At 71.3% G+C, this 57,546-nt stretch carries 48 protein-coding genes (1 of these 48 running past the window's edge); 26 read left to right on the top strand and 22 right to left on the bottom strand.

Translation table 11 applies throughout. The annotated features are described in order from the left end of the window. A protein-coding gene (locus tag ACZ5NW_RS18265; protein ID WP_468744847.1) for a wHTH domain-containing protein crosses the window boundary here: on the bottom strand, positions 1-2,976 show its 5' portion. The gene continues 1,839 nt to the left of window position 1, outside the view; only the first 2,976 of its 4,815 coding nucleotides appear in the window; the start codon lies at positions 2,974-2,976; its stop codon lies off the left edge, out of view. Further along, entirely contained in the window at positions 2,966-3,358 is a 393-nt protein-coding gene (locus tag ACZ5NW_RS18260; protein WP_468744846.1) for a Pepco domain-containing protein, read from the bottom strand. Before ACZ5NW_RS18260 ends, ACZ5NW_RS18265 begins: the two co-directional genes overlap by 11 nt. Before the next feature lie 297 nt (positions 3,359-3,655). Between ACZ5NW_RS18260 and ACZ5NW_RS18255 the strand changes: the two genes are divergently transcribed. The 5 genes from ACZ5NW_RS18255 (at position 3,656) to glgB (ending at position 13,165) form a co-directional block, all read left to right on the top strand. After that, on the top strand, positions 3,656-4,888 hold the full coding sequence (locus ACZ5NW_RS18255) for a S8 family peptidase (protein ID WP_468744845.1): 1,233 nt from the start codon (positions 3,656-3,658) through the stop codon (positions 4,886-4,888). Between the two features lie 181 nt (positions 4,889-5,069). Further along, a complete protein-coding gene (locus ACZ5NW_RS18250; RefSeq protein ID WP_468744844.1) occupies positions 5,070-7,163 on the top strand; it encodes an alpha-1,4-glucan--maltose-1-phosphate maltosyltransferase in 2,094 nt (697 codons plus the stop codon). Beyond that, entirely contained in the window at positions 7,160-8,878 is a 1,719-nt protein-coding gene (treS, locus tag ACZ5NW_RS18245; protein WP_468744843.1) for a maltose alpha-D-glucosyltransferase, read from the top strand. The genes ACZ5NW_RS18250 and treS overlap by 4 nt, the downstream gene beginning before the upstream one ends. 86 nt (positions 8,879-8,964) lie before the next feature. Then, positions 8,965-10,344, top strand: a complete 1,380-nt coding sequence (locus ACZ5NW_RS18240) for a maltokinase N-terminal cap-like domain-containing protein (protein ID WP_468744842.1) — start codon at positions 8,965-8,967, stop codon at positions 10,342-10,344. 31 nt (positions 10,345-10,375) lie between these two features. After that, a complete protein-coding gene (gene glgB, locus ACZ5NW_RS18235; protein WP_468744841.1) occupies positions 10,376-13,165 on the top strand; it encodes a 1,4-alpha-glucan branching enzyme in 2,790 nt (929 codons plus the stop codon). Between the two features lie 46 nt (positions 13,166-13,211). On the opposite strand, the gene ACZ5NW_RS18230 is transcribed toward glgB, so the two are convergent. From ACZ5NW_RS18230 to ACZ5NW_RS18205, 6 genes are all read right to left on the bottom strand, one after another. Then, positions 13,212-13,490: a hypothetical protein gene (locus ACZ5NW_RS18230; RefSeq protein ID WP_468744840.1), complete on the bottom strand. Its 279-nt coding sequence runs from the start codon at positions 13,488-13,490 to the stop codon at positions 13,212-13,214. A gap of 132 nt (positions 13,491-13,622) precedes the next feature. After that, on the bottom strand, positions 13,623-14,600 hold the full coding sequence (locus tag ACZ5NW_RS18225; protein WP_468744839.1) for an AraC-like ligand-binding domain-containing protein: 978 nt from the start codon (positions 14,598-14,600) through the stop codon (positions 13,623-13,625). A gap of 53 nt (positions 14,601-14,653) precedes the next feature. After that, on the bottom strand, positions 14,654-16,876 hold the full coding sequence (locus tag ACZ5NW_RS18220) for a HelD family protein (protein WP_468745102.1): 2,223 nt from the start codon (positions 16,874-16,876) through the stop codon (positions 14,654-14,656). 186 nt (positions 16,877-17,062) lie between these two features. Then, positions 17,063-17,377, bottom strand: coding sequence for a thioredoxin family protein (locus tag ACZ5NW_RS18215; protein ID WP_468744838.1), 315 nt, complete (start codon positions 17,375-17,377; stop codon positions 17,063-17,065). A gap of 14 nt (positions 17,378-17,391) precedes the next feature. Then, the gene (locus ACZ5NW_RS18210) at positions 17,392-17,778 is read right to left on the bottom strand and encodes a MerR family transcriptional regulator (RefSeq protein WP_468744837.1); all 387 of its coding nucleotides are present in this window, start codon (positions 17,776-17,778) and stop codon (positions 17,392-17,394) included. A gap of 29 nt (positions 17,779-17,807) precedes the next feature. Continuing rightward, positions 17,808-18,317 (bottom strand): Lrp/AsnC family transcriptional regulator, encoded by a 510-nt coding sequence (locus ACZ5NW_RS18205; protein ID WP_468744836.1) that lies wholly within the window; start codon positions 18,315-18,317, stop codon positions 17,808-17,810. Between the two features lie 39 nt (positions 18,318-18,356). On the opposite strand from ACZ5NW_RS18205, the gene ACZ5NW_RS18200 reads away from it, so the two are divergent. Together ACZ5NW_RS18200 and ACZ5NW_RS18195 are read left to right on the top strand one after the other, a co-directional pair. Beyond that, positions 18,357-19,280: an NAD-dependent epimerase/dehydratase family protein gene (locus ACZ5NW_RS18200; RefSeq protein ID WP_468744835.1), complete on the top strand. Its 924-nt coding sequence runs from the start codon at positions 18,357-18,359 to the stop codon at positions 19,278-19,280. Position 19,281: 1 nt separating this feature from the next. Then, positions 19,282-20,178 (top strand): aldo/keto reductase, encoded by an 897-nt coding sequence (locus ACZ5NW_RS18195; protein ID WP_468744834.1) that lies wholly within the window; start codon positions 19,282-19,284, stop codon positions 20,176-20,178. Between the two features lie 91 nt (positions 20,179-20,269). On the opposite strand, the gene ACZ5NW_RS18190 is transcribed toward ACZ5NW_RS18195, so the two are convergent. Then, positions 20,270-21,688, bottom strand: coding sequence for a cation:dicarboxylate symporter family transporter (locus ACZ5NW_RS18190; protein ID WP_468745101.1), 1,419 nt, complete (start codon positions 21,686-21,688; stop codon positions 20,270-20,272). Positions 21,689-21,841: 153 nt separating this feature from the next. Here ACZ5NW_RS18190 and ACZ5NW_RS18185 point away from each other — a divergent pair, with 153 nt between their 5' ends. The 3 genes from ACZ5NW_RS18185 to ACZ5NW_RS18175 all read left to right on the top strand — a co-directional run bounded on the left by ACZ5NW_RS18185 (position 21,842) and on the right by ACZ5NW_RS18175 (position 25,209). Next, on the top strand, positions 21,842-23,470 hold the full coding sequence (locus ACZ5NW_RS18185) for a sensor histidine kinase (RefSeq protein WP_468744833.1): 1,629 nt from the start codon (positions 21,842-21,844) through the stop codon (positions 23,468-23,470). After that, entirely contained in the window at positions 23,467-24,165 is a 699-nt protein-coding gene (locus ACZ5NW_RS18180) for a response regulator (RefSeq protein ID WP_468744832.1), read from the top strand. Before ACZ5NW_RS18185 ends, ACZ5NW_RS18180 begins: the two co-directional genes overlap by 4 nt. Positions 24,166-24,486: 321 nt before the next feature. Beyond that, the gene (locus ACZ5NW_RS18175) at positions 24,487-25,209 is read left to right on the top strand and encodes a helix-turn-helix domain-containing protein (RefSeq protein ID WP_468744831.1); all 723 of its coding nucleotides are present in this window, start codon (positions 24,487-24,489) and stop codon (positions 25,207-25,209) included. Positions 25,210-25,224: 15 nt separating this feature from the next. Here ACZ5NW_RS18175 and ACZ5NW_RS18170 read toward each other — a convergent pair whose 3' ends face one another. Continuing rightward, entirely contained in the window at positions 25,225-26,250 is a 1,026-nt protein-coding gene (locus ACZ5NW_RS18170; protein WP_468744830.1) for an ATP-dependent 6-phosphofructokinase, read from the bottom strand. A gap of 242 nt (positions 26,251-26,492) precedes the next feature. Here ACZ5NW_RS18170 and pta point away from each other — a divergent pair, with 242 nt between their 5' ends. The 3 genes from pta (at position 26,493) to pyk (ending at position 31,305) form a co-directional block, all read left to right on the top strand. Next, the gene (pta, locus tag ACZ5NW_RS18165; RefSeq protein WP_468744829.1) at positions 26,493-28,583 is read left to right on the top strand and encodes a phosphate acetyltransferase; all 2,091 of its coding nucleotides are present in this window, start codon (positions 26,493-26,495) and stop codon (positions 28,581-28,583) included. Continuing rightward, positions 28,580-29,788, top strand: coding sequence for an acetate kinase (locus ACZ5NW_RS18160; RefSeq protein ID WP_468744828.1), 1,209 nt, complete (start codon positions 28,580-28,582; stop codon positions 29,786-29,788). The genes pta and ACZ5NW_RS18160 overlap by 4 nt, the downstream gene beginning before the upstream one ends. Before the next feature lie 86 nt (positions 29,789-29,874). Beyond that, a complete protein-coding gene (pyk, locus tag ACZ5NW_RS18155) occupies positions 29,875-31,305 on the top strand; it encodes a pyruvate kinase (protein WP_468744827.1) in 1,431 nt (476 codons plus the stop codon). A 95-nt stretch (positions 31,306-31,400) separates the two neighbouring features. On the opposite strand, the gene ACZ5NW_RS18150 is transcribed toward pyk, so the two are convergent. The 4 genes from ACZ5NW_RS18150 to ACZ5NW_RS18135 form a co-directional block, all read right to left on the bottom strand. Continuing rightward, the gene (locus ACZ5NW_RS18150; RefSeq protein WP_468744826.1) at positions 31,401-32,741 is read right to left on the bottom strand and encodes a hypothetical protein; all 1,341 of its coding nucleotides are present in this window, start codon (positions 32,739-32,741) and stop codon (positions 31,401-31,403) included. After that, a complete protein-coding gene (locus ACZ5NW_RS18145; protein WP_468744825.1) occupies positions 32,731-33,309 on the bottom strand; it encodes a DUF6114 domain-containing protein in 579 nt (192 codons plus the stop codon). Before ACZ5NW_RS18145 ends, ACZ5NW_RS18150 begins: the two co-directional genes overlap by 11 nt. 203 nt (positions 33,310-33,512) lie before the next feature. Next, positions 33,513-34,154 (bottom strand): DUF6230 family protein, encoded by a 642-nt coding sequence (locus ACZ5NW_RS18140; protein WP_468744824.1) that lies wholly within the window; start codon positions 34,152-34,154, stop codon positions 33,513-33,515. Positions 34,155-34,814: 660 nt separating this feature from the next. Continuing rightward, a complete protein-coding gene (locus ACZ5NW_RS18135; RefSeq protein ID WP_468744823.1) occupies positions 34,815-35,789 on the bottom strand; it encodes a tetratricopeptide repeat protein in 975 nt (324 codons plus the stop codon). A gap of 212 nt (positions 35,790-36,001) precedes the next feature. Between ACZ5NW_RS18135 and ACZ5NW_RS18130 the strand changes: the two genes are divergently transcribed. Next, entirely contained in the window at positions 36,002-36,652 is a 651-nt protein-coding gene (locus tag ACZ5NW_RS18130) for a TetR/AcrR family transcriptional regulator (RefSeq protein WP_468744822.1), read from the top strand. Positions 36,653-36,683: 31 nt separating this feature from the next. Here the strand turns inward: ACZ5NW_RS18130 and ACZ5NW_RS18125 are convergent, their stop codons facing one another. From ACZ5NW_RS18125 to ACZ5NW_RS18110, 4 genes are all read right to left on the bottom strand, one after another. Next, positions 36,684-38,384, bottom strand: a complete 1,701-nt coding sequence (locus ACZ5NW_RS18125; RefSeq protein ID WP_468744821.1) for an acyl-CoA mutase large subunit family protein — start codon at positions 38,382-38,384, stop codon at positions 36,684-36,686. Between the two features lie 73 nt (positions 38,385-38,457). Further along, positions 38,458-38,796 (bottom strand): DUF3817 domain-containing protein, encoded by a 339-nt coding sequence (locus tag ACZ5NW_RS18120; protein ID WP_468744820.1) that lies wholly within the window; start codon positions 38,794-38,796, stop codon positions 38,458-38,460. 43 nt (positions 38,797-38,839) lie between these two features. Next, a complete protein-coding gene (locus tag ACZ5NW_RS18115; RefSeq protein WP_468744819.1) occupies positions 38,840-39,349 on the bottom strand; it encodes a MarR family winged helix-turn-helix transcriptional regulator in 510 nt (169 codons plus the stop codon). A 33-nt stretch (positions 39,350-39,382) separates the two neighbouring features. Continuing rightward, the gene (locus ACZ5NW_RS18110; RefSeq protein WP_468744818.1) at positions 39,383-40,651 is read right to left on the bottom strand and encodes an MFS transporter; all 1,269 of its coding nucleotides are present in this window, start codon (positions 40,649-40,651) and stop codon (positions 39,383-39,385) included. Between the two features lie 82 nt (positions 40,652-40,733). On the opposite strand from ACZ5NW_RS18110, the gene ACZ5NW_RS18105 reads away from it, so the two are divergent. Then, entirely contained in the window at positions 40,734-41,717 is a 984-nt protein-coding gene (locus tag ACZ5NW_RS18105) for an ArsR/SmtB family transcription factor (RefSeq protein WP_468744817.1), read from the top strand. Between the two features lie 12 nt (positions 41,718-41,729). On the opposite strand, the gene ACZ5NW_RS18100 is transcribed toward ACZ5NW_RS18105, so the two are convergent. Both ACZ5NW_RS18100 and ACZ5NW_RS18095 read right to left on the bottom strand, forming a co-directional pair. Continuing rightward, positions 41,730-42,035 carry an MTH1187 family thiamine-binding protein gene (locus tag ACZ5NW_RS18100; protein ID WP_468744816.1) on the bottom strand — a complete coding sequence of 102 codons (306 nt, stop codon included), beginning with the start codon at positions 42,033-42,035 and terminating at the stop codon, positions 41,730-41,732. Next, complete coding sequence (locus tag ACZ5NW_RS18095; protein ID WP_468744815.1) at positions 42,032-42,376, bottom strand: DUF3817 domain-containing protein; 345 nt, start codon at positions 42,374-42,376, stop codon at positions 42,032-42,034. The genes ACZ5NW_RS18100 and ACZ5NW_RS18095 overlap by 4 nt, the downstream gene beginning before the upstream one ends. Positions 42,377-42,552: 176 nt before the next feature. Here ACZ5NW_RS18095 and ACZ5NW_RS18090 point away from each other — a divergent pair, with 176 nt between their 5' ends. From ACZ5NW_RS18090 to ACZ5NW_RS18075, 4 genes are all read left to right on the top strand, one after another. Beyond that, complete coding sequence (locus ACZ5NW_RS18090; RefSeq protein ID WP_468745100.1) at positions 42,553-43,185, top strand: AIM24 family protein; 633 nt, start codon at positions 42,553-42,555, stop codon at positions 43,183-43,185. Position 43,186: 1 nt separating this feature from the next. Further along, positions 43,187-43,837, top strand: a complete 651-nt coding sequence (locus ACZ5NW_RS18085) for an AIM24 family protein (protein ID WP_468744814.1) — start codon at positions 43,187-43,189, stop codon at positions 43,835-43,837. Beyond that, positions 43,834-44,631 carry an AIM24 family protein gene (locus ACZ5NW_RS18080; protein ID WP_468744813.1) on the top strand — a complete coding sequence of 266 codons (798 nt, stop codon included), beginning with the start codon at positions 43,834-43,836 and terminating at the stop codon, positions 44,629-44,631. The genes ACZ5NW_RS18085 and ACZ5NW_RS18080 overlap by 4 nt, the downstream gene beginning before the upstream one ends. Positions 44,632-44,723: 92 nt before the next feature. Continuing rightward, entirely contained in the window at positions 44,724-45,200 is a 477-nt protein-coding gene (locus tag ACZ5NW_RS18075; RefSeq protein WP_468744812.1) for a MarR family winged helix-turn-helix transcriptional regulator, read from the top strand. 51 nt (positions 45,201-45,251) lie between these two features. On the opposite strand, the gene meaB is transcribed toward ACZ5NW_RS18075, so the two are convergent. Next, positions 45,252-46,208 carry a methylmalonyl Co-A mutase-associated GTPase MeaB gene (gene meaB / locus ACZ5NW_RS18070; protein ID WP_468744811.1) on the bottom strand — a complete coding sequence of 319 codons (957 nt, stop codon included), beginning with the start codon at positions 46,206-46,208 and terminating at the stop codon, positions 45,252-45,254. 39 nt (positions 46,209-46,247) lie between these two features. Beyond that, complete coding sequence (locus ACZ5NW_RS18065; protein ID WP_468744810.1) at positions 46,248-47,456, bottom strand: acetyl-CoA C-acetyltransferase; 1,209 nt, start codon at positions 47,454-47,456, stop codon at positions 46,248-46,250. Between the two features lie 149 nt (positions 47,457-47,605). On the opposite strand from ACZ5NW_RS18065, the gene mce reads away from it, so the two are divergent. The 7 genes from mce to ACZ5NW_RS18030 all read left to right on the top strand — a co-directional run bounded on the left by mce (position 47,606) and on the right by ACZ5NW_RS18030 (position 57,394). Further along, the gene (gene mce, locus ACZ5NW_RS18060; RefSeq protein ID WP_468744809.1) at positions 47,606-48,046 is read left to right on the top strand and encodes a methylmalonyl-CoA epimerase; all 441 of its coding nucleotides are present in this window, start codon (positions 47,606-47,608) and stop codon (positions 48,044-48,046) included. Between the two features lie 210 nt (positions 48,047-48,256). Beyond that, on the top strand, positions 48,257-52,138 hold the full coding sequence (scy, locus tag ACZ5NW_RS18055; protein WP_468744808.1) for a polarized growth protein Scy: 3,882 nt from the start codon (positions 48,257-48,259) through the stop codon (positions 52,136-52,138). 183 nt (positions 52,139-52,321) lie between these two features. Then, positions 52,322-53,260, top strand: coding sequence for a cellulose-binding protein (locus ACZ5NW_RS18050; RefSeq protein ID WP_468744807.1), 939 nt, complete (start codon positions 52,322-52,324; stop codon positions 53,258-53,260). Positions 53,261-53,345: 85 nt separating this feature from the next. Beyond that, positions 53,346-54,311, top strand: coding sequence for an ABC transporter ATP-binding protein (locus tag ACZ5NW_RS18045; protein ID WP_468744806.1), 966 nt, complete (start codon positions 53,346-53,348; stop codon positions 54,309-54,311). Between the two features lies 1 nt (position 54,312). Beyond that, positions 54,313-55,083: an ABC transporter permease gene (locus ACZ5NW_RS18040; protein ID WP_468744805.1), complete on the top strand. Its 771-nt coding sequence runs from the start codon at positions 54,313-54,315 to the stop codon at positions 55,081-55,083. A 131-nt stretch (positions 55,084-55,214) separates the two neighbouring features. Further along, positions 55,215-56,519 (top strand): ABC transporter ATP-binding protein, encoded by a 1,305-nt coding sequence (locus ACZ5NW_RS18035; RefSeq protein WP_468744804.1) that lies wholly within the window; start codon positions 55,215-55,217, stop codon positions 56,517-56,519. Further along, a complete protein-coding gene (locus tag ACZ5NW_RS18030; protein ID WP_468744803.1) occupies positions 56,516-57,394 on the top strand; it encodes an ABC transporter permease in 879 nt (292 codons plus the stop codon). The genes ACZ5NW_RS18035 and ACZ5NW_RS18030 overlap by 4 nt, the downstream gene beginning before the upstream one ends. Positions 57,395-57,546 lie beyond the last annotated feature (152 nt).

The raw sequence follows: 57,546 nt of genomic DNA, 5'->3' as shown, positions 1-57,546 counted from the left end.
CTCCAGCATGGCCCCGCGGTCCAGGCGCAGGGTCGGCGCGTGCTCACTGGTGAGGTTGACGACGGACCCGAAGCGGTTCTCCCCCGCCCACAACCCGTCGGCGAGGACCGCGCCGAGTCCGGCGCACCACCACACCCCGTCCCCGGCGGGCTGCACCCGTGCGCGCTGCCGGAGTCGGTCGATGTCCTCCAGCTCGTCGTCGCCGGTCCAGTCCCGGGTCGGCGGCGGCACCAGCTTCCCGGCCGGCCAGACCAGGGGCTCCTTGTCGCCCTCCCGTACCGTCACGTCGAAATCGGACACCCACAGGTGCTTGCTGAGGACGTCACCGCAGGACACGTCGTCGTCGGGGTTGCGCAGATACAGCCGTACGGCCGTCCCCGAGGACAACGCCTCGCCCAGCGGGTGCACCCGGAACAGCGCGCCGGGCCCGTCGATCTCGACCATCAGCCGCTCGCCGTACCCGAGGCGGCGCGGCATGCGGGCCGTGGTCACCCGGATCTCGTCGGCCAGCATGAAGTAGCTGAGCACGCCGATGCCGAAACGGCTGTTGGGATGGAACGGGATGCCCGCCTCGGCCCACTCGGCGCTCTCCTCCAGGAACTCCCGCTCCTCCACGAACCGGCTGCCCGCGAACGCGAAGAGGTGGCGCAGTTCATGGCGGCCCATGCCGATGCCGTTGTCGCGGCACTCGATGAAGACGCGGCCGTTCTCGACCCCTTGGGTGAAGGTGATCTCGCCCTGCCAGGGGTCGGGGTCGTCGGGGTGCTGACGGTTCCACAGCAGGGCGCGGGCCTGCCGGTACCGGCAGGCGTCCAGGGCGTTCTGGTACAGCTCGCGCAGGGCGAGGGTGCGGTCCTGGTAGAGCTGTTCGCCCATCAGCAGGTCGCGGACGCGGTCGCCGTCCAGCCGGAACCGTACGTCGGCCTGGCCGTAGACGGGTCTGCGGTCCACCTTGGCGGGGCCGACCTTGTCGGCGTCGAAGCCGGCCGGAACGCCCCAGGTGGCGACGCGCCGGCCGGCCGTGCCGCGCAGCACGGCCCGCACGCTGCGGTCGAGGGCCTCGGTGTGGTCGCGCAGGGCGAGTTCGACGGCCTCGTGACGGCACTCGGCGAACATCACCCGGCGCGGCCCGTCCGGCTGCCAGGTCACCCCGCGCAGGGTCTCCCGGAACGCCTCGCCGCCGACCGGGTCGCTGATGCCCAGGTGCTCGGCGACCAGGGACGACAGCATGACCGGGTCGACGGCCATGTGGTGGGCGACGGTCAGCAGGGTGCCGATGTGCTGCCAGTCGACGGTGTGCTCGGCGCGGTCCAGGGCGGCCACGGTGTCGGTGTCGGTGTCGGCGGCCCGGTACTTCTCCAGGTTCTCCCCGACCAGCTCGGCGAGCCGCCACAGGCGGGCGGGGGTGAGCGCGGCGCGGACCAGGCGGGGCGCGAACACCGGTTCGTCGGGCAGCTCGACGAGTCCGGCGAGGCCGGAGGTGCGGACGGCCTCGCGGGCGGCGGGGTTGCGCAGGCGCAGCAGCCACTGCCGGGCCAGCCACCAGGCGACGGCGCGGGCGTCGTCGTCCCGGCCGCGCTCGCGGGCCCGGCGCTCGCGGTCCTGGAGGGCCTGGTGTCCGGAGCAGTACCGGTCGAAGGCCTCCCGGGTGGCGAAGCCGCAGCTCTCGGTGGGCGGCGGGCCGTCCGTGAGGGTCCACGGGCGCAGCGCGCGGGCCAGATGGGCGAGGCGGGTGCCGACGGCGGTGTAGAGGAAGGGGCCCGCGACGAGCAGCGCGGCCTCGGTGAGGCTGAGGCCGGCGGTCCGGCGGGTGTCGGTGGTGGAGCCGGGGGTGCGCCGGGCGTCCGCGATGGTGGCGGCGGGCGCGCGCCGGGCGGCGTCCCGCAGCATCGTCGCCACGCAGTCCGACATCCGGCGTTCGCAGTCGGCGGGCCGCCAGATGTCGCCGTGCTCGGCGAGCCACGCGTCGGCGCTGTCGGTGTCGTGGCCCCACAGGCCGACGAGCCGGGCGACCGCGTCCCGGAGCTGGACGACGGCCTCCTGCTCCTGGGCCTCGGTGAGGTACTCGCAGCGCACCCGCCGCCATGCCTCGTGGTCGAGCACCTTGCGCTGCCAGGGGTGTTCCTGTTCCGCCTCGCCCGCTCCGGGGCCGCGGCCGGGGAAGAGCAGCACGCCGTCCTTGCCGGTGGCGGCGTTGATCTGGACGCACTGGTCGGTCAGGCCGCGGTCCGCGCGGGCGATGGCGCGCAGCCGTTCGTCGAGGACGGTCTCCAGTTCGTCGAGGAGGCCGGGGAGGGCCCCGTCCTGGGCGATCTCGGTGAGGGCCCTGGTGAAGTACGAGTAGCCCTTGGTGTCCTCCGCGCCCTCGGTGCCGGGCTCTCCGGTCTGGGGGCCGGCCGCCGGGCTGAAGCCCGCCTTGCCGTAGCGGGTGCAGGCGTAGACGTGGGCGTAGCGGGGTTGTTCGAGGACGTCGGGGGCGGCCTGGAAGCCGGTGTTGCCCTTGCTCCACCCGCCCTCGTCGACGTCCTTGTACTGCCCGAGGGGTGCCCGGCAGGCGTCGACGACGACCACCAGCTGGTCGGCCTCCGAGCGAGCGAGGAAGTCGCCGAACTCGATGCGCAGGCAGGTCTCCTCGAAGGTCTCGTAGCCGAGCCGGGCGGGTCCGGTGACGAGGAAGTCCGAGCCGTCCTTGTGGAAGCCGTGACCGGACAGGACCAGCAGCAGGTGGTCGCCGGCCGCCGCCTCCCCGACGAACTCCTCGACCTCGCCCCTGATGTGCGGCCCGTTCCAGCCGTCGGCCTCCCGGACCTCGGCCTCCTCGTACCCGGCCTTCTTCAACGCCCCGGCCAGCGAGCGCAGTTCGGACGTGATGAACGGCATGGACCAGAAGGAGGGGTCGCGGTAGTGGTCCACGCCCATCAGCAGGGCGCGGAACCTGCGCTCCCTTCCGTCGGGTCGCGCCCCGTCAGCCTTCATCGCCGGCGGGTCGGGGGGTGAGGGTCAGCTGGATCGCGCCGGTGCGCTGGGCCTGTCCGCCCACGCCCATGACGACGACCTGCCCCGAGGCGGTGAGCTGGCAGGACACCTGCACCTGGGAGATGCCCCAGCCGTCGGGGCCGGACTGCTGGAGGCCGTCGAAGGCGTCCCGCAGACCGGCGAGGGTGCGGGCCAGCTGGGCGTTGAGATCGGCGGGTTTGAACGTACGGCGGCGCAGCCGGGGTTCGTCATCGCCGCGCCCGGACCGCAGTCCGCCGCCCGACTTGTCGAAGCCCCCGCGTCCGGTTGCCGTGTCGTCGTCCACCACGAGGAACTCCAGTTCCTCGGCACCGTCGACCGGCGCCCCCTCGTTCGACCGCATGCCCCGCTCCTCCCCGCTCATTGCCGCCTTCGGCCGATGATAGGGGCATCGGGCAGCATCGGAGCTTGACGACACTTCAGCTGCCCCCGTACGCCCCGGCGATGACGCCTCGTCAGTGCTGCGGGGCGGCTCCCCGTCCCGTACGGCCGACCGGTGGGCAGGGGGGACTCTCCGGCCAATACGGCCGATTCCCCCTCCGCAGGCCGTCTTGTGACCCTTCGCCCCGCACGAGAGGCTGCATCTGACGCACCCGGCACGCACCGGTGGGCGTCGCCTTTCGAGGAGGGGACTCGAACCATGGCACGGACGCGAGAACGGCGTCTGCGTCGGGCGGGGGGCCTGATCGCGGTGGCCACGGCCGCGACGCTGTCGGCCGTCACCCTGCCCGCGCACGCCGCACCGGAGGGGACCGTCATCGGCGCCGGAGCACCCGGTTCCGTCGGCGGAAGCTATCTCGTCACACTGAAGGAGGGGGTGCGGGCCCCGTCGGCTGAGGGCGCCCGTCTGATCGCCCACTACGGGGCGGAAATCAGCCACACCTACGGCTCGGTCCTGAACGGCTACGCGATCACGGCCGACGCGAGACAGGCCCGGCGGCTCGCGGCCGACCCCGGGGTCGCCTCGGTCGTGCAGGACACCCGGGTGGTCGTCGGCGAGACGGAGTGGGGGGCACAGGGGGCCCGGGGGGCCGTCAAGGCGCCGGCGTCCTGGGGGCTCGACCGGATCGACCAGCCCGCTCTGCCGCTCGACGGCGACTACCGCGCCCCGTCGTCGGCGGGCGCGGGCGTGACCGTGTACGTCCTGGACACCGGCATCCGGATCTCGCACCAGGACTTCGGGGGACGCGCGAGCTACGGCTGGGACTTCGTCGACGGCGACGCCACGGCCGCCGACGCCAACGGCCACGGCACGCATGTCGCCGCCACCGTCGCCGGCACCGCCTACGGCGTGGCGAAGAAGGCGCGGGTCGTCTCGGTGCGGGTCCTCGACAAGGCGGGCGCCGGCACCACCTCCCGGGTGATCGCCGGCATCGACTGGGTGACGGAGCACGCGCACGGACCGGCCGTCGCCAACCTCAGCCTCGGCGGCCCGTACAGCGCGCAGCTCGACGCGGCCGTACGCGCCTCGATCGGGGCGGGCGTGACGTACACGGTCGCGGCCGGCAACGACGGCGAGGCGGCCGCCCGGCACTCGCCCGCCGACGTCCGCGAGGCGATCACGGTCGGCGCGACCGGCCCGAAGGACACCCGGCTCCCCTATTCGAACTATGGCTCGACCGTTGATCTGTTCGCGCCGGGCGGGTCCATCGTCTCCGCCTCGAACAGGAATGACACGGGCCGTGCGGTGTACTCGGGTACGTCGATGGCGGCCCCGCACGCGGCGGGGGCGGCCGCGCTGTACCTGGCCGGTCACCCGAGGGCCACCCCCGCCCAGACACAGAAGGCGCTGCTCACGGCCGCTGTGAACGGAAAGGTCTCCGGTCGCGGGGCGGGGTCGCCGAACAAGCTCCTGCAAGTCCCCTCGCCCTAGCGGCGGGTGGGCCACGACCGGCCCCGAGGCGCCCCGAACGGGGCCGGTTCTCCCTATCGACATACGCGCGAGTAGTTAACAAAGTGCCGGATTGCCCACCCGAATAGGGTGGGAAGGCTCCCGCAGGACCCGCCTCACCCCTTCCCTCCGCCCACCCCCGTTGCTGCGGACAGGAGCGGTCATGCCCGCCACGCACCACTCGTCAGCACCCCCGACATCCCGTACCGAAACCCCCCGTGGACGGCCCGTCGGCACCGACGCCGGACCGCCGAGCGGCCGGAGCCCGGAGCGATCCTCCGCCCCCGTCGTGGGCCGCATCCCGGTCCTCGACGTCCGTCCCGTCGTGCAGCACGGCCGCCGGCCCGCCAAGGCGGTCACCGGCGAGTCCTTCGAGGTCTCGGCCACCGTGTTCCGTGAGGGGCACGACGCCGTCGCCGCCAATGTCGTCCTCACGGCCCCCGACGGCCGCCGCGGCCCGTGGACACCGATGCGCGAACTCGCCCCCGGCACCGACCGGTGGGGGGCTCTCGTCACGCCCGACGCGCCGGGACTGTGGTCGTACGCCGTGGAGGCGTGGGGCGATCCGGTCGGCACCTGGCGGCACCACGCGCAGATCAAGATCCCGGCGGGGATCGACACCGACCTGGTCCTGGAGGAGGGCGCGCGGCTGTACGAGCGGGCCGCCGTCGGAGTGCCCCGGGAGGGCGGGCGGCGGGACGTCGTCCTGGCCGCCGTCGCCGCCCTGCGCGACGAGTCCCGCCCGGCCGCGTCCCGGCTCGCGGCGGCGTTGGCCCCGGAGGTGGAGGAGGTACTGGCCCGCCATCCCCTGCGGGAGCTGGTCACCGCGTCGGAGCCGCTGCCGCTGCTGGTGGAGCGGGAACGGGCGTTGTACGGCGCGTGGTACGAGTTCTTCCCGCGGTCGGAGGGCACGCCGGAGCGTCCGCACGGCACGTTCCGCACGGCGGCGCGACGGCTGCCGGCGATCGCGGAGATGGGCTTCGACGTGGTGTATCTGCCGCCGATCCATCCCATCGGCACGACGTTCCGCAAGGGCCGCAACAACTCGCTGTCGCCGGGGCCCGATGACGTGGGCGTGCCGTGGGCGATCGGCTCGCCGGAGGGCGGGCACGACGCCGTGCACCCCGAGCTGGGCACGCTGGACGACTTCGTGTGGTTCGTGGAGCGGGCGGCCGAGCTGGGCCTGGAGATCGCGCTGGACTTCGCGTTGCAGTGCTCGCCGGACCATCCCTGGGTGCACAAGCACCCGGAGTGGTTCCATCACCGGCCGGACGGCACGATCGCCTACGCGGAGAACCCGCCGAAGAAGTACCAGGACATCTACCCCATCGCCTTCGACGCCGACATGGACGGGCTGGTCGCGGAGACGGTGCGGGTGCTGCGGCACTGGATGGCGTGCGGGGTGCGGATCTTCCGCGTCGACAACCCGCACACCAAGCCGGTCGTCTTCTGGGAGCGGGTCATCGCCGAGATCAACGGCAGGGACCCGGATGTGATCTTCCTGGCCGAGGCGTTCACCCGCCCCGCGATGATGCGCACCCTGGCCGAGATCGGCTTCCAGCAGTCGTACACCTACTTCACCTGGCGTAACACCAAGCAGGAACTCACCGAGTACCTGACGGAACTCTCGGGCGAGGCGGCCTGCTCAATGCGGCCGAATCTGTTCGTCAACACGCCCGACATCCTGCACGCGTATCTTCAGCAGGGCGGCCGGCCGGCGTTCGAGGCGCGGGCCGTCCTGGCCGCCACGCTGTCCCCGACGTGGGGCGTCTACAGCGGCTACGAACTGTGTGAGAACACCCCGCTGAGGGAGGGCAGCGAGGAGTACCTCGACTCGGAGAAGTACCAGCTCAGGCCCCGCGACTGGGACACCGCCGACACCATCGCCCCCCTCATCACCCGGCTCAACGAGATCCGCCGGTCCAGCCCGGCCCTGCGGCAGCTGCGCGATCTCCACTTCCACCACGCCGACCAGGACGGAGTGATCGTCTACTCGAAGCGGAGCGGTTCGAACACGGTTCTGGTGGTCGTCAACCTCGACCCCCACCACACCCAGGAGGCGACGGTCTCGTTGGACATGCCGCAACTCGGCCTGGAATGGCACGAGTCGGTGCCGGTGCGCGACGAGCTCACCGGTGAGACCTATTACTGGGGCAGGGCCAATTACGTGCGTCTCGAACCGGGAACCCGTCCCGCGCACGTCCTCACCGTCCTGCGACCGTCCACCCCGCAGATCGGAGGGTCACCCACACGATGATCGTCAACGAGCCCGTTCCGGACACCTTCGAGGACACCCCCGCCAAGGACCGCGACCCCGACTGGTTCAAACGCGCCGTCTTCTACGAGGTGCTCGTCCGCTCCTTCCAGGACAGCAACGGTGACGGCGTCGGCGACCTGAAGGGCCTGACCGCCAAGCTCGACTATCTCCAGTGGCTCGGCGTGGACTGCCTGTGGCTGCCGCCGTTCTTCAAGTCGCCGCTGCGGGACGGCGGTTACGACGTCTCCGACTACACCTCGGTGCTGCCCGAGTTCGGCGACCTCGCCGACTTCGTGGAGTTCGTCGACGCCGCCCATCAGCGCGGCATGCGCGTCATCATCGACTTCGTCATGAACCACACCAGCGACCAGCACCCGTGGTTCCAGGAGTCGAGAAGGGACCCCGACGGGCCCTACGGCGACTACTACATGTGGGCCGACGACGACAAGCAGTACGCCGACGCGCGGATCATCTTCGTGGACACCGAGGTCTCCAACTGGACCTTCGACCCGGTGCGCAAGCAGTACTTCTTCCACCGCTTCTTCTCCCACCAGCCGGACCTCAACTACGAGAACCCGGCCGTACAGGAGGAGATGATCTCCGCGCTGCGGTTCTGGCTGGACCTGGGCATCGACGGCTTCCGCCTCGACGCCGTGCCGTATCTGTACGCGCAGGAGGGCACCAACTGCGAAAACCTTCCGGCAACCCATGAGTTCCTCAAGCGGGTCCGCAAGGAGATCGACGCGCACTACCCGGACACGGTGATCCTGGCCGAGGCCAACCAGTGGCCCGAGGACGTGGTCGACTACTTCGGCGACTACGCCTCCGGCGGCGACGAGTGCCACATGGCGTTCCACTTCCCGGTCATGCCCCGCATCTTCATGGCGGTGCGCCGGGAATCCCGCTACCCCGTCTCGGAGATCCTCGCCAAGACCCCGGCCATTCCGGCGGGCTGCCAGTGGGGCATCTTCCTGCGCAACCACGACGAGCTGACCCTGGAGATGGTCACCGACGAGGAACGCGACTACATGTACGCGGAGTACGCCAAGGACCCGCGTATGCGCGCCAACATCGGGATCAGGCGGCGGCTGGCGCCCCTCCTCGACAACGACCGCAACCAGATCGAGCTCTTCACGGCCCTGCTGCTGTCGCTCCCGGGTTCGCCGATCCTCTACTACGGCGACGAGATCGGCATGGGCGACAACATCTGGCTCGGTGACCGCGACGCCGTACGCACCCCGATGCAGTGGACCCCCGACCGCAACGCCGGCTTCTCCTCCTGCGACCCCGGCCGACTGTATCTGCCGACCATCATGGACCCCGTCTACGGCTACCAGGTCACCAACGTCGAGGCGTCCATGTCGTCGCCCTCGTCGCTGCTGCACTGGACCCGCCGCATGATCGAGATCCGCAAGCAGAACCCCGCCTTCGGTCTCGGCAGCTACACCGAGCTCCAGTCGTCGAACCCGGCCGTCCTCGCCTTCCTGCGCGAGGCCCCCCTCACCGAGGGGAACGGCGACGACGTGGTGCTGTGTGTGCACAACTTCTCCCGGTTCGCCCAGCCCACGGAGTTGGACCTGCGCCGCTTCAACGGCCGCCACCCGGTCGAGCTGTTCGGCGGGGTCCGCTTCCCCGCCATCGGCGAACTGCCGTACCTGCTCACCCTCGCGGGCCACGGCTTCTACTGGTTCCGGCTCCGCAGGGACGCCGCCTAGAACCCCGGGGCGGACCGGTTTCCGTCGGTCCGCCCGGGGCACGCATCAGTAACACCCCCGACCCCTCGGGGAAAGGACGTGACGCCATGGCGGACACGGTCACCACCCGCGCCGGCGCGACCACCACGAACCCCGGCCTCCTCGCGTCGCTGGATCCCCTGCTGCGGGAATGGCTGCCCCGGCAGCGCTGGTTCGCCGGCAAGGGCCGGCCGGTCACCGGCTTCTCCCTGGTCGCGGCCACCGAACTGCTGCCGTCGGAGGGCCCGCTGGGCCTGCACCATCTGCTGCTGCGCACCCAGGAGGGCAGCGTCCCCGGCGACTGCTACCAGCTCCTGCTCGGCGTGCGCGAGGCCCTGCCGCCCCGGCTCGCGCCCGCGCTGATCGGCCATGTGACGGACGGCCCGCTGGCCGGACGCACCCTCTACGACGCGCTGTACGACTCCCGGCCCGCCGATCTGCTCCTGGAGGCCCTGCGAACGGGCGCGCGGATCGGGGCCCTGCGCTGCGAACGGGACCCCGGGCAGCGGATCCGTGCCGGGCTCGTACCGCGCCTGGTGACGTCCGAGCAGTCGAACTCGTCCGTCGTCTACGGAGATACGTTCATCCTGAAGCTGTTCCGCCGGGTGGTGCCCGGGATCAACCCCGATCTGGAGCTGCCGCTGGCCCTGGCCCGCGCGGACTGCGCCAGGGTGCCCCCGCCGACGGCCTGGATACGCGCCGAGCTCGGTGACGAGCCGTACGTCCTCGGCGTGCTCCAGCCCTTTGTGCAGGGGGCGCTGGACGGCTGGGAACTGGCGCTGCGGCAGCTGTCCAAGGGGGAGGACTTCGCCGTGGAGGCGCGGGCGCTCGGCCGGGCCACGGCCGAGGTGCACACGGCGCTGGCCCGCGCGCTGCCCACGGTCACCCTTCAGCACGCGCACCTGCGCCCGCTCGCGGACGGCATGGCCGAGCGCCTGGAGGCGGCCGCGCAGGCGGTGCCCTCCCTGCGGCCGTACGCCCCCGCGCTGCACACCGCCTACACGGCGCTCGCCGACCTCGCGGCGGAGGGCCGCAGCTGGACCGCCCAGCGCGTCCACGGCGATCTGCACCTCGGGCAGTGCCTGCGGGCGCCCTCCGGGGAGTGGACGCTCATCGACTTCGAGGGCGAGCCGGCCAGGCCGCTGGCCGAGCGGCGCATGCCGCAGCCGATCGAGCGGGACGTGGCCGGCATGCTGCGCTCCTTCGACTACGCGGCCCACTCGGTCGAACCGGCGGCTCAGGGCTGGGCCACGGTCTGCCGGGCCGCGTTCTGCTCCGGGTACGCGGAGGTCTCCGGCGTGGACCCGCGCACCGACCCCGTCCTGCTGCGGGCCTACGAGACGGACAAGGCGGTCTACGAGGTCGTCTACGAGGCCCGTCACCGTCCCGACTGGCTCCCCGTCCCGCTCTCGGCGATACGCCGCCTCGCCGCCCCCGACCAGCCCTGAGCCACCCATCGTCGCCCTGGAGGCCCCGTCCGTGACTCCCACCCCCTCCCCCCACGAGAAGAAGAAGCCGACGGCGACCGAGAAGAAGGCGACGGCACGGAAGAAACCGACGACGACGAGGAGGACCCCGGAACAGACGTCACCGGCACCGGAGAAGAGCCCGACGACCGGGAAGCCGGCGTCCGAGGGGACGACACCGACTGCGGCGAAGAAGACGGCCACGCCGAAGAAGGCTCCGGCCAAGAAGGCGCCTGCGGCGAAGAAAGCGGCTCCGGCGAAGAGGGCAGCTCCGGCGACGAAAGCAGCTACGGCGAAGAAGACAGCGCCCGCCAAGAAGGCAGCCCCCGCGAAGAAGGGGCCTGCGGCGAAGAAGACAGCTCCCGCGAAGAAAGCGGCTCCCGCGAAGAAGACCGCGCCCGTGCGGAAGGCGGCCACGGCCGAGAAGGCGGCTGCCGCGCAGACGGCCGGCACCGAACAGGTCGCCCCCGCGCGGGCCGGCACCGAACAGATCGCCCGCACGCAGGCCGGTTCCGAGCAAGCGACCCGCACGCAGGCCGGCGCCGAGCAAGTGGCCCCCGTGCTCGCCGCCACCGAGCACGTGGCTTCCGAGACGGTCGGGCCCGTGGAGATCGCCGTGTCCCCTGCCCTGTCCGGGGCCGAGCGGGAGCGGCTCATTGCCGGGGAGCATCATGATCCGCACTCGCTCCTCGGCGCCCACCCCGTCTCCGGTGGGGTCGTCTTCCGGGTCTTCCGGCCGTACGCGCGGTCCGTCACCCTGCTCTCCGGTGAGCTGCGCGCCGCGCTGCACGACGACGGGGACGGTTTCTTCTCCGGGCTGCTGCCGCTGCGGGAGGTCCCGGCCTACCGGCTGCTGGTGGCGTACGAGGATGCGGTCCTGGAGGTCGAGGACCCGTACCGCTTCCTGCCGACGCTCGGCGAGCTGGATCTGCATCTGATCGGCGAGGGCCGGCACGAGGAGCTGTGGACGGTGCTGGGCGCGCACCCGATGGTCCACGAGGGCGTCCCCGGCACCCGCTACTCGGTGTGGGCGCCGAACGCACGCGGCGTACGGCTGGCCGGCGGCTTCAACTTCTGGGACGGCACCGGGTTCCCGATGCGCTCGCTGGGCTCCTCCGGCGTCTGGGAGCTGTTCGTGCCGGGCATCGGCGAGGGCGAGCTGTACAAGTTCGACATCACCCGCCCGGACGGCTCGCACACCCTGCGCGCCGACCCGCTGGCCCGCCGTACGGAGGCCCCGCCGAACACCTCGTCGATCGTGACGTCCTCGCACTACGAGTGGGGGGACGAAGAGTGGCTCGCCCGGCGCGCCGACCGGCCCGCGCACCAGGCGCCCCTCTCGATCTACGAGGTCCATCTGCCGTCCTGGCGCCCAGGGCTGACGTATCGCCAACTCGCCGAGCAGCTGCCCGCGTACGTCCGTGACCTCGGCTTCACGCACGTCGAGCTGATGCCGGTCGCCGAGCACCCCTTCGGCGGCTCCTGGGGCTACCAGGTCACCGGGTTCTACGCGCCGACGGCCCGGCTCGGCACCCCCGACGACTTCCGTCACCTGGTGGACGCGCTGCACCGGGCCGGCATCGGCGTCCTGATGGACTGGGTTCCGGCCCACTTCCCGCGCGACGACTGGGCGCTGGCGGAGTTCGACGGCCGCCCGCTGTACGAGCACACCGATCCGCTGCGGGCCGCCCACCCGGACTGGGGCACGCTGGAGTTCGACTTCGGGCGGCGCGAGGTGCGCAACTTCCTGGTCGCCAACGCGGTGTACTGGTGCGAGGAGTTCCACATCGACGGCCTGCGGGTGGACGCGGTCGCCTCGATGCTCTACCTGGACTACTCGCGCGAACCGGGCCAGTGGACCCCCAACGAGCACGGCGGCCGGGAGAACCTGGACGCGGTGGCGTTCCTCCAGGAGATGAACGCGACGGTGTACCGCCGCTGCCCGGGCGTGGTGACCATCGCCGAGGAGTCCACCGCCTGGGACGGCGTCACTCGCGCCACGCACCACCGGGGCCCGAGCGGCTTCGGCGGGCTGGGCTTCGGTCTGAAGTGGAACATGGGCTGGATGCACGACTCGCTCCAGTACATGAGCCATGAGCCGGTGCACCGCAAGTACCACCACCACGAGATGACCTTCTCGATGGTGTACGCGTACAGCGAGAACTACGTGCTGCCCATCTCCCACGACGAGGTGGTCCACGGCAAGCGGTCACTGGTGTCGAAGATGCCCGGCGACTGGTGGCGGCAGCGCGCCGACCACCGCGCCTACCTCGGCTTCATGTGGTCCCACCCGGGCAAGCAACTCCTCTTCATGGGGCAGGAGTTCGCCCAGGGCGCCGAGTGGTCCGAGGCACACGGCCCCGACTGGTGGCTGCTCGACCCCGCCTACTCCGCCGAGCCCGACCACCGCGGTGTGCGCGACCTGGTCCGCGACCTGAACGCGCTGTACACCGCGACTCCGGCGCTGTGGCAGCAGGACACGGACCCCGCCGGTTTCCAGTGGGTGACCGGGGACTCGGCCGACGACAACGTCTTCGCCTTCCTGCGCCACGCCGCGGACGGCACGCCGCTGCTGTCGGTGAGCAACTTCTCCCCGGTGGTCCGCCACGACTACCGGCTGGGCGTCCCCGACGACGTACCGGCCTGGCACGAGGTGCTCAACACGGACGCGGCCCGCTACGGCGGCGGCGACATCACCAACCCGCACCCCGTCAAGCCGGAAGCCCAGCCCTGGCACGCCCGCCCGGCCAGCATCCGGCTGACGCTGCCACCCCTGGCGACGGTCTGGCTGCGCCCGGCGTGATCCCCGCCCACGCCGGGCGCACAGGCCGCTCACGCCGCGCCGGGGCTCACTTCCAGTGCAGGTCGTTGAGGTTGTTGCTGGGGTTGTACGTGCAGAAGTAGTGCTGGCCGTACTGCCGGCCGATCGTGACGTTGTACCAGTCGGCGTCGCTCTTGCAGCTGCCGCAGTTGCTGTAGCTGCGCACGAAGTGGCTGCCGATCGGGGCCGACGTCGGGAAGGAGCAGGAGTTCGCCGCCGACGCGCTCGGCGCGGCGATGAACAGCCCGGTCCCGGCCAGCAGCGCCGTGATGGCACCGCCCGTCAACAGCTTCTTGGTGCGTCGCATGTTTCCTCCCACCCGTCGAGGACGCCCCGGCCCGGCGCCGGGGCGACCCGGTGACCCGGGTCGCATTCGAGAGTGCCGCCGCTCCGGGGAACCGTGCATTGCCTTGGTGCGACAGGGAGTTGACGGTTCGCGTCAGCTCCCCGGAGGTGTGCTGAGCAGCTGGTACTCGCGGGGACTGACGCCGAACGCGGCGCGGAAGGTGCGGGTGAAGGCGGCGGGGTCGCGAAAGCCCCAGCGGGCGGCGGTGGCGTGGATGGGGCGGGTGCGCAGAAGCGGGTCGGCGAGGTCGTGGCGGCAGCGGTCGAGGCGCCGGGCGCGGATCCAGGCCGCCGGGGTGCTGCCGTGCGGCCGGAACAGGCGCTCCAGGGTCCGGACGGAGAGATGGTGGGCCGCCGCGATGCGCCGGGGCGTGAGGTCGGGCTCGGCGAGGTGGTACTGGATGTACGCGAGGATCCGCTCGAACAGCGCCTCCGGGTGCCCGGGGGCCGTCTCGGCGCCCTGTTCGGGGTCGCCGTGGTGGGAGAGGAGCGCGGCGATGAGGTCGAGGGTGATGGTGGCCAGGCGGGCGGCGTCGAGGGCGCTGTGATGGCCCGCCTGGGCCAGTAATCCGCGCAGATGGGCCGCCGTCAGCGCGCCGATCCCGGCCTGCCCCGACAGCGGCTGGGCCAGGACGGTTTCCAGGGCCCGCTCGGACAGCGGCAGCAGCCCGCGCGGTACGGACACCGTCAGGCCCTGGGCGTTGCCGTGGTCGGCCCGCAGCACGTTGGTGTAGGGGCGTGCGGTGTCGACGAGCGCCAGGCCTCCGGCCGGTACCACCGCCGCCCGGTCGCCCTGGGCGAACAGCGCGGTCCCCCGCGTGATCAGCGCCAGGTGGTAGGCGCCCGGGTCCGAGCGGCGGATGAGCCGCGCGGTGCGCCGGGCCTCCAGGGTCGGCTGGTCGAAGGACGCCACCTGCACGGGTCCCGCGGCGACCGCGTGGATGGTGGCGTCGAAGTCGTCCGTCGCCTCGCTGCGGATCTCGAAGGGAGCCACCATCTGTTCGACCATGGCCATCCAGAAGTCGAAGCGCTCACCCGGCGGGAGCGCACGCGTGCTGATCCTTGTCTCCATGTACAGGGGAGGGCCGGGTCCCGGCCTCCGGTTCCTGCCGGAGGCCGACGGGACTATGCCAGGGCCGCGGCGAGCGGCTTGGGCAGTTCCTTGGAGTGGACGATGGCCAGCCGCTGGGTGGCGCGGGTGAGGGCGACGTAGAGGTCGCTCGTGCCGTAGAGCCCCGGCTCGACCACGAGCACCGAGTCGAACTCCAGGCCCTTCGACTGGCGGGGGTCGAGGAGGACGACGCCGCGCGTCAGGTCGGGCTCGGCGCCCGCCGTCACCCCGTCCAGCAGCGCGGCCAGCCGGCGGTGCAGATGGCGGGGCGCGATGACCGCCAGCCGGCCCTCGGCGGGGGTCAGTTCCGCCACGGCCTCGGCGACGGCGCCGGGCAGGTCGTCGGTGGCGCGGGCCCAGGGGCGTACGCCCGTGGACCGTACCGAGGACGGCGGCTCGAAGGCGGGGTCCTCGGCGCGGACGACGGCCGCCGCGAGCTCCATGATCTCGGCGGGGGTCCGGTAGTTGACGCCCAGGCGGGTGTGCTCCCAGCGGTCCTCGACGTACGGGCGGAGGATCTTCGACCAGGAGCCGACGCCCGCCGCCTCCGCCGTCTGGGCGGGGTCGCCGACCAGGGTCATCGAGCGGGTCGGGCAGCGCCGCATGAGCAGTCGCCAGGCCATCGGCGACAGTTCCTGCGCCTCGTCGACGATGATGTGCCCGAACGCCCAGGTCCGGTCGGCGGCGGCGCGTTCGGCGGCGCTGCGGTGGTCCGCCTCCTCCTGCCGCTCGGCGAACCGCTCGGCGTCGATGATGTCGTGCGCGGACAGGACCTCGCTGTCCTCGTCGTCCTTGTCGTCGAACTCGTAGGTGCGGGAGGCGTACGACACGTCGAGGACGCCCTGCGCGTACGCCACCTGCGTCTCCCGGGTCCGCTCGGCGCGCGCCCGGGCCATCCGCTCGTCCACGCCGAGCAGTTCGGCGGCCTCGTCGAGCAGCGGTACGTCGGCCACCGTCCACGCGCGGGTCACGGGACGTCGGATGGCGGCCGCGTCCTCGTCGGAGAGGTAGCCGACGGGGTCGGCGAGGAAGTCCGCGACGAGGCGCTGCGGCGTCAGGCGCGGCCACAACTGGTCGATGGCGGCCCACACTTCGGGGTTCTCGGCGAGTTCGTCGCGGATCTGGGTGATGTCGCTCGCGTCGAGGAGGCTGGTCCCGTCGTAGGGGTCGGTGCCGACGCGCTCGGCGTACAGCTCGGTGAGCGTGTTGAGGATGTACCCCTCGAAGTGCTCACGGGCCGCGTTGTGCGGCAGCCTGGCCGCGCGGGTGCGCTCGCGGGCCACCCTCACCAGGTCGTCGTCGAGCATCAGGATCTCGCGGTCGTGCTCGATGGCGAGCACCGGCTCGGGCAGCGACTGCCAGTCGCGTACGACCTCGGCGAGCACGTCCGCCATGTCGGCGCGGCCCTTGACGGCGGCCGCCTCCCGGCTGTCGGCCGCCGTCGCCCGCACGCCGGGGAACAGCTCCCCGACCGTCGCGAGCAGCACACCCGTCTCGCCGAGGGAGGGCAGCACCTCGCCGATGTAGCCGAGGAAGGCGGGGTTGGGGCCGACGATGAGGACGGCCCGCTTGGCGAGCAGTTCCCGGTGTTCGTAGAGGAGATACGCGGCCCGGTGCAGGGCGACGGCCGTCTTGCCGGTGCCGGGGCCGCCCTCGACCACGAGGACGCCCCGGTGCGGCGCCCGGATGATCTCGTCCTGCTCGGCCTGGATGGTCTGCACGATGTCGTTCATCCGGCCGGTGCGCGCGGAGTTGAGCGCGGCGAGCAGCACGGCGTCGCCGGTCGGGTCCTCGTGGCCGGTGCGGGTGGCGTCGCCGAGGTCGAGGATCTCGTCGTGCAGGGCGGTGACCGTGCGGCCCTCGGTGGTGATGTGCCGGCGGCGGGTGAGGCCCATCGGGGTGTGGCCGGTGGCCAGGTAGAAGGGTCGGGCGACGTCGGCCCGCCAGTCGATGAGGACGGGGGTGTGCTCGGTGTCGTCGCGGCGCAGCCCGATGCGGCCGATGTGGTGCCGTTCGCCGGAGGCGAGGTCGATGCGGCCGAAGCAGAGGGAGCCGTCCACCGCGTTCAGGGCGGCCAGCAGCCCCGAGCGTTCGGCGACCAGGATGTCCCGCTCCAGGCGCGCCTGCATGGGCTTGTCGCCCTGGGCGAGGGCGTCCGAGACGGCGGCCTCGGTGTCACCGCGCAGGGCGTCCACGCGCGCGTACAGGTCGTCGATGAATTCCTGCTCACCGCGAATTTCAGCGCTGTTTGACAATTCCACTCCCGGGCCGATACACTGTGCTCAGTGAACTTCTCTGCGACTCAATCCCCTTGAAGTCGCGAATCATTGAATATACGCAAAGAAAACCCCCGGGCGCAATCCGCCGGGGGTTTTCTCGTATTGCGTCAGGCCCTCGTCAGGTCGCGTCAGGCCGTCGTGGGGTCAGAGGACGTCGGAGAGTTCCTCCAGCAGCCGCCGCTTGGGCCGGGCGCCCACCATCGCCTTCACCGGCTCTCCACCGCGGAAGACCATGAAGGTCGGCATCGACAGCACCTTGTACGCGTTGGTGGTCTCCGGGTTGGTGTCCACGTCCAGCTGGACGACCTTGAGCCGGTCCCCCTCCTCGGCGGCCAGGGCGCTGAGCACCGGCCCCATCTGCCGGCACGGCGGACACCAGTCGGCGGTGAACTCCACCAGCACCGGCAGTTCCGCCCCGATCACCTCCGCCGCGAAGTCCGCGTCCGTCACCTCGGTCACACCCGCCGCCTTGATCACAGTTCCCGCCCTCCCAGTTCGCACAACGGTTCCTCGCCGGCGGCCACGGACAGCCGTACGCCTATCTGCGCCCGTACCGCCCGCAGCTCGTCGATCAGTTCGTCCAGCTCCGCCAGCTTGCGCCGGTAGACCGCGAGCGAGGCCGGGCAGGTGTCGCCCTCGGGATGCCCGGAGCGCAGGCACTCCACGAAGGGCCGCGTCTCCTCCAGGTCGAACCCGAAGTCCTGGAGCGTCCTGATCTGCCGCAGCAGCTTCAGATCGCTCTCGTCGTACGTCCGGTATCCGCTGTCGTCGCGCCGCGCGGGCAGCAGCCCCCGCGACTCGTAGTAGCGCAGCGCCCTCGTCGTGGTCCCGGCCCGTGCGGCCAGCTCGCCGATTCGCATACCGTCGAACGTAACCCTTGACGCCGACGTCAAGGCAACAGCGGTTTGCGCTCCACCGGAGACGTCAGCACGATCGACGTCGTCGTGCGGCCCAGGGCGGACACCGCTTCGAGGACCTCCTCCAGATGGACCGTGTCCCGGACGGCGGTCTTCAGGATCCAGCAGTCCTCGCCGACCACATGGTGCGCCTCGGTGATCTCCGGACGGGCGATCAGCTCCAGGGTCCGTGGCGACTTCAGGGTGTACCCGCCGTGCGGGTCGACCCGGATGAACGCCTGGATGCCGTACCCGAGCCGGCCCGGCACGACATGGGCGCCGTAGCCGCTGATCACGCCCGCGCCCTCCAGCCGCCGCACCCGCTCGGTGACCGCGGCCGGGCTGAGCCGCACCCGGCGCCCGAGCTCGCTGAGCTTGATCCGGCCGTCGGTCTGGAGCAGCTGAAGGATCTGCCGGTCCAACGCGTCGAAGGCCACCGACGTTTCGTTGGCGGCGGGCCGCGACGGCCGTGGTTCTTTCGGTACGAGCGCCGGATCTCCCATGTCTCCCCCTTCAGGAGTCGGTAACGGACCGGAAGAATTATGGCCATGGAAAAGCAACGGGGTGTACGCGAGGTATTGGTCATCGGCGGCAACCGCTATTTCGGCAAGCGGCTGATCGAACGGCTGCTGGCCGCGGGCGACCGCGTCACGGTCCTCAATCGGGGATCGTCCCCGCCGCCGAAGGGCGCCCTCCATCTCGTGGCCGACCGCGACGACGAGAATTCCCTGACGGCCGCTCTGGGTTCACGGCAATTCGACGTGGTCGTCGACCAGGTCTGCTACACACCCCGCCAGGCGGTCACGGCCCGCCGCGTCCTCAGCGGCCGCACCCGCCGCTACGTCATGACGTCCACGGTCGAGGTCTACGAGTACGAGGACTCCCTCGCCCCGGTCCGCGAGGACGACGTGGATCCCGGCACCGTCACCGTGGACCTCGACCTCCCCTGGGACGACCCGGAGTTCCTCGAAACCCACTACGGCGAGGGCAAGCGGCAGGCGGAGGCGGTGTTCGCGACGGCGGACTTCCCCTGCACCGCGGTCCGCGTCGCCCATGTCCTGGGCGGCGCGGACGACTTCACCGGCCGCCTCACCCACTACGCCGACCGCATCCGCGCCGGCGAACCGATCGGCGTGCCGCCGGTGAACCGGCCGGCCACCTACATCCACGTCGACGAGATCGCCGACTTCCTGTTCTGGGCGGTGGGCGAGGACTTCACGGGACCCGTCAACGCGGCCTCCCACGGGCTGCTGACCACCGAGGAGCTGTGCGCGACGGTGGCGGCGCACCTCCCCGGCGGCCGCACGGTGTTCCGGGAGGTCGAGGTCGGCGAGGTCTCCCCCTTCTCCTTCGCCCGCTTCTACGGCATGGACAACTCCCGTGCCACCCGGCTCGGCTACTCCTTCGGGCATGCCCGCGCGTGGCTGCCGCGAGCCGTGGCCGAGACCCTCGGAAAGGACAACTGACGTGCGGTACCGCACCCTTGGCGGCCTTCGGGTGAGCGCGATCGGACTCGGCGCGATGCCGCTGTCCCTGGAGGGCCGCCCCGACGAGGCCCGCGCGCTGGCGACGGTCCACGCGGCCCTGGACGCCGGCGTGACCCTGCTGGACACCGCGGACTCCTACCACCTGCCCGGCGCCGAGCCCGGCCACAACGAACTCCTGGTCGCCCGGGCGCTGGCCTCCTACGGCGGCGACACCTCCGGGGTGCTGGTCGCGACGAAGGGAGGCCGCGGCCGCCCGGCCGACGGCAGCTGGACGGTCGACGGCGACCCCCGCCACCTCAGGTCCGCGGCCGAGGCGTCCCTGAAGCGGCTGGGCGTCGAGGCCATCGGCCTCTACCAGCTGCACAAGCCGGACCCCGCGGTCCCCTTCGAGGAGTCGGTGGGCGCGCTGCGGGACCTGCTCGACGAGGGCAAGATCCGCCTGGCGGGCGTCTCCAACGCCGACGCCGAGCAGATCCGCACGGCCCACGCGATCCTCGGCGACCGTCTGGCGTCGGTGCAGAACCAGTACTCGCCCGCGGTCCGCGACAGCGAGCCCGAGCTGCGCCTGTCCCTCGACCTCGGCCTGGCGTTCCTGCCGTGGAGCCCCCTGGGCGGCATCTCCCGCAGCTCCCTGGACGGCCCGTCGAGAACGGAGGGCGAGGACCGCTTCGCGGCCTTCCACCGTGTGGCGAGGGAGCGCGGGGCGAGCCCCCAGCAGATCTGCCTCGCCTGGCTGCTCGCCCGCTCCCCCGCGATCGTCCCCATCCCGGGGGCGAGCCGCCCGGAGACGATCAGGAACTCGGCGGCAGCGGCGGACCTCACCCTGACGGAGGAGGAACTGCGGTCCCTGGAGGCACACGAGAAGCCGGGCGGCTGAGTGAACGGGGAGTTCTCAGCCGCCCGGCTCGTCACAGGTGCCCGGCCCCGGTTCAGGCGGGGCCGGGCACCGGCTCGGTGGGGAACTGGGCCTAGGCCTTGGCCAGTTCCTTCTCGCCCTCGACGACGGGAGCGGCGTCGGCGGCCTCGCCCTGCCCCTCGTCGAGCAGGGTCGTCTCGTCGAAGGGGATCTCACCGGCGAGCACGGCCCGCACCCGCTCCTTGTCGATCTCCTTCGTCCACGTCCCGACGAGGACCGTCGCGACCGCGTTCCCCGCGAAGTTGGTCAGCGCACGCGCCTCGCTCATGAAGCGGTCGATGCCGACGATGAGGCCGACGCCGTCCACCAGCGCGGGCTTGTGCGACTGCAGACCGCCCGCCAGCGTGGCCAGACCCGCACCGGTGACACCGGCCGCGCCCTTGGAGGCGACCAGCAGGAACAGCAGCAGCGGGATCTGCTCACCGACCGACATCGGCGTACCCATGGCATCGGCGATGAACAGGGACGCCATGGTCATGTAGATCATGGTGCCGTCGAGGTTGAAGGAGTAGCCGGTCGGGACGGTGATGCCGACGACGGGCTTGCTGACGCCGAGGTGCTCCATCTTCGCGATGAGGCGCGGCAGCGCGGACTCGGAGGAGGAGGTCGACAGGATCAGCAGGAACTCACGGCCGAGGTACTTGAACAGCAGGAAGATGTTCAGCCCGGTGACGAGCCGCAGGATCGTGCCCAGCACGACGAAGACGAAGAGGAAGCAGGTGATGTAGAAGCCGACCATCAGCACCGCGAGGCTCTTCAGGGCGTCGAGGCCGGCCGAACCGACGACCGCCGCCATCGCGCCGAAGGCACCGATCGGAGCGGCCCACATGATCATGCCGAGGACGCGGAAGACGAGCCGCTGGATGTGCTCGACACCCCGCAGGATCGGCTGACCGGCGCTGCCCATGGCCTGGAGCGCGAAGCCGCACAGCAGGGCGACCAGCAGGGTCTGCAGGACCTCGCCCTCGGTGAAGGCGGAGACGATGGTCTTCGGGATGATCCCCAGCAGGAACTCGGTGGTGTCCTTGGCCTCCGGGGAGACCTGCGCCTGGCCGGTCTCCTTGACCGCGTCGGTGATCGCGAGGCCGGAGCCCGGCTCCAGGATGTTGCCGACGACCAGGCCGATGCCCAGGGCGACGAAGGACATGGCGAGGAAGTAGCCGAGGGCGATGCCGCCGACGGCGCCGACCTTCGCGGCCTTCCGTACGGACCCGATGCCCAGCACGATCGTGCAGAAGATGATCGGCGAGATCATCATCTTGATCAGGTTGACGAACCCGGTGCCGATCGGCTTCAGCTCCACGGCGAAGTCGGGCGCGGCCAGGCCGACCGCGATGCCGATGGCCACCGCGACGATCACCGCGATGTACAGGTAGTGGGTGCGGTCCCGCTTGACCACGGGTGCGGCAGGTGCCGTATCGGGGGTGCTGCTGGCGGCCACGGCTGCCCTCCTTGACGTCTTCGTCGGCATCACCGGCGTGCGGCTCACGTCCGGGGTGAATTCCCGGGGGCGGCTCGGCCGCGGACCGGGATGGGGGAATGCAGGGACTATCTCCTGGCCTGTGAGGGCGGTCACCCTTCCGTTCATTTAGTTCACGATGGGCGCCGGGGGCACACTGACGGCATGCGTCTCCCCGTCCCCCGTCCCCGCAGCCTGGCGGGCCAGCTGTTCGCGATGCAGGCCGTGCTGATAGCGGTCGTCGTCGCGGGATACGCGCTGTTCACGTACGTCAGCGACCAGACGCAGGCCGAGGAGGCGGCGGGCCGGCAGGCGACCGCGGTGGCCCGTTCGGTGGCGGACTCGCCGTCGGTGCGGGCGGCGATCCGCGCCCCGGCCCCGACCCGGGAGCTCCAGCCGTACGCCCTGCGGATCATGCGGGACACGGACGTCGACTTCGTGACGATCATGAACCCGGAGGGCATCCGCTGGACCCACCCCGACCCGAGCCAGATCGGCCGGCACTTCCTCGGCAACACCGCGCCCGCCCTGAAGGGCGAGACCTTCACCGAGACCTACACCGGCACCCTCGGCTCGTCGGTCCGCGCGGTCACTCCGATCGAGGACGACGACAAGCGGATCGTCGGCCTGGTCAGCGCGGGCATCCGGGTGGAGGCGATCAGCGCGCGGGTGCAGGACCAGGTCACGGCGCTGCTCGGCTGGGCGGCGGGCGCCCTGGCGCTGGGCGCGGTGGGCACGTATGTGATCAACGCCCGGCTGCGGCGTCATACGCACGGCATGAACGCGGGAGAGCTCAGCCGGATGCACGACTACCACCAGGCCGCGCTGCACGCGGTGCGCGAGGGGCTGCTGATGCTGGACGGACAGTTCCGGGTGGCGCTGATCAACGACGGCGGGCGGGAACTGCTCGGGGTGTCGGGCGAGGTGGTGGGCACCTCGGTCGCGGAACTGGGTCTGCCCGCGCCGCTGACCGGCGCGCTGCTCGCGTCGGAGCCGAGGGTGGACGAGGTCCATCTGACGGCGGACCGGGTGCTGGTGGTGAACACCTCGCCGGTGACCGGCGGCGAGCGGCGCGGCACCGTGGTCACCCTGCGCGATGTGACCGAACTCCAGTCCCTGATGGGCGAGTTGGACTCGGAGCGGGGCTTCACCCAGGCACTGCGCTCACAGGCGCACGAGGCGGCGAACCGGCTGCACACGGTGGTGTCGCTGATCGAGCTGGGCCGCGCGGAGGAGGCGGTCGAGTTCGCGACGGCCGAGCTGGAGCTGGCACAGGCGCTGACCGACCAGGTGGTGGCGGCGGTGAGCGAGCCGGTCCTCGCGGCCCTGCTGCTGGGCAAGACGGCCCAGGCGAACGAGCGGGGCGTGGAGCTGGTGGTGTCACCGGAGAGCCGGCTGGACGACGGGGTGCTGCCGGCGTCGCTGTCGGCGCGGGACCTGGTGACGATCCTCGGCAACCTCATCGACAACGCGGTCGACGCGGCGCAGGGGACGGTGGGGGCGCGGGTGACGGTGACGGCCTGCGCGGAGGGCGGTCAGCTGGAGCTGCGGGTCGCCGACACGGGCTCCGGGGTGGAACCGGACCACGCGGACCTGGTGTTCCAGCGGGGCTTCACGACGAAGCCGGCAGGGCCGGGGGGCCGGGGTCTCGGACTCGCCCTCGTCCGGCAGGCTGTGCACCGGCATGAGGGGACCCTGTCGGTGGCGGAGGCCGAGGGGGGCGGGGCGGAGTTCGTGGTGCGGTTGCCACTGCGGGCGGCCTCCCTGCCGGTTTCGGGAGGCGGCGCGAGATGAGTGAGCGTGAGCAGCCGATCCGGGTGCTGGTCGTCGAGGACGATCCGGTGGCCGCGGACGCGCATGTGATGTACGTGGGCCGGGTGCCCGGGTTCGTCGCGGTCGGGAAGGCGCACACGGGGGCGGAGGCGCGGCGGCTGCTCGACCGCACGCCGGTGGACCTGCTCCTGCTCGATCTGCATCTGCCGGACGGTCACGGGTTGCAGCTGGCACGGTCGCTGCGGGCGGCGGGCTATCACGCGGACGTCATCGCGGTGACGTCGGCGCGGGATCTGACGGTGGTGCGGGAAGGGGTCTCGCTGGGGGTCGTGCAGTACGTCCTGAAGCCGTTCACGTTCGCGACGCTGCGGGACCGGCTGGTGCGGTACGCGGAGTTCCGGGGCGCGGCCGGAGAGGCGAGCGGCCAGGACGAGGTGGACCGGGCGCTGGCCGCCCTGCGGGCGCCGGGTCCGGCGGCGCTGCCGAAGGGGTTGAGCGGGCCGACGCTGGAGCGGGTGACGGGCGCCGTGCGGGAGGCGGCGGAGGGGCTGACGGCGGCCGGGGTGGCCGAGACGGTGGGGATCTCCCGGATCACGGCCCGGCGCTATCTGGAGCACCTGGTGGAGGCGGGCAGAGCGGAGCGCAAGCCGGTGTACGGGCAGGTGGGCCGGCCGGAGCTGGTGTACCGCTGGGTCACGGGAAGCCAGGGCCGCTGAGGAACGCGGCGACGGCCCGGGCCTGGGGGGCCTCGGCGGGGGCGTCGGCCCGGGTGCAGGCGTCGGCGGCCTCGGTGGGGGCGTCGGCCCAGGTGCAGGCATCGGCGGCCGGGAGCAGATATCGGACGGCGTCGGCGGGCGATCGCCTCCTCGATACGGCCGGCAGGCCGTGAGGAGACGGCCGCCCACGGACAGTCCCCCGAGCCACGCTCACCCCGCCGCCCCGAAGCTCCAGCCCCACCTCCCGCCGCCCCCGTACCTTCCTACAATCCGTGATTGTGTCCGAACACCCCGTAGCCACCCCGGTCCCCCACCCCTAGCTTGTGGCGCGTGCGTCGACCCCCTGCTCATACGAACCAGCCCGGACCGCCCTTCAACGCCCCCCACGCCCGTCGCCTCAGAGCCGCTCTCGGCATGGGACCCGAGCACGTCGCCCACGGGCTGCGCGTCTCCTACGGGCTCCCCTATGTCACCCCGGATCTGATCATCGCCTGGGAACGCGGCACGCTCACCCCGAGCAGCCCCGAACTCACCGCCCTCGCCGGCATGTTGTGGTGCGCCCCCGGTGAACTCATCGGCCGCCCCCGCACCCTGCGCGAACACCGCGTCGCCCGCGGCCTCGCCCCGGAGGACGTCGCCCGTGCCGTGGGGCACGAACTCTCCGCCTATCTGCGGATGGAGGAGAGCGCCCAGTGGCGCGGCACCGAGCGGCAGAACGCCGCCCTCGCCGAGGTGCTCGCCCTGTCCCTGCCCGACCAGGTCACCGTCACCGGCCGCGAGGCCCGCCTCGCCGAGCTGCTGCGCAGCGCGGTCAGCACCCGCTGGCAGGGCTATGTGCGGCCGGTCGGCAAGGTCGTACCCGTCGACAGACAGCGCCTGGAGAACGTTCTCCAGGCGCTGCATCAGGACTATCAGGGGCGGATGGCCGCCACGCTCAGCTGGGGCGGCAGCGGCGGCGCGGCCGACGACTCACGGGACGCCGGCCGCGACTTCCTCGACCGGATCGTGGACCACTTCTGGGCGCTGGTGCAGGACACACCGTAGAAACAGCCCCAGAAGCTAGAAGACCGACTCCGCCTCGTCCATCCGGTCCTTCGGGACCGTCTTCAGCTCGGTCACCGCCTCCGCGAGCGGCACCATCACGATGTCGGTGCCGCGCAGCGCGGTCATCCGGCCGAACTCACCGCGGTGCGCGGCCTCCACGGCGTGCCAGCCGAACCGGGTCGCGAGGACGCGGTCGTACGCCGTGGGCACACCGCCGCGCTGGACGTGGCCGAGGATGACCGGGCGGGCCTCCTTGCCGAGGCGCTTCTCCAGCTCGTGCGCGAGGGCCGTGCCGATGCCCTGGAAGCGCTCGTGGCCGAACTGGTCGATCGCGCCCTTGCCGTAGTCCATGGTGCCGTCGGCGGGATGGGCGCCCTCGGCTACGCAGATGACGGCGAACTTCTTGCCGCGCGAGAAGCGCTCCTCGACCATCTTGACGAGGTGGGCGGGGTCGAAGGGGCGCTCGGGCAGGCAGATGCCGTGGGCGCCGGCGGCCATGCCGGACTCCAGGGCGATCCAGCCGGCGTGCCGGCCCATGACCTCGACGACCATCACGCGCTGGTGGGACTCCGCCGTGGTCTTCAGGCGGTCCATCGCCTCCGTGGCGACGCCGACGGCCGTGTCGAAGCCGAAGGTGCGGTCCGTCGAGGAGATGTCGTTGTCGATCGTCTTCGGCACGCCCACCACCGGCAGGCCCGCGTCGCTCAGCATGCGGGCCGCGGTCAGCGTGCCCTCGCCGCCGATCGGGATCAGCGCGTCGATGCCGAAGTCGGTGACGATGTCGGCCGCGTTCTCGCAGGCCTCGCGCAGGCGGTCGCGCTCCAGACGGGAGGAGCCGAGGATCGTTCCGCCGCGGGCCAGGATGCCGCTGACGGCGTTCAGGTCGAGCCCGCGGTAGCGGCCGTCCAGCAGGCCGGCGTAGCCGTCCTCGAAGCCGATGACCTCGTCGTCGTACTGCGTGACGGCCCGGTGCACGACCGACCGGATCACTGCGTTCAAGCCGGGGCAGTCGCCGCCTGCGGTGAGAACTCCGATACGCATCGTGCTGTGTCTCCTGCTCGCTGTCGATGGTGAGCCTGAGCCGATTGTTTCATGCCCCTCCGGCCGCGACCGGCCCCCGACCCCCCGGCCCGATGTCCCTGTCTTCCGGGACCTTGGTCCCGTGGGAAAAGGAAAGATGCCGGCGGGCGCCATATCCAGCCCCAAGGGTATTGTCAAGAGGGTCCTGCTCACCTCGGTGGGCGATTTTTGTACACGGAGACGAGACGGAACGGAGAGCACGCGTGACGCGCAGCGTGTACGTGACCGGGATCGATCGCGGCGACGGCCGCCAGGTCGTCGAGCTGGGGGTCATGGAGCTCCTGACCCGGCGGGTCGACCGGGTGGGCGTCTTCCGCCCCCTCGTCCACCACAACCCCGATCGCCTGTTCGACCTCCTGCGGGCCCGTTACCGCCTGGCGCAGGACCCCGCGACCGTCTACGGCATGGACTACCACGAGGCGTCCGCGCTGCTCGCCGAGCGCGGCACGGACGAACTGGTGGCCACGCTCGTCGACCGCTTCCACCTGGTCGCCCGCGACTACGACGTCGTCCTCGTCCTCGGCACCGACTTCGCCGACACCCAGCTCCCGGACGAGCTGGCCCTGAACGCGCGTCTGGCCAACGAGTTCGGCGCGTCCGTCATCCCCGTGGTCGGCGGCCGCAAGCAGACCGCGGAGTCGGTGCGCGCCGAGACCCGCAACGCCTTCCGGGCGTACGACGGGCTGGGCTGCGACGTGCTGGCGATGGTGGTGAACCGGGTGGACCGCGCCGACCGGGACGACATCGCGGAGCGGCTCGCGAACCGGCTGCCCGTGCCCTGCTACGTGCTGCCCGACGAGCCCGCCCTGTCCGCCCCGACGGTCTCCCAGATCAGCCACGCCCTGGGCGCGAAGGTGCTGCTCGGCGACGACTCCGGGCTGGCCCGGGACGCGCTGGACTTCGTCTTCGGCGGCGCGATGCTGCCGAACTTCCTGGGCGCCCTGACCCCGGGCTGCATGGTCGTCACCCCCGGCGACCGCGCGGACCTGGTCGTCGGCGCGCTGGCCGCGCACAGCGCCGGCACCCCGCCGATAGCCGGCGTGCTGCTCACCCTGAACGAGGTGCCCGGCGAGGACATCCTCACCCTGGCCGCCCGGCTCGCCCCCGGCACCCCGGTGCTGTCGGTGCCCGGCACCAGCTTCCCGACCGCCGAGCAGCTGTTCTCCCTGGAGGGCAAGCTGAACGCGGCCACACCGCGCAAGGCGGAGACCGCGCTCGGTCTGTTCGAACGCCATGTCGACACCGCGGACCTGCTGCGCCGGGTCTCCGCGCCGAGCAGCGACCGCGTCACCCCGATGATGTTCGAGCACAAGCTGCTGGAGCAGGCCCGCTCGGACCTGCGCCGGGTCGTGCTGCCGGAGGGCACGGAGGAGCGGGTGCTGCACGCGGCCGAGGTGCTGCTGCGCCGCGGGGTGTGCGAGCTGACGCTGCTCGGTCCGGTCGACCAGATCCGCAAGAAGGCCGCCGACCTCGGCATCGACCTGGGCGGCTCCCATCTGATCGACCCGGCGACGAGCGAGCTGCGCGACGCCTTCGCGGAGAAGTACGCGGCACTGCGCGCCCACAAGGGCGTCACCGTGGAGCTGGCCTACGACGTCGTCTCGGACGTCAACTACTTCGGCACCCTGATGGTCCAGGAGGGGCTCGCGGACGGCATGGTCTCCGGGTCCGTGCACTCCACGGCCGCGACGATCCGGCCCGCCTTCGAGATCATCAAGACCCGGCCGGACGCCGGCATCGTGTCGTCCGTGTTCTTCATGTGCCTCGCCGACAAGGTCCTCGTCTACGGCGACTGCGCGGTCAACCCGGACCCGGACGCGCGTCAGCTCGCCGACATCGCCATCCAGTCGGCGGCCACGGCGGAACGGTTCGGGGTGGAGCCGCGGATCGCGATGCTGTCGTACTCGACGGGGACGTCGGGCTCGGGCGCCGACGTCGACAAGGTGCGCGAGGCGACCGAGCTGGTACGGCAGCGGCGCCCCGATCTGAAGATCGAGGGGCCGATCCAGTACGACGCCGCCGTGGAGCCGACGGTGGCCGCGACCAAGCTGCCGGAGTCCGACGTCGCCGGCCAGGCCAGCGTGCTGATCTTCCCGGACCTCAACACCGGCAACAACACCTACAAGGCCGTGCAGCGGTCGGCCGGCGCGATCGCCGTCGGCCCGGTGCTCCAGGGTCTGCGCAAGCCGGTCAACGACCTGTCCCGGGGCGCCCTGGTCCAGGACATCGTCAACACCGTCGCCATCACGGCGATCCAGGCCCAGTCCTCCAGCGAGAAGGTTCCCCAGCAGTGACCGCGTCCCGTGTCCTCGTCCTCAACTCCGGCTCCTCGTCGGTGAAGTACCAGCTGCTCGACATGCGCGACAGCAGCCGCCTGGCGGTGGGTCTCGTCGAGCGCATCGGCGAGGAGACCTCCCGGATCAAGCACACGCCGCTCGCCACGGGTGAGGCACGGGAGTGGACCGGCGCGATCCCCGACCACGAGGCCGCGCTGAAGGCCGTGGCCGAGGAGCTGGCCCGGGACGGCCTGGGGCTGGACTCGCCCGAGCTGGCCGCCGTCGGCCACCGGGTGGTGCACGGCGGCCGGCGCTTCACCGAGCCGACCGTCATCGACGACGCGGTGCTCGCCGAGATCGAGCGGCTGATCCCGGTCGCCCCGCTGCACAACCCGGCCAACCTCATCGGCATCCGCACCGCGCTGACGCTGCGCCCGGACCTGCCGCAGATCGCCGTGTTCGACACCGCGTTCCACACGACGATGCCGGAGTCCGCCGCCCGTTACGCCATCGACGTGGCGACGGCCGACGCGCACCGCGTGCGCCGCTACGGCTTCCACGGCACCTCGCACGCGTATGTCTCCCGGGCGACGGCACGGCTGCTGGGCAAGGCGCCCGAAGAGGTGAACGTGATCGTGCTCCACCTGGGCAACGGCGCGTCGGCCTCGGCGGTCGAGAAGGGCCGCTGTGTGGACACCTCCATGGGCCTGACCCCGCTGGAGGGGCTGGTGATGGGCACGCGCTCCGGTGATGTGGATCCGGCGGTCATCTTCCATTTGGCGCGTGTTGGGGAAATGTCCATCGACGAAATCGACACTCTTCTCAACAAGAAGAGCGGACTGATCGGCCTGTGCGGCGACAACGACATGCGCGAGATCCGGCGCCGGATCGACGAGGGCGACGAACAGGCGAAGCTCGCCTTCGACATCTACATTCACCGTTTGAAGAAGTACATCGGCGCCTATTACGCGGTACTCGGCACGGTGGACGCCGTGGCGTTCACCGCCGGGGTCGGCGAGAACGCCGCCCCGGTGCGCGAGGCCGCCGTCGCGGGCCTTGAGGCCCTGGGCCTGGCGGTGGACGGTGAGCTGAACGCCGTACGCGGCGACGCGCCGCGGCTGATCTCGCCGGCCGGCGCCCGGGTGGCTGTGGCGGTGGTGCCGACGGATGAAGAACTGGAGATCGCGACGCAGACCTACGCACTGGTCGGGAAGAACGGCTGAGTAACACGGCTGAGCAAAGCCAAGCTCATTTGTATCTTCCACCAGACGGAATATTCCGCCGCGAAACAAACCGATAGGATCGCTCCATGCGCCGTTCGAAAATCGTCTGTACTCTCGGCCCCGCGGTCGACTCCCATGAGCAGCTCGTCGCCCTGATCGAAGCCGGCATGAACGTGGCCCGCTTCAACTTCAGCCATGGCACGCACGCCGAGCACCAAGGCCGTTACGACCGGGTCCGGGCCGCCGCCAAGGAGACCGGCCGGGCCATCGGTGTCCTCGCCGACCTCCAGGGCCCGAAGATCCGTCTGGAGACCTTCGCCGAGGGTCCGGTGGAGCTGGTGCGCGGTGACGAGTTCACCATCACCACCGAGACCGTCCCCGGCGACAAGACGATCTGCGGCACGACGTACAAGGGCCTGCCCGGTGACGTCTCGCGCGGCGACCAGGTCCTCATCAACGACGGCAACGTCGAGCTGAAGGTCCTGGACGTCGAGGGCCCGCGGGTGCGGACGATCGTCATCGAGGGCGGCGTCATCTCCGACCACAAGGGCATCAACCTGCCCGGCGCGGCCGTCAACGTGCCCGCGCTGTCCGAGAAGGACATCGAGGACCTCCGCTTCGCCCTCCGCATGGGCTGCGACCTGGTCGCGCTGTCCTTCGTCCGGGACGCCAAGGACGTCGAGGACGTCCACCGCGTCATGGACGAGGAGGGCCGCCGCGTCCCCGTCATCGCCAAGGTGGAGAAGCCGCAGGCGGTGGAGAACATGGAGGACGTCGTGATGGCGTTCGACGGTGTCATGGTCGCCCGTGGCGACCTGGCCGTCGAGTACCCGCTGGAGCGGGTCCCCATGGTCCAGAAGCGCCTCATCGAGCTGTGCCGGCGCAACGCCAAGCCGGTGATCGTGGCGACCCAGATGATGGAGTCGATGATCACCAACTCCCGCCCGACGCGCGCCGAGGCGTCCGACGTGGCCAACGCGATCCTGGACGGCGCGGACGCGGTCATGCTGTCGGCGGAGTCCTCGGTCGGCGCGTACCCGATCGAGACCGTCAAGACGATGTCGAAGATCGTCCAGGCGGCCGAGCAGGAGCTGCTCTCCAAGGGCCTGCAGCCGCTCGTCCCGGGCAAGAAGCCGCGCACGCAGGGCGGTTCGGTCGCCCGCGCGGCCTGCGAGATCGCCGACTTCCTCGGCGGCAAGGGCCTGATCGCCTTCACCAAGTCCGGTGACACCGCCCGCCGTCTGTGCCGCTACCGCGCGGAGCAGCCCATCATCGCCTTCACCACCGACGAGGGCACCCGCAACCAGCTGGCGCTCAGCTGGGGCGTGGAGTCGTACGTCGTGCCGTTCGTCAACAGCACCGACGAGATGGTCGACCTGGTCGACGGCGAGGTCTCCAAGCTGAACCGCTTCAGCGACGGCGACATCGTCATCATCACCGCCGGCTCGCCCCCCGGCGTCCCCGGCACGACCAACATGGTCCGCGTCCACCACGTGGGCACCGGCTCCCGCGCCTGACGCTCCGCCACCACGGCTCCGACGACACCGAGGGCGCCCCCTGCGACAGGGGGCGCCCTCGGTGTCTGTGCGGCTCCCGGACGGGCTGTTGGGGGTTATTTGTCGGTCGTGTAGACCTTCATCCCGGGAATGTGGAGCGTGCCGCCGAACTGTCCGGCCTGGGTGACCTTCACGTTGGTGAAGTAGATCAGGGGGATGTTCAGCGGCGGCGGGCTGTCCGGGGTGAAGGTCACCGGGATCAGACCGAAGAGGTTGCCGGAGATGCTCTCCGTGTACATGATCGTGTCGCCGTGGGTGATCGTGGAGTTCGACCCCTTGGCGCCCTGCACGTGGTAGACCTTGCCGGACTTCTTGTCATTGACGAGCTGGTGCAGGTCGCCGATCTCGGTGCCGCCGGAGATGACGTACTTCAGCACCTTCTTCTTGGCGCCGCTGTGCGTCCTGACCTCGACGATGCCCTGGTAGTCCGCGCCCTTCAGGTACAGCGAACTGGCCTGGAGGTACCAGGGGTCGTCGGCGACGGGGAGCTTGTTGTCGACACCGCCGTCGTCCTCGGTGGCCGCCACGCAGTTGTCGGGCGTGGCGCTCGCGGAGGGGCTCGGCGAGGCGGTGGCCGCGTCCGCCGCGTTCTGTGCCGCGTCGGTGGCCTTCTTCGTCGCCGTCGAGGCGGTGTCGGTGGTGTCCTTCACCGTGTTCTTGACGGTGTCGGTGACCTGATCCGTCGTGTCCTTGACGGTGCCGGAGCCGCCCTTGTCGCCGGTGGAGCCGGTCGACCCGGTGGAGCCCGTCGAGGACGCCGGCTGGGTGGCGGACGGGGACGGGGACGGGCTCGCGGTGGCCGGGGAGCCCGCCGTGCCGCTGCCGCCGGTGAAGATGTCCGTGAGGGCGTCGCCGATGGTGTCGAGCAGGTTGCCGCTGGAGGGGGACTGCGACGGCGTGGCCGCCGTGGACCCGCCGCCGGTGGAGGACTGCTCGCTCTTCTCGGTGGCGGCGGCGGACGGGCTCGGGGCGGGCTCGGGCGCCTTGTCGTCGGAACCTGAATCCGACGAAGAGGAGCCGGTCTTGCCGTCCGCGGAGCTCTGCGTGTCCTTGCTTGTGCCCGTCCCGTCCGTGGTGTCCTTCGCGCTCTCGGACGCGGACGGCGACGGGGAGGCCGAGGGCGAGGCGGAGGCGCCGTCGAGGGCGGCCACACAGTCCTTGTACTCGTCGGCCAGCTTGCTGTTGGTCGCCGAGGGCCCGTCGTCGGCGAGGGCCAGTGTCGGGGTGAAGCCCATGCCCATGAGGACGGCGGTGGGCATCGCCGCCATCGCTATCGCCTTGCCGGCGGGCATGTGGAACCGGGTGAACAGCGGCTTCTTGGGCGCCGCGTGGCGCGGTCCCGTTCTCTCCGCCGGCTCGTGCACCTGGCTGTGACCACGGACCTCGTCAGCCGACACGGTGCCCCCCGTTGGGGTCGTCGGTGTGCGCGCCGCCCGTGCTCTCGACGGGGGCGTCGTACGACGGCTGCGGCTGGGCCGGGACGGAGGGGGTGCCCGGAGCGGCCCCGGGGGCGGCACCGGCCGGACCCGGCTCGTCGGCGGGCTCGGTCACCGCGCCCTCGGCGGCCGGGTTGCCCGGCGCCCAGGACAGGGCGAGCGCACCGCCGATCATCGCCAGCAGGAAGCCCAGGATGAAGCCGCCGATGTTGGAGATCACCAGCGACACCAGGGCCAGGATGATCGCCGCGACACCGGCGAAGAACCGGGTGGCCTGCTGGAACCACATGGTCAGACCCAGCGTCATCAGCAGCACGCCGATGATCAGGGAGCCGGCGCCGGCGGTCGTCGACATGGCGATCGACATGGTGCCCAGCTTGAGCGTGGCGTAGGGGAAGTAGGCGATCGGCACCCCGCCGAGCAGGGTGAACAGGCCCGCCCAGAACGGCCGGGTGCCCCGCCAAGCACGGAAGCCCAGCCGCAGCCGGGTGAGGGTCCCGACGGTCTGGACCGGAGTCTCGGCACTCATGGAAAACAGCTCCCTGGGTCCGGTGGAAGTACGTACCGGCTCGGCCGTAGGCGTGGAGAAGCCGGAAAGTCTGAGTCTGTGAAGGTGAGCCCGGCGCCGGCCGGGCCGGCTCGCGGGGGCGGAGAAGCACCGGCTTCCCCGCCCGCGGCACGAGCCCCCCGGGACGGCTCAGCCGCCCCGGGTCACCCCGGTGACGGGAACCGTCAGAAGCACTCCATCTTGGGGTCGAAACCAAGACGCATCGACAGGCCGCTGAGCTTGAACGTGCCGGCCGTGGTCGCCCACGCCGTCTGCTTGACGTCCGTCAGGTCGGCCTTCTCGGCCTGCTGGGCGAAGCCGCCCGGCAGGGTGCTCGGGTCCTTGACCGCGGGGCCGCGGCTCTTGTCCTTGAGCGCCACACCGATGTCGATGTTGGTGAACGTGGCATCGGCGTCGAGCTGGGCGACGTCGATGTACAGGTCCTTGGCCTCGACCTTGTGGTTCTCGTCCGGGCCCGCCTCAAGACGGAGGTAGACCGTCTTTCCTATGAGGGGGATCTCCGTCTTGACGGACTGGCACATGTTCGTGATCTTGGCCGTCTCGAACGACGAGATCGCGACCGGGTGGATCGTCTTCGTCTTGCCGTCGGTCGTCGTGTAACCGCTGTCGATACCGCCGTACTGGGCGAACCCGTCACCCTCGAGGTGTCCGGCGCGGACCTTGAACTCCTGGCCGGAGACGCTGAAGGAGGCCGCGAGGGCACCCTGCGCCAGACCGACACCGACACACGCTGCGGCGGCGACGCTGGGCACCATGACCACAGCGAACCGCTTCCATCTGGTCCCGCCACGCACCTGGGACTCCATATTTCCTCCTTCTCGGACGTACATCTCCTGCTCCGGCCCGCCTCCTGGACGGCGGCTCAGCCAGGCAGAGATGGGAGAAGTGCTACGTCCTCGGGAAGGGTCAGCGCCCGCGCTCGGAGGCACGGATACCGCGCCCGAATCACCGGCGATCACCCCCGAGCGACAACCACTGGTCGCGCCTGACACGCATCACGCACAACCTTGCTGGACAGGCTTCACCGTGGCGAAGACCCCCCTGTCCAAGGACCGGCGCCACTGCCGCCGGGTCCTGCTCGGTGGGGACCCAGGAAGTCCCGTGACCCGATTGGCTGTCGGGGTACGGGAATGGACCGAGCGTCGCCGATCGTGGTGCATTCTCGGCCCGGGCACAAGGGGGTTCGTTACTGGCTAGTAACGGCCGGATAACCGAAGCACGACCCACAGGTCTCGACCGGCGACGCAGGGTGGCGTGAAGCCCCTGGACAAAATCGTTGATCGATGGACAGAACCGGGCAGAACAAGGGCCTTAACTTACTGCCAGTAACAGCCAAGGCGATTACCAAGATTTGGTAAAGCGCGATCCCGCCGGGGCCCCGTCGGCAGAACTTTCACTCCGGCACCACATGCCCTGACGTTTAGCGGCAGGTGGTGACGGGGCCCCCGCCCCGATTCGGTCCCGTCCTAGAACAGGGCGCGCGCCAAGGCCCGTCGGGCCGCGCTCACCCGCGGATCGTCCGCTCCCACGACCTCGAACAGCTCCAGCAGCCGCACCCGTACGGCGTCCCGGTCGTCCCCGGCCGTGCGCGCGACCGCGTCGATGAGCCGCCCGAAGGCGTCCTCGACATGCCCGCCCACCAGATCCAGGTCGGCGGCGGCGATCTGCGCGGCCGGGTCGGCCGGCTTCTCCGCCGCCTCCTTACGGACCGCCTGCGGGTCCATGTGCTGCACCCGCTGCAGCAACTCGGCCTGCGCGAGGCCCAGTTTGGCCTCGGTGTTGCCGGGGTCGTCGGCGAGCACATTGCGGTACGCCTGGATCGCGCCGCCCATGTCGCCCGCGTCCAGCGCCTGTACGGCGGCTTCGAGCAGCGCGTCGTACGGCCCGGCCGCCACCGGCGCGGGAGCCGTACGGTCGCCCGGCTCTGCGTCGGGGTCGACGGTGAGGCCGGTCAGCCCGAAGCGCTGCTCGGCGACCTGGACCAACTGGTCGAGGGTCTGCCGGATCTGCGCCTCGCCCGCGGCGCCCTGGAAGAGGGGCAGCGCCTGCCCGGCGACGACGGCGAAGACGGCCGGGATCCCCTGGATGCCGAACTGCTGCATCAGCATCTGGTTGGCGTCGACGTCGATCTTGGCCAGCAGGAAGCGCCCGTCGTACTCGACGGCGAGCCGCTCCAGGACGGGGCTCAGCTGCTTGCAGGGCTGACACCACTCGGCCCAGAAGTCGATGACGACGGGCACCTCGGCGGAGCGCTGCAGGACATCGCGCTCGAAGCCCGCCTCATCGACGTCGATGACGAGATCGGCGGGCGAGACGGCTCCGCTCCCGCCCTGCCGTGCGGCGTCGGCACGCGCCTGCTCCGCCTTCGCCTTGGCCTCCTGGGCCGCCTTCACCGCGGCGAGGTCGACGACTCCGCTCATGGACATGTTCCGTGGCTGCATGCGTCTATCCTCCCCCGTCCGCGCGCGTGCGTGAAAAACGATCGATCGGAAAAGCGCCGGGGTCCCCACCCGCGCCCGTCCTCGTCGCCCGTGCACGTCCAGCACGAGCTTTCGCTACGAGTCGTAGCGTAATGGCAGGAGGGGTCGCCGCGACACCACGCGCCGGTGATCTCCCTCACGACCGCGCGGAAACGGCCGGTTATGGTCGTGGGATGCAGAGCCGCACCCCCGCCAGCCGCACCGGACGCCCGCGCAGCGCCGCCGCTGACGCCGCGATCCTGGCGGCCACCCGCGAGGCGCTGGTGGAACTCGGCTGGTCCCGGCTCACCCTGGGGGATGTGGCGACCCGCGCCGGGGTCGCGAAGACGACGCTGTACCGGCGCTGGGCCGGCAAGCACGAACTGGTGGTCGACGCGGTCGCCGAACTCTTCGACGAACTGGAACTCCCCGACCGCGGCAGCCTGGCCGCCGACATCGAGGGCGTGGTCCTGCAGTTCGCGGCGATCCTGGCCCGCCCCGAGGCCAAGAACGGCCTGATGGCGGTGGTGGCGGAGGCGACCCAGGACGAGGCCCTGCGCGAACGCGTCCGCGCCTCCATCGTGGACCGGCAGATGCGCCTGGTCCTGGAGGGCCGCGCGAGGGCCCAGTGCCGGGGCGAGCTCCCCGCGGAACCCGACCCCGAGGAGTCCGCCCGTACGGGGGAGCTGATCTTCGACATGGTCGCGGGTGCGGTGGTCCACCGCACCCTGGTGAGCGGCAAGCCGGCGGACGAGGAATGGGTCCGCAGCTTCACGCGGGTCCTGCTGACGGGCCTGATGTCCCAGCCCTCCCCACCCGCCGGGTCGGACGGCGGGTGGGCGTAGGACCGGGCAACGGCGCCTGGAAACCGGCGGGTCAGAAACCGGCGGGTTCGGTGTACACCCCCCACTCGTCCCGCAGCACCCCGCAGATCTCCCCGAGCGTCGCCTCCGCCCGTACGGCGTCCAACATCGGCTCGATCATGTTCGAACCGTCGCGGGCGGCGGCCAGCATCGCGTCGAGGGCGGCACGGACGCGGGCGTCGTCCCGGGCGGCCTTGCGCGCGCCGAGCACCCGCACCTGCTCGCGCTCCACCTCGTGGCTGACGCGCAGGATCTCCAGGTCGCCGGTGACCGAGCCGTGGTGGACGTTGACGCCGACGACCCGCTTCTCGCCCTTCTCCAGGGCCTGTTGGTAGCGGAAGGCGGACTCGGCGATCTCGCCGGTGAACCAGCCGTCCTCGATGCCGCGCAGGATGCCGGAGGTGATGGGGCCGATGGGGTGCCGTCCGTCCGGGTGGGCCCGCAGACCCCGCTCCTTGATCTGCTCGAAGATCTTCTCGGCGTCGGCCTCGATGCGGTCCGTGAGCTGCTCGACGTACCACGAACCGCCCAGCGGGTCGGCCACGTTGGCGACGCCGGTCTCCTCCATCAGCACCTGCTGGGTGCGCAGCGCGATCTCCGCGGCCTGCTCCGACGGCAGGGCCAGCGTCTCGTCGAGGGCGTTGGTGTGCAGCGAGTTGGTCCCGCCGAGCACCGCCGCGAGCGCCTCCACCGCCGTACGCACCACGTTGTTGTACGGCTGCTGCGCGGTCAGCGAGACACCGGCGGTCTGCGTGTGGAAGCGCAGCCACTGGGCCTTGTCGGACCTCGCGCCGTACACGTCCCGCATCCAGCGGGCCCAGATGCGGCGCGCCGCGCGGAACTTGGCGATCTCCTCGAAGAAGTCGACGTGCGCGTCGAAGAAGAAGGAGAGGCCGGGCGCGAAGACTTCGACGTCGAGCCCGCGCGAGAGCCCCAGTTCCACGTACCCGAAGCCGTCCGCCAGCGTGTACGCCAGCTCCTGCGCAGCCGTCGCGCCCGCCTCGCGGATGTGGTAGCCGGAGACCGACAGCGGCTTGTACGCGGGGATGCCCGCCGCGCAGTGCTCCATCAGGTCGCCGATCAGCCGCAGATGGGGCTCGGGCTGGAAGAGCCACTCCTTCTGGGCGATGTACTCCTTGAAGATGTCGGTCTGCAGGGTGCCGTTGAGGACCGACGGGTCGACGCCCTGCCGCTCGGCGGCGACGAGGTACATGCAGAAGACGGGGACCGCCGGCCCGCTGATCGTCATCGACGTGGTGACATCGCCCAGCGGAATGTCCTTGAACAGGACCTCCATGTCGGCGGCCGAGTCGATGGCGACCCCGCAGTGGCCGACCTCGCCCAGCGAGCGCGGGTCGTCGGAGTCGCGGCCCATGAGCGTCGGCATGTCGAAGGCGACGGAGAGACCGCCGCCGCCGTTGCCGAGGATCATCTTGTAGCGCTCGTTGGTCTGCTCGGCGTTGCCGAACCCGGCGAACTGGCGGATGGTCCAGGTACGGCCCCGGTAGCCCGTGGGGTAGAGGCCGCGGGTGAACGGGTACTCACCCGGCCAGCCGATCCGCTCGAAGCCCTCGTATGCGTCCCCCGGCCGGGGCCCGTACACCGGCTCCACGGGGTCCCCGGAGAGCGTGGTGAAGTCGGCGTCGCGCTTGCGCGATGCGTCGTACCGGGCCTGCCAGCGTCGGCGGCCCTCCTCGATGGCGTCAGCGTCCATGCTTCGAATTTACTAGGACGTCCTAGTAAATGTCGATGGGGGTCCGCCGTACGTGTGCGTACGGCGGTACCGGCTAGGCCTTCGCGACGGCGGGCGCGGGCTCGCCGAGGCGGCTCTCCAGTTCCTTGGAGATCTTGCGCTCCACGAAGAACGCGGCCGTGGGAACGGTGCCGGCGAGCAGGACCCACAGCTGCTTGCCGACCGGCCACTTCGCCTTGGAGCCCAGGTCGAAGGCGACGACCAGGTAGACGACGTAGAGCCAGCCGTGCGCGATGGCGACGACCCGGGTGAAGTCGGCGGCGCCGTCGACGTCGAGGCCGTACTTGGCGATCATGCCGAGGCACAGAAGGACGAGCAGCACACCGGTGACGTAGGCCAGGACGCGGTAGCGGGTCAGCACAGACTTCTTCATGCGGTCGAGCGTAACCGCCCGTTTCGGGCGATCTTCCGGCGGGCTACTCCTCGTCGAAGTCGCGCGCGGCCACCCGCAGGGGCCGCAGCAACGCGAAGATCTCCCCGCACTCCTCCGCGTCGTACACCCCGAGGCCGAAGTCCATCGCCATCAGGTCGCGGGTGGCCGCGTCGACGACCTCCCGGCCCTTCTCGGTGATCGTGGCGAGCGTGCCACGCCCGTCGTTCGGGTTGGGGCGCTTGGCCACCAGGCCCGATTTCACCAGGCGGTCCACCGTGTTCGTCACCGACGTCGGGTGCACCATGAGCCGCTCGCCGATCTTCGACATCGGCAGTTCGCCCGCCTTGGAGAAGGTGAGCAGCACCAGCGCCTCGTAGCGCGCGAAGGTCAGCCCGTACGGCTTGACCACCGCGTCGACCTCGGCGAGCAGGATCTGGTGCGCCCGCATGATCGAGGTGATCGCGGCCATGGACGGCACGTTTCCCCAGCGCTGCTTCCAGAGCTCGTCGGCGCGGGCGATGGGGTCGAACGGGAGACTGAGGGGCTTGGGCACGTCATCAGACCCTACCCGTCGGTCATATCGTGGTCAGCCCCGTCTCGCGTTTCGGTCGTCCCGGTCTTCGGCGTCGGTCCGCCCGGTCCGGTGCGCCTCCAGGGCCAGCAGTACGCAGCACACCGTCCCCAGTACTCCGGCACCCGCGACCGTCGCCCGTACCCCCACCACCTCGGCCGCCGCGCCGGCGAGCGCCATGCCGACGCCCTGGAACGTCATCAGCCCGGCGGTGAGCAGGGTCATCGCCCGCCCCCGCACCTCCTCCGGCACCGCCCGCACGAACCACTGGTCGGCGCCGAGGGTGTACGCGGAGCCCGCGCCGGAGAGCGCCAGCAGGAGCAGGGAGAGCGGGAGGCCCGGGTGGAGGGCGTATCCCGCGTACGGCAGCAGCGTCACGCAGACCAGCGGCAGCGCGATCCGCTCCCGGGCCGCCGGACGCAGGCGGGCGCCCGCGAACAGCTCGCCGGCGATGGTGCCGACGGGCAGGGCGCACATCAGCAGGCCGAGGGCGGTGGTGCCGACGCCCAGGTCGTCGGCGTAGGGGGCGGCGAGGGCCTCCGGGGCGACGGAGAACGCCGGCGGCACCCAGAAGAGGAGCAGCAGGACGCGGACGCGGCGGTTCGCGAGGACCTGGCCGGCGCCCCGGAGGGAGTCCTTCACCAGGGCACCGCCGTCCCGCGCGCGGGCGGGCCTGCGCCGGGTGCCGAGACGCAGGAGCGCGGCGGAGGAGAGGAAGGTGACGACGGTGATCAGCAGGGCCTGGCGCGGGGAGGCGACGGCGAGCAGCACACCGCCGAGACCGAAGCCGACGAGGAGGGCGCTCTGGGCGGTGATGCGCAGCAGGGAACGGCCGAGGACGAAGAGGTCGCCGTCACCGAGGATGTCCGCGAGGGTCGCCATCCGGGTGCCGGCGAACACGGGGCTGACGACGGCGAGACAGCAGCGCAGGGCGAGGAGCAGGGCGATGGGCGCCCCGGGCGCGGTCATCGGCACCACGCAGGCCGCGCACACCAGGTCGCAGACCACCAGCACCCGCCGGGCCGGGTAGCGGTCGGCGACGCCCGCGAGAAGGGTGCCGCCGACGAGGTAGGGCAGGAAGCCGAGGGCGAACGCGAGCGCGCTGAGCAGCGGCGAGCCGGTGAGGTCGTAGACGAGGACGGACAGCGAGATCTCGGCGACGATCAGGCCGAGCATGGACATCAGGTGGGCGGCGAAGACGGCACGGAACTCGCGCACGGCGAAGACGCGGGCGTAGCCGGTGGGCGGCGCCGGCGCGGCGACCGTCAGGTCGTCGGAGGACATGGGCAGCAGCCTGCGGTGCGGCGGACCGCGGCCGTATTCTTTCGGCTACAGCCGAATCTTCCGCGCGTTCCTGGTGATTCCCGTGCCCTCTTACCTCCACTTCGGCGAGGACGACTTCCTCCGGTGCCGGTTCGCCCTCTCGCCGCTGTGGGAGACACAGGAAGCCGTGCGCTCCCTCAAACGGGCCGAGCGGCACGGCTACCACCTGCCGTGGCGACGACGGATCCGGGCGGCGGCCGACGCGCTCGACCTGTCGGGGTTGTGGCTGCTGATGCCACGGCGGGGCCACTCACCCGACTGGCTCTGCCCGCCGCCCATCGGCGCGGCGGCCGGCTTCGACGAGGAGATCGCGGCGGTGCGGGCCGCCGATCCGGAACTCGCCCGCGAGGACACCGCGCGCTCGCTCGCCGACACCCCGGGGGCGACGGAGTCCGCGCGCGGGCGGGCCTGGCTCGCGGATCCGCAGCGGATGATCCGGGAGCTCGCGGATGCGCTGGAGCGGGCCTGGCACACCCTGATCGAGCCGGACTGGCCCCGGCTGCGGACCCTGCTGGAGGCGGACGTCACCTTCCACTCACGCCGCCTCGCCGAGGTCGGCCTCGGCGAGCTGCTGCCGGAGATCCACCCGTCGTGCGGCTGGGAGGCCGGGACGCTGACGATCGCGACACGGGGCGAGCACGAGCGGCATCTGGCGGGGCAGGGGCTGGTGCTGATGCCGAGCGTGTTCGTGTGGCCGGACGTGATCAGCGGCTTCGACCCACCCTGGCAGCCGACGCTCGTCTATCCGGCACGCGGCATCGGCGGGCTGTGGAGCGAGCCGGCGGACCGGTCCCCGGACACGCTGGTACGGCTCCTGGGGCGCGGCCGGGCCGGCGTCCTCACGGCACTCGACGAACCGGCCACGACCTCCGCCCTGGCCCACCGCCTCGCCCTCGCCCCGTCCTCGGTCTCCGCCCATCTGACGGTGCTCCGCGACGCCGGCCTGCTGATCGCGCGACGCTACGGCCACCAGGTGCTGTACGAGCGCACACCGCTGGGGATGGCGCTGATGTCGGGCGGGACGTGAACCGGGGGGCGCCTACTCGCCCTGCCCCTGCTCCAGATGCCGTTCCACCGTCGCCACCTTGGACGTGAGGCCGTCCGTCACCCCGGGGCGGATGTCCGCCTTCAGGACCAGGGAGACGCGGGGGGCGCGGGCCTCGACCGCGGCCACGGCCTGCTTGACCACGGCCATGACCTCGTCCCACTCACCCTCGATCGACGTGAACATCGCGTCGGTGCGGTTCGGCAGGCCCGAGTCGCGGACCACGCGGACCGCGTCGGCGACGTACTCCCCGACGTCCTCGCCGACGCCCAGGGGCGTGACGGAGAAGGCCACGATCATGCGTTGACGATCCCTTCCTTGCGGGCGCGCGCGGCGATGACCTCGTCCTCCGCGGCGCGCTTGAGCTTGCGCTCGGCGAAGAAACCGCCGGTCGGCAGCACGGAGAGGACGAAGTAGAGGGCGGCGGTGCCGAACGACCACTTCGTACGGTTCCAGGCGTCCGCCCAGAAGATCACGTAGAGGATGAAGAGCACGCCGTGGATCGCGCCCATCACGGGCACCGCGTTGAAGTCCGTCGTCCTCTTCAGCACCGAGCAGACGAGCAGGAGCAGGAACGACACGGCCTCGGGGGCCGAGACCAGGCGGAGGCGGCGGAGGGCGGTGGCTGTCTTCAGGTCCACGGGTCACCTTCGGGGAGTTCGGCAGGACGGGCAGCTTTGTGAACGCGCGCACAAGCGTTCGTCCATTGTGGCAAACCGTCGCGGCGCCCGGGCCGTAGGGGTCCGCTCAGGGTCGCTCTCCACCTCCGGGCCCTGTCCGCTCCGCCCGCCCGACCGCTACCTTCCCTTGCGTGGCGATGTTCCGACTGCAAGGCAGCAAGGTCCTCGCCGTCGACATGACCGGAGACGCCGTGAAGGCGAAGAACGGCTCGATGGTCGCGTACGACGGGCAGATGGACTTCAAGAAGATGAGCGGCGGCGGCGAGGGTCTGCGGGGGATGGTGACCCGGCGGCTCACCGGCGAGCAGATGACCGTGATGGAGGTGAAGGGGCATGGCACGTGCTGGTTCGCGGACCGCGCCTCGGAGATCAACCTCGTCAGTCTCCAGGGGGACAAGCTGTATGTGGAGTCGAGCAATCTGCTCGCGACCGACGCGGGCCTGAGAACCGGCACGACCTTCACGGGTCTGCGCGGCGCCACCCAGGGCAACGGTCTGTTCACGACGACCATCGAGGGCCACGGCCAGGCGGCGATCATGTCGGACGGCCCGGCGGTGGTCCTGCGCGTCAGCCCGCAGTACCCGCTGTCCGTCGACCCGGGCGCGTATGTGGCGCACCAGGGGAATCTGCGGCAGTCCTTCCAGTCCGGTGTGACGTTCCGCACGCTGCTGGGCGAGGGCGGCGGCGAGGCCTTCCAGATCCGCTTCGAGGGCGACGGCCTGGTGTACGTCCAGCCGAGCGAGCGGAACACGATCGCGGGGGATGTGTGACATGGCCTTCCGTGAGATCAACTCCAAGATGATCGAGGCGACCGTCGTCCCCGGCCAGCGGCTGTTCAGTCAGCGCGGCGCCATGCTCGCCTACCGGGGCGAGGTGTCCTTCACGCCCAATATGCAGGGCGGCCAGGGCGGTGTGATGTCCATGATCGGGCGGCGCCTCGCCAACGAGGACACCCCGCTGATGACGGTCGAGGGCAGCGGCACGGTCCTGTTCGGGCACGGCGGCCACCACGTCCAGGTCATCCAGCTCACCGGCGACACGCTGTACGTGGAGGCGGACCGCCTCCTCGCCTTCGAGGGCACGCTCCAGCAGGGCACCATGTTCCTGGGCTCCCAGGGCGGTGTGATGGGCATGGTCCGCGGCCAGATCAGTGGCCAGGGACTGTTCACGACGACCCTGAAGGGCCACGGCGCGGTGGCCGTCATGGCGCACGGCGGCGTCTTCGAGATACCGATCACCCCGCAGCGGCCGGTCCATGTGGATCCGCAGGCCTATGTCGCCCACCACGGCGACGTCCGCAACAAGCTGTCGACGGCGCTCGGCTGGCGGGACATGGTGGGCCGCGGCTCCGGCGAGGCGTTCCAGCTGGAGCTGAGCGGCAACGGTGCGGTGTACGTCCAGGCGTCGGAGGAAAAGCTGTGAGCCACTACCCGGGCGGGGGTCCCACCGTGTACGACCCCATGACGCTCCCCGCCGACGACAACGTCAACAACTACACCTTCTGCGTGGAGCTCAAGGGCTCCCAGTGGTTCCTGCAGAAGGGGAAGATGATCGCCTACTACGGCGCGATCGAGTTCAACGGCATCGGGCACGGTCGTTTGGACCGACTTGTCCGCACGTCGTTTCATTCGCCGTTGCACGCGAGCGACTGGGTCGTGGCCGAGGGCTCGGGCAAGATGCTCCTCGCCGACCGGGCCTTCGATGTGAATTCGTACGACCTGGACGAGGGCAATCTGACCATTCGCTCGGGCAACCTGCTCGCTTTTCAGCCAAGTCTGTCGCTCAAGCAGTCGATCGTCCCAGGTTTTCTGACGCTGATCGGAACCGGAAAGTTCGTGGCCGCATCTAACGGTCCGGTGGTGTTCATGGAACCTCCCCTCCGGGTGGATCCGCAGGCACTCGTCGGCTGGGCCGACTGCCCCTCCCCGTGCCATCACTACGACCACGGGTACATGACAGGCGTGATGGGCGGTCTACGTGCGATGACGGGCCTCGGCGGGGCCTCCGGCGAGGAGCATCAGTTCGAGTTCGTGGGGGCCGGCACCGTACTGCTCCAGTCGACCGAGACGCTGATGGCGGAGCAGGCCACGGGGACGGTTCCGCCCCAGGCCGGAGTACCGGGTGGCGGCGGGGGTCACGGCCCCCAGGGAGCGGTGCAGGGGGTACCGCGCCTTCCCGGACAGCTGGGAGACCTCCAGCGTCGCTTCGGGCTGTGAGCGGTAGTCTGCGGAGTGTGACATCGAACGCGTGCGCACAGTCACACCACCCTCACTAGTTCGCCTTTCAACTTCTTAGGTAGACTTCATTCATGGAGACCGAGACGGCCACGCGCTGGCTGACCGATGCGGAGCAGTGCGCCTGGCGCACCCACCTGGAGGTCAACAGGCTGTTGACGTACCAGCTCGAAAAGGACCTGCAGCCGTTCGGCCTGACGATGAACGACTACGAGATCCTGGTCCATCTCTCCGAATCGGAGGATGTGCGGATGCGGATGAGCGACCTAGCCTCCGCCACCCTCCAGTCCAAGAGCCGCCTCTCGCACCAGATCACCCGCATGGAGAACGCGGACCTGGTGCGCCGTGAGAACTGCGAGTCCGACCGTCGCGGGCTGTACGCGGTCCTCACCGAGCACGGCATGGAGACGATGAAGAAGGTCGCGCCCCATCATGTGGCGTCCGTGCGGAGGCACTTCATCGACCTGCTGTCCCCCGAGGCCCTGTCGGAACTCGACAAGGCTCTGAAGCCCATCGCGGAACACCTGCGCGGGCAGCGGGGCCGCCCGTAACGAACACTGCCCCGCGCCCCTCGAGGGGCGCGGGGCAGTGTCCCCCGCCGCTCAGCCCTGGGTCAGCCCCGCCACCAGCTCGTCCGCGGCCCGGTACGGATCCAGCTCGCCGGCGACGATGCGATCCGCCAGGGCGCCGAGATGCCGGTCCCCGTGCAGATCACCGATGCGTTCGCGAAGAGCCGTCACCGCGATCGTCTCCACCTCGCGGGACGCCCGGGCCAGCCGCCGCTCCGCGAGGACCCCGTGCTCCTCCATCCACGCGCGGTGCTTCTCCAGCGCCTCCACGACCTCGTCGACGCCCTCGCTCCGCGCCGCGACCGTCTTCACGATCGGCGGGCGCCAGTCCCCCGGCCCCCGCGCCTCGCCCAGGCCCAGCATGTGGTTCAGCTCACGGGCGGTCGCGTCGGCGCCGTCCCGGTCGGCCTTGTTGACCACGTAGACGTCGCCGATCTCCAGGATGCCCGCCTTGGCCGCCTGGATGCCGTCACCCATGCCGGGGGCGAGCAGCACCACGCTGGTGTCGGCCTGGGAGGCGATCTCCACCTCCGACTGGCCCACCCCCACCGTCTCGACGAGGATCACGTCGCAGCCCGCCGCGTCCAGCACCCGGATCGCCTGCGGGGCCGCCCAGGCGAGGCCGCCCAGATGGCCGCGGGTGGCCATCGAGCGGATGTACACACCGGGGTCGGAGGCGTGCTCCGACATCCGCACCCGGTCCCCGAGGAGCGCGCCCCCGGAGAACGGGGACGACGGGTCGACGGCGAGCACGCCGACCCGCCTGCCCTGCTTGCGGTACGCGGTGACCAGGGCCGACGTCGACGTCGACTTGCCCACGCCCGGCGACCCGGTCAGGCCGACCACGTACGCGTTGCCCGTCAGCGGGGCCAGGGCCGCCATCACCTCCCGGAGCTGCGGGGACGCCCCCTCCACCAGCGAGATCAGCCGGGCCACGGCCCGCGGCCGGCCCTCCCTCGCCTGGGCGACCAGCGTGGCGACGTCCTGCATCACGGCTCCGTTCAGAGATACGGCGTACAGAGGGGGAACTCAGGCCTTGGGTACCCGCACGATCAGCGCGTCACCCTGACCGCCGCCGCCGCACAGCGCCGCCGCGCCGACACCGCCGCCGCGCCGCTTCAGCTCCAGGGCCAGGTGCAGCACCAGCCGGGCGCCGGACATGCCGATCGGGTGGCCCAGGGCGATGGCCCCACCGTTGACGTTCACCTTTTCCGTGGACAGGCCGAGGTCCTTCATTGACTGCACCGCCACCGCGGCGAAGGCCTCGTTGATCTCGACGAGGTCGAGGTCGGAGACCTCCAGGCCCTCCTTCTTCAGGGCGTGCAGGATGGCGTTGGACGGCTGCGACTGGAGCGAGTTGTCCGGGCCCGCCACATTGCCGTGGGCGCCGATCTCCGCGATCCACTCCAGGCCCAGCTCCTGCGCCTTGGCCTTGCTCATCACGACCACGGCCGCCGCGCCGTCGGAGATCTGCGAGGACGTGCCGGCCGTGATGGTGCCGTCCTTGGTGAACGCCGGCCGCAGCTTGGCCAGCGACTCCACCGTGGTCTCGGCGCGGATGCCCTCGTCCTTGCTGAAGACGACCGGCTCGCCCTTGCGCTGCGGGATCTCGACCGGGGTGATCTCGGCCTCGAAGACGCCGTTCTTCTGGGCGGCGGCGGCCCGCTGGTGGGAGAGGGCGGCGATCTCGTCCTGCTCGGGGCGCCGGATGCCGAGCCGGGTGTTGTGCTTCTCCGTGGACTCACCCATGGCGATGCCCTCGAAGGAGTCCGTCAGACCGTCGTAAGCCATGGCGTCGAGCATCTCGATCGCCCCGTACTTGAAGCCCTCGCGGGACTTCGGCAGCAGGTGGGGGGCGTTGGTCATGGACTCCTGGCCGCCCGCGACGACGATGTCGAACTCGCCCGCGCGGATCAGCTGGTCGGCCAGCGCGATGGCGTCGAGGCCCGAGAGGCACACCTTGTTGATGGTGAGCGCCGGGACGCTCATCGGGATGCCCGCCTTGACCGCGGCCTGGCGTGCCGGGATCTGCCCTGCCCCGGCCTGGAGCACCTGGCCCATGATCACGTACTGCACCTGGTCGCCACCGATCCCCGCACGGTCGAGGGCGGCCTTGATCGCGAAGCCGCCGAGGTCGGCTCCGGAGAAGGACTTCAGCGAGCCGAGCAACCGCCCCATGGGCGTGCGCGCACCCGCGACGATCACAGAAGTGTTCGCTGCAGAATTTGCGGAAGACATGTGCTGCGATCCCCTTACCGGCCTGCACAGCCGAGGAGTGAACGAGGGTTTACTTCGAATGTACTGATGGGTTGTCCGTCACGTCATCGGGCGGTCGGTGTGATCGCGCGCACGTTGCGTAACCACCTCCCGAGCGCTGCACTGAATCCATGCTGACGCGAATCGACCACATCGGGATCGCCTGTCACGACCTCGACGCCACCGTCGAGTTCTACCGGGCCACGTACGGCTTCGAGGTGTTCCACACCGAGGTCAACGAGGAACAAGGCGTGCGCGAGGCCATGCTCAAGATCAACGAGACGTCCGACGGCGGCGCCTCCTACCTCCAGCTTCTGGAGCCGATCCGGGACGACTCCCCCGTGGGCAAGTGGCTCGCCAAGAACGGCGAGGGCGTGCACCACATCGCCTTCGGTACGGCGGACGTCGACGCGGACTCCGCGGACATCCGCGGCAAGGGCGTACGCGTTCTGTACGAAGAGCCGCGACGCGGCTCCATGGGGTCACGGATCACCTTCCTGCACCCCAAGGACTGCCACGGCGTACTGACGGAACTGGTCACTTCGGCGCCGGTTGAGTCCCCTGAGCACTGACCCCCGTACATAAGGGCCGGTAGGGTTGGGCGTGGTCGCCGCTCCCTACCGCGGCGACCGCGGGCCGGGGTCCGGGTTTCGGGGGTACGAGCGGCGGGCGGCAGCCCATGCTCCGCCGTTGATCTGACACCATTCCCCGGGGGCCCCGTCCGGCGGATGGACGGAGCTCGTTTGGCAAGCTTGCGACCAGGGGACGGATGGGACCGCGCAGTGCGGGGCTACGAGAGCCAGGAGCGGGAGCCGGCGGCTGACGTCGACCACCTCACTCGGTTCGAAGCCGAGATGAAGCGGCTGAAGACCGAGCGGGAAAAGGCGATCCAGCACGCCGAGGACCTCGGCTACCAGGTCGAGGTGCTGCGCGCCAAGCTGCACGAGGCGCGGCGCACCATCATGTCCCGGCCCGCCTTCGACGGGGGGGACATCGGCTATCAGGCCGAGCAGCTGCTGCGGAACGCCCAGGTGCAGGCGGACCAGCTGCGCCAGGACGCCGAGCGGGAGCTGAGCCAGGCGCGGGCGCAGACCCAGCGCATCCTCCAGGAGCACGCCGAGCAGGCGGCCCGGCTCCAGGCGGAGCTGCACCAGGAGGCGGTGACCCGGCGTCAGCAGCTCGACCAGGAGCTGGCCGAACGCCGCCAGACCGTCGAATCGCACGTCAACGAGAACGTGGCATGGGCCGAGCAGCTGCGCGCCCGCACCGAGGCGCAGGCCCGGCGGCTGCTCGACGAGTCGCGGGCCGAGGCCGAGCAGGCGATGGCGGCCGCGCGCGCCGAGGCGGAGCGGCTGACCGGCGAGGCCCGGCAGCGGCTGCAGTCCGAGGCGGAGGCGGCCCGCACCGAGGCCGAGCAGATCCTGCGCCGGGCGCGCACGGACGCCGAGCGGCTGCTGAACGCCGCCTCCACCCAGGCCCAGGAGGCCACCGACCACGCGGAGGCGCTGCGCTCCTCCACCGCGACCGAGTCCGACGCGGCCCGCCGGCAGGCCGGCGAGCTGAGCCGCGCCGCCGAGCAGCGCATGGCGGAGGCCGAGGAGGCCCTGCGCAAGGCGCAGGCCGAGGCGGAGAAGCTGGTCACGGAGGCCAAGGACGCCGCCGCCAAGGCGCTGGCCGGCGCCGAGGCCGCCAACGAGACGCGCACCCGCACCGCCAAGGAGCAGGTCGCCCGCCTGGTCAGCGAGGCCACCAAGGAGGCCGAGACCACCAGGGCGGACGCCGAGCAGCTCGTCGCGGACGCCCGCGCCGAGGCCGAGAAGATCGTCGCCGAGGCCGCCGAGAAGGCCCGTACGATCACGGCCGAGGAGAGCGCGACCCAGCTGTCCAAGGCGGCCAAGACCGCCGAGGACGTGCTCAACAAGGCGGCCGAGGACGCCCGCAGCACCACCAAGGCGGCGGCCGAGGAGGCCGAGCGGATCCGCGCCGAGGCCGAGGCGGAGGCCGACCGGCTGCGCGCCGAGGCGCACGACATCGCCGAGCAGCTCAAGGGCGCGGCGAAGGACGACACCAAGGAGTACCGCGCCAAGACGGTCGAGCTGCAGGAGGAGGCCCGCCGGCTGCGCGGCGAGGCCGAGCAGCTGCGCTCCGAGGCCGTCGCCGAGGGCGAGAAGATCCGGGCCGAGGCGCGCAAGGAGGCCGTCCAGAAGATCGAGGAGGCCGCCCGGTCCGCCGAAGAGCTGCTGGCGAAGGCCAAGGCCGACGCGGACGAGCTGCGGCAGACCGCGACGACGGACAGCGAGAAGGTCCGCACCGAGGCCATCGAGCGCGCCACCACGCTGCGCCGGCAGGCCGAGGAGACCCTGGAGCGCACCCGCCAGGAGGCGGAGCGGATCCGCGCGGAGGCCGTCGAGCAGGCGGAGACGCTGAACGCGGACGCCGAGCGGGCCGCGAGCGAACTGCGCGAGGAGACCGAGCGCGCCGTCGAGGCCCGCCAGAGCGAGGCCGCCGCCGAGCTGACCCGCCTGCACACCGAGGCGGAGTCCCGGCTGACGTCGGCCGAGCAGGCGCTGACCGAGGCCCGCGAGGAGGCCGCGCGGATCCGCCGCGAGGCCGGCGAGGAGATCGACCGACTGCGCACCGAGGCGGCCGAGCGGATCCGCGCCCTTCAGCAGCAGGCCGCCGAGGAGGCCGACCGGCTGCGCACCGAGGCCGCGGCGGACGCGTCCGCGTCCCGGGCCGAGGGCGAGGCCATCGCCGTACGCCTGCGGTCGGAGGCCGCGGCCGAGGCCGAGCGGCTGAAGACGGAGGCGCAGGACACCGCCGACCGGGTGCGCGCGGAGGCGCAGGCCGCCGCCGAGCGGCTGGCGACCGAGGCGTCCGAGACGCTGGCCGCCGCCCAGGAGGAGGCCGTACGGCGCCGGCGCGAGGCCGAGGAGACGCTCGGCGCGGCCCGCCAGGAGGCCGACCAGGAGCGGGAGCGGGCCCGCGAGCAGAGCGAGGAGCTGCTGGCGAGCGCGCGCAAGCGCGTGGAGGAGGCGCAGGCCGAGGCGACCCGGCTGGTCGAGGAGGCCGAGCGGCGCGCCGGCGAGATGGTGTCGGCGGCCGAGCAGCACGCCCAGCAGGTGCGGGACTCGGTGGCGGGGCTGCACGAGCAGGCCCAGGAGGAGATCGCGGGCCTGCGCAACGCCGCCGAGCACGCGGCGGAGCGCACCCGGCGGGAGGCCGAGGAGGAGGCGGACCGGGTCCGCGCCGACGCCTACGCCGAGCGGGAGCGCGCGGGCGACGACGCGAGCCGGGTCCGCCGCGAGGCGAACGAGGAGGCGGAGGCCGCGAAGGCGCTCGCCGAGCGCACGGTCGCGGACGCGATCTCCGAGGCCGAGCGGATGCGTTCGGACGCCTCCGCGCACGCCCAGCGGGTGCGCACCGAGGCGTCCGACGCCCTCGCCGAGGCCGACCAGGCGGCGGCACGCACCCGCGCGGACGCCCGCGACGACGCCAACCGGATCCGTTCGGACGCGGCGACCCAGGCGGACATCCTCATCACCGAGGCGCGCGCGGAGGCCGAGCGGCTCCAGACGGAGACCATCGCCGAGGCCGAGCGCCTGCAGACCGAGACGGCCGCCGAGGCCGAGCGGGTGCGGGCCGAGTCGGTCGCCGCGGCCGAGCAGCTCATCGGGGAGGCCACCGGGGAGGCGGAGCGGCTGCGCGCCGAGGCCGCCGAGACGGTGGGCTCGGCCCAGCAGCACGCCGAGCGGCTGCGCGCCGAGGCGGAGCGGGTGCGGGTCGAGGCGGCGGCGGAGGCCGAGCGGCTGGTCACCTCCGCGCGCGAGGAGGCCGACCGCACGCTGGACGAGGTCCGCCAGGAGGCCAACAAGCGGCGCTCGGAGGCCGCCGAGCAGGTCGACAAGCTCATCACGGAGACCACGTCCGAGGTCGACAAGCTGCTCACCGAGGCGCAGGAGCAGGCCCACCAGACCACCGCGGACGCGGAGGCGCAGGCCGACACGATGGTCGGCGCGGCCCGTACGGAGGCGGACCGGATCCTCTCCGAGGCGACCGTCGAGGGCAACTCGCTGGTGGAGAAGGCCCGTACGGACGCGGACGAGCTGCTCGTCGGCGCCCGCCGGGACGCCACCGCCATAAGGGAGCGGGCGGAGGAGCTGCGCGACCGCATCACGTCCGAGATCGAGGACCTGCACGAGCGGGCCCGCCGTGAGGCCGCCGAGACGATGAAGTCGACCGGCGACCGCTGCGACGCGCTCATCAAGGCGGCCGAGGAGCAGCTCGCCAAGGCGCAGGCGAAGGCGAAGGAGCTGGTGTCGGAGGCCAACTCCGAGGCCGGCAAGGTGCGTATCGCCGCGGTGAAGAAGGCCGAGGGGCTGCTCAAGGAGGCCGAGCAGAAGAAGGCGACGCTCGTCAAGGAGGCCGAGGAGCTCAAGGCCGAGGCGATCCGCGAGGCCCGGCGCACGGTCGAGGAGGGCAAGCGGGAGCTGGAGGTCCTGGTGCGCCGGCGCGAGGACATCAACGCCGAGATCTCGCGCGTGCAGGACGTGCTGGAGGCCCTGGAGTCCTTCGAGACCCCGGCGGCCGCCAAGGACGGCGCTGTCAAGGCGGGTGCGACGATCGGCGCCCCCCGATCGGGTGGCAAGCCTTCAGACACCTAGCGGAAGCTGTCCATTCCGTTGAAGTCTGGGGGCTTTGCCCTGGTCCTTGGCAAGCGTTCTCACCGCCCGCCACTCAAAAGAGGTGTCATTCTCCAGATCAAACACGTATCCGCTCGATGACACACCGCTTCGGCCCCTAGGATTCCACCTATCACCTCACCGGTCTCATTCGACAGGAACCCCATGAGCGACACTTCCCCCTACGGCTTCGAGCTTGTGCGGCGTGGATACGACCGCGCTCAGGTGGACGAACGCATCTCGAAGCTCGTCTCCGACCGTGACAGCGCTCTGGCCCGCATCACCGCTCTCGAGAAGCGCATCGAGGAGCTCCACCTCGAAACGCAGAACGCCCAGGCTCAGGTGACCGACGCAGAGCCGTCGTACGCCGGTCTCGGCGCGCGTGTCGAGAAGATCCTCCGCCTCGCCGAGGAAGAGGCCAAGGACCTGCGCGAGGAGGCCCGCCGCGCGGCCGAGCAGCACCGCGAGCTCGCCGAGTCGGCGGCCCAGCAGGTCCGCAACGACGCAGAATCGTTCGCTGCGGAGCGCAAGGCCAAGGCTGAGGACGAGGGCGTCCGGATCGTCGAGAAGGCCAAGAGTGACGCCGCGCAGCTGCGCTCGGAGGCGCAGAAGGACGCGCAGTCCAAGCGCGAGGAGGCGGACGCCCTCTTCGAGGAGACCCGCGCGAAGGCCGCGCAGGCCGCCGCCGACTTCGAGACGAACCTCGCCAAGCGCCGCGAGCAGTCCGAGCGCGACCTGGCGTCGCGTCAGCAGAAGGCGGAGAAGCGGCTCGCGGAGATCGAGCACCGCGCGGAGCAGCTGCGCCTGGAGGCGGAGAAGCTGCGCACCGACGCCGAGCGCCGCGCCCGCCAGACGGTCGAGACGGCGCAGCGCCAGGCCGAGGACATCGTGGCCGACGCCAACGCCAAGGCCGACCGGATCCGGTCGGAATCCGAGCGCGAGCTGGCCGCCCTCACCAACCGCCGCGACAGCATCAACGCCCAGCTGACGAACGTCCGCGAGATGCTCGCGACGCTCACCGGCGCGGCGGTGGCGGCGGCGGGCACGCCGGCGACGGACGACGAGCCGATCTCCCGCGGCGTTCCGGCGCAGCAGTCCCGGTAACGGGCAGGCGTACGGCGGCTGAAAACCATCGGAGCCCTCTGCCATTGCGGTGGCAGAGGGCTCCGTCCCGTTCTAGCGTGGCCGCATGATCGAGCTCGAAGGGCTGACCAAGCGGTACGGCGAGAAAGTGGCGGTGGACCACCTCACCTTCACCGTCAGACCGGGCATCGTCACGGGGTTCCTGGGTCCGAACGGCGCGGGCAAGTCCACCACGATGCGCATGCTGCTCGGGCTCGACCGGCCCACCGCCGGCGACGTACGGATCGACGGCAAGCACTACGACCAGCTCAAGGACCCCCTCAAGTACATCGGCGCCCTGCTCGACGCCAAGGCCGTGCACGGCGGGCGCAGCGCCTTCAACCATCTGCTGTGTCTGGCCCAGAGCAACGGCATCCCCCGGAACAGGGTGCACGAGGTCCTGGACACCGTGGGTCTCACCGCGGTGGCGAAGAAGAAGGCCAAGGGCTTCTCCCTGGGCATGGGACAGCGTCTGGGCATCGCGGGCGCGCTGCTCGGCGATCCGCGGATCCTGATGTTCGACGAGCCCGTCAACGGCCTCGACCCCGAGGGCATCCACTGGATCCGCAACCTGATGAAGTCGCTGGCCGCGCAGGGTCGTACCGTCTTCGTCTCGTCGCACCTCATGAGCGAGATGGCGCTGACCGCCGACCACCTCGTCGTCATCGGCCAGGGCCGCCTCCTCGCCGACACCTCCATGGCCGACTTCATCGACCGCAACTCGCGCTCGTACGTGCGGATCCGCACCCCCCAGCGGGAGCGGCTGCTCGATGTGCTGCACGGGGCCGGGATCACGGTCGTGGAGACCGGCAGCGGCGTCCTGGAGGTCGACGGCGGCAAGTCCGAGCACATCGGGGAGCTCGCCGCGCAGTACAACATCGTGCTGCACGAGCTGAGCCCCCAGCAGGCCTCCCTGGAGGAGGCGTTCATGCAGCTGACCGCCGAGTCGGTCGAATACCACGCGCACACCGACCCGGCGGCCGCCCCCACGCCGCCGCAGCAGCAGTGGGGCGAAGGCTGGAGGAAGGGCTGACATGGCGGCCACCCAGGTCATCCGGTCCGAGTGGACGAAGATCCGCTCCGTCGCGTCCACGGTCTGGACGCTCTCCCTCGCCGTGGTCGTCACGATCGCCCTCGGCATGCTGATCTCCGCGCTGTCGAACCACGAGTTCGACAACATGAGCCGCAACGACCGGCTCTCCTTCGACCCCACCTACATCAGCTTCGCCGGGATGGCCCTGGGCCAGCTCGCGATGATCGTGTTCGGGGTGCTCGTCGTCTCGAACGAGTACAGCACCGGCATGATCCGCACCTCGCTCGCCGCCGTCCCGCAGCGCGCCACATTCCTGTTCAGCAAGATCTCCGTGGCCACCGGGCTGGCGCTCGTCGTCGCCCTGGCCACCAGCTTCGTCTCGTTCTTCCTCGGGCAGGCGATGCTCGGCGACCACAAGGCGTCGATCGGTGACCCGCATGTCCTGCGGGCGGTGATCGGCGGTGGCGTCTATATGACGCTCATCGCCGTGTTCTCCATGGGCGTCGCCGTGATGCTGCGCTCGCCGATGCTGTCGCTGGGCATCCTGATGCCGTTCTTCTTCCTGATCTCCAACATCCTGGGCAACGTCAGCGCCACGAAGAAGATCGGCCGATACCTCCCCGACCAGGCCGGCAGCAGGATCATGCAGGTCGTCACCCCGATCGACGACGACACGCCCTACGGGCCCTGGGGCGGGCTCGCGATCATGGTGGTGTGGGTGGTGGCGGCGCTGGCCGGCGGCTACGCCCTGCTGAAGCGGCGCGACGCGTAACCCGGCGGGCGGGGATTGAGGGATCCCTTTTTTACCCTCTCTTGGCTGGAACCGTCAGCGACTGGATATCCTCCTACCTCTTACGGGGGCGCGTGCGCCCGCTGTCCTGAACCTTTCGATGGGTGCGGAGCATGATCGAGGCTGTCGGCCTGACCAAGCGCTACGGCGACAAGACCGCCGTGTACAACCTTTCCTTCCAGGTGCGGCCCGGAGCCGTCACCGGCTTCCTCGGCCCCAACGGCTCCGGCAAGTCGACGACGATGCGGATGATCCTGGGCCTGGACAACCCGAGCTCGGGGACGGTGACGATCGGCGGCTTTCCCTACCGCAAGCTGCCGAACGCGCCCCGCCAGGTGGGCGCCCTGCTCGACGCCAAGGCGGTGCACGGCGGCCGGTCCGCCCGCAACCACCTGCTGAGCCTGGCCCAGCTGTCGGGCATCCCGGCGCGCCGCGTCGACGAGGTGCTCGGGGTGGTGGGCCTCCAGGAGGTGGCGAAGAAGCGCTCCAAGGGCTTCTCCCTGGGCATGGGCCAGCGCCTCGGCATCGCCGCCGCGCTGCTCGGCGACCCCCAGGTGCTGCTGTTCGACGAGCCGGTCAACGGCCTCGACCCCGAGGGCATCCTCTGGGTGCGCAATCTGATGAAGGCGCTCGCGGCGGAGGGCCGTACGGTCTTCGTCTCCTCGCACCTGATGAGCGAGATGGCGCTGACCGCGGACCATCTGATCGTCATCGGGCGCGGGCAGTTGCTCGCCGACATGAGCGTGCAGGCCTTCATCGAGGCGAACTCCGCGGGCTTCGCGCGCGTGCGCACCCCGGACACCGAGCCGCAGCTGCGCGAGAAGCTGACGTCCGCGCTCACCGAGGCGGGCGGGCATGTGCTGCCCGAGCAGGACGGCGCGCTGCGGGTGACGGGACTGGCGCTGCCCCGTATCAGCGACATCGCCCACGACACGGACGTACGCCTCTGGGAGCTGTCGCCGCATCAGGCCTCGCTGGAAGAGGCGTACATGCGGATGACGCAGGGGGCCGTCGACTACCGCTCGACGATCGACCAGAAGGCGGGCCTCCAGCAGCCGCTGCCGCCGGGCGCCCAGCCCCCCATGCCGGTCCCCGGACAGGGCCAGCCCGGCTGGTACGCCCCACCGCCCCCCGCGAGCCCCTACGGCGGCCACGGCGCCCCGCCGGCCCCCGGCACGGCGCCCGCGCCCGCGCCCGCCGGAGCGAACCCGTACGCTCAGCCGGCCCCGGCCGCCCCCACCGCCCCGCCGAGCCCGGGCCCCGTGGCAACGACCCCCGCGAGCCCGGCCCCGGTGGCGGCGGCCCCCGCCCCGCAGGACCAGGCCCCGCCGGCCACCGCGCCCGCCGCCCCGGCCGCCGCGCCGCAGGCTCCCGCCTCCGCCTCCACCCCGACGACCCAGTCCGAGGACGCACGATGAGTACCCCACAGTCGCCCGCACCGGCGCCGCAGCAGGCCATGTCCGGCTGGCAGCAGCCGGCGGTCCCGGGCGCCTACCCCGGTTACACCTCGCCGATCCCCGTCGTCCGCACGCACCTGGGGCACGCGCTCTCCTCCGAGTGGACGAAGATCCGCTCGGTGCGCTCCACGATGTGGACCCTGGGTGTCTTCGTGCTGCTCGTCATCGGCATCGGCTTCGCCACGGCCGCCCTGGTCGCCGCGAACTCCGACGGCGACATGGAGGGCGAGAACCCGCTGGCGCTCGGCTTCTTCGGCCTGCTGCTCGGCAGCATGTGCGTGATGACCCTCGGCGTGCTGACGACCGCCTCCGAGTACGGCACCGGCATGATCCGTACGACCATGACCGCCTGCCCGTCCCGGGGTCGGGTGCTGGCCGCGAAGTCGCTGGTGTTCTTCCTCGTCGCCTTCACCGTGACGCTGGTGTCCACGGTGGTCGTGGCCCTCGTCGACGCGGCGCTGATCACCGACGCCAAGGAGCCGAGCGGCGGCGAGTGGCTGAAAGGCACCGTCGGTGTCTCCCTCTACATCGCGCTGCTCGGCCTGATCTCGCTCGCCATCGGCTCGATCATCCGCCACTCCGCGGGCGCGATCACCATCATGATCGGTGTGGTGCTGGCCCCGCTGGTGATCGCGCTGTTCATGTTCTCGTCCTCGCTGGAGGACGTGCGCCAGGCCCTGTTCGAATACTCGATCCCCAACCAGCTGAGCGTCTTCTACTCCACGTCGCTCACCGAGACCGGGCCGTCCGGCTGGGACCCGCTGTGGATCGGCCTGGGCGTCGCGGCCGCGCTGTTCGCCCTCGCCTTCGGCCTGCTGGAGAAGCGGGACGTCTGACGGCCTCGGGCCTCAGAACTTCGGCGCGTTACGGGACCGGCGCACCCCCCGGGTGTGGGGGGTCCCCGCGTTCCCACCCGCCTTTTTCCAGTGCCGGGTGTCGTCGACCCCCCAAGGGTCCGAGCCCGAAAAAAAATGCGGGGAGCCGTTCA

Source organism: Streptomyces sp. NPDC032126 (genome assembly GCF_055580085.1).
Note: the sequence above shows the minus strand (reverse complement) of the source record. Positions and strands in the feature narration are given on the sequence as shown.

What these genes read in the sequence shown, in the direction of transcription:
- ACZ5NW_RS18260 (WP_468744846.1), bottom strand. Translation starts at nt 3,358, where the DNA reads ATGCGGTCGAACGAGGGGGCGCCGGTCGACGGTGCCGAGGAACTGGAG.
- ACZ5NW_RS18255 (WP_468744845.1), top strand. Translation starts at nt 3,656, where the DNA reads ATGGCACGGACGCGAGAACGGCGTCTGCGTCGGGCGGGGGGCCTGATC.
- ACZ5NW_RS18250 (WP_468744844.1), top strand. Translation starts at nt 5,070, where the DNA reads ATGCCCGCCACGCACCACTCGTCAGCACCCCCGACATCCCGTACCGAA.
- treS (WP_468744843.1), top strand. Translation starts at nt 7,160, where the DNA reads ATGATCGTCAACGAGCCCGTTCCGGACACCTTCGAGGACACCCCCGCC.
- ACZ5NW_RS18240 (WP_468744842.1), top strand. Translation starts at nt 8,965, where the DNA reads ATGGCGGACACGGTCACCACCCGCGCCGGCGCGACCACCACGAACCCC.
- ACZ5NW_RS18230 (WP_468744840.1), bottom strand. Translation starts at nt 13,490, where the DNA reads ATGCGACGCACCAAGAAGCTGTTGACGGGCGGTGCCATCACGGCGCTG.
- ACZ5NW_RS18225 (WP_468744839.1), bottom strand. Translation starts at nt 14,600, where the DNA reads ATGGAGACAAGGATCAGCACGCGTGCGCTCCCGCCGGGTGAGCGCTTC.
- ACZ5NW_RS18210 (WP_468744837.1), bottom strand. Translation starts at nt 17,778, where the DNA reads ATGCGAATCGGCGAGCTGGCCGCACGGGCCGGGACCACGACGAGGGCG.
- ACZ5NW_RS18205 (WP_468744836.1), bottom strand. Translation starts at nt 18,317, where the DNA reads ATGGGAGATCCGGCGCTCGTACCGAAAGAACCACGGCCGTCGCGGCCC.
- ACZ5NW_RS18200 (WP_468744835.1), top strand. Translation starts at nt 18,357, where the DNA reads ATGGCCATGGAAAAGCAACGGGGTGTACGCGAGGTATTGGTCATCGGC.
- ACZ5NW_RS18190 (WP_468745101.1), bottom strand. Translation starts at nt 21,688, where the DNA reads ATGCCGACGAAGACGTCAAGGAGGGCAGCCGTGGCCGCCAGCAGCACC.
- ACZ5NW_RS18185 (WP_468744833.1), top strand. Translation starts at nt 21,842, where the DNA reads ATGCGTCTCCCCGTCCCCCGTCCCCGCAGCCTGGCGGGCCAGCTGTTC.
- ACZ5NW_RS18180 (WP_468744832.1), top strand. Translation starts at nt 23,467, where the DNA reads ATGAGTGAGCGTGAGCAGCCGATCCGGGTGCTGGTCGTCGAGGACGAT.
- ACZ5NW_RS18170 (WP_468744830.1), bottom strand. Translation starts at nt 26,250, where the DNA reads ATGCGTATCGGAGTTCTCACCGCAGGCGGCGACTGCCCCGGCTTGAAC.
- pyk (WP_468744827.1), top strand. Translation starts at nt 29,875, where the DNA reads ATGCGCCGTTCGAAAATCGTCTGTACTCTCGGCCCCGCGGTCGACTCC.
- ACZ5NW_RS18145 (WP_468744825.1), bottom strand. Translation starts at nt 33,309, where the DNA reads ATGAGTGCCGAGACTCCGGTCCAGACCGTCGGGACCCTCACCCGGCTG.
- ACZ5NW_RS18140 (WP_468744824.1), bottom strand. Translation starts at nt 34,154, where the DNA reads ATGGAGTCCCAGGTGCGTGGCGGGACCAGATGGAAGCGGTTCGCTGTG.
- ACZ5NW_RS18135 (WP_468744823.1), bottom strand. Translation starts at nt 35,789, where the DNA reads ATGCAGCCACGGAACATGTCCATGAGCGGAGTCGTCGACCTCGCCGCG.
- ACZ5NW_RS18130 (WP_468744822.1), top strand. Translation starts at nt 36,002, where the DNA reads ATGCAGAGCCGCACCCCCGCCAGCCGCACCGGACGCCCGCGCAGCGCC.
- ACZ5NW_RS18125 (WP_468744821.1), bottom strand. Translation starts at nt 38,384, where the DNA reads ATGGACGCTGACGCCATCGAGGAGGGCCGCCGACGCTGGCAGGCCCGG.
- ACZ5NW_RS18120 (WP_468744820.1), bottom strand. Translation starts at nt 38,796, where the DNA reads ATGAAGAAGTCTGTGCTGACCCGCTACCGCGTCCTGGCCTACGTCACC.
- ACZ5NW_RS18110 (WP_468744818.1), bottom strand. Translation starts at nt 40,651, where the DNA reads ATGTCCTCCGACGACCTGACGGTCGCCGCGCCGGCGCCGCCCACCGGC.
- ACZ5NW_RS18100 (WP_468744816.1), bottom strand. Translation starts at nt 42,035, where the DNA reads ATGATCGTGGCCTTCTCCGTCACGCCCCTGGGCGTCGGCGAGGACGTC.
- ACZ5NW_RS18090 (WP_468745100.1), top strand. Translation starts at nt 42,553, where the DNA reads ATGTTCCGACTGCAAGGCAGCAAGGTCCTCGCCGTCGACATGACCGGA.
- ACZ5NW_RS18085 (WP_468744814.1), top strand. Translation starts at nt 43,187, where the DNA reads ATGGCCTTCCGTGAGATCAACTCCAAGATGATCGAGGCGACCGTCGTC.
- ACZ5NW_RS18075 (WP_468744812.1), top strand. Translation starts at nt 44,724, where the DNA reads ATGGAGACCGAGACGGCCACGCGCTGGCTGACCGATGCGGAGCAGTGC.
- meaB (WP_468744811.1), bottom strand. Translation starts at nt 46,208, where the DNA reads ATGCAGGACGTCGCCACGCTGGTCGCCCAGGCGAGGGAGGGCCGGCCG.
- ACZ5NW_RS18065 (WP_468744810.1), bottom strand. Translation starts at nt 47,456, where the DNA reads ATGTCTTCCGCAAATTCTGCAGCGAACACTTCTGTGATCGTCGCGGGT.
- mce (WP_468744809.1), top strand. Translation starts at nt 47,606, where the DNA reads ATGCTGACGCGAATCGACCACATCGGGATCGCCTGTCACGACCTCGAC.
- ACZ5NW_RS18050 (WP_468744807.1), top strand. Translation starts at nt 52,322, where the DNA reads ATGAGCGACACTTCCCCCTACGGCTTCGAGCTTGTGCGGCGTGGATAC.
- ACZ5NW_RS18045 (WP_468744806.1), top strand. Translation starts at nt 53,346, where the DNA reads ATGATCGAGCTCGAAGGGCTGACCAAGCGGTACGGCGAGAAAGTGGCG.
- ACZ5NW_RS18040 (WP_468744805.1), top strand. Translation starts at nt 54,313, where the DNA reads ATGGCGGCCACCCAGGTCATCCGGTCCGAGTGGACGAAGATCCGCTCC.
- ACZ5NW_RS18035 (WP_468744804.1), top strand. Translation starts at nt 55,215, where the DNA reads ATGATCGAGGCTGTCGGCCTGACCAAGCGCTACGGCGACAAGACCGCC.
- ACZ5NW_RS18030 (WP_468744803.1), top strand. Translation starts at nt 56,516, where the DNA reads ATGAGTACCCCACAGTCGCCCGCACCGGCGCCGCAGCAGGCCATGTCC.